Raw genomic sequence first — 57671 nt, 5'->3', positions numbered from 1 at the left:
TATTCTTGGTCTACATACGTCATTAAATATTTTCTCATTAGGTGCATCCAAGGAAAGATATAGTTGGTATGGATCGTTTTCTAGATTTCTTAATCTGTCTACACATTGACCGTTACTTACTACAAATGTTGTAAAATCTCTACGGTTGAATTCACCAATCAGTTCATCAATTTTAGGATAAAGTGTAGGTTCTCCTGCAAGTGATATTGCAGCATTTGTTGGATGTTTCATTTCTTCCAGTTTCTTTTTATTTGCTTTGTCATTTCCATAATAACCGCATAACAAATTATTTTGAGCTTCAATAGCACTGTCAATTATTGTTTTTGGGTCATCATATTCATTATCTTCCCATTTAGTTTGGGTGTATGTTAGATCCCTCCAGCAGAATTCACATTCTTGCTGGCAATTTGGAACTGCAGGAGATATCTGAAGGCATCTGTGGGATTTTATTCCATAGAATTTCTCTTTATAACAAACTCCTTTGTCGACTATGCTGTGACGAGTCCAATGGCAGGTTTTAACGGCAGCATGTCCGTGTTCACCTACAAATCTATATCCGCTTTTTTCTAATTTTGCAATTTGGGTTTCATTAAATGACATATTATCTTTATGTTTAGTTTTTGATTATATATACCTTTTTCACTGTAAAATAAATTTAATAATCATTGAACAAAATTGTATTATATTTTTTAAAACTATTTATATGTTTAGTAATTATATTTTTTAGCATGAGATTGTGGAATAAAAATCAAGAAAAATTATTTTTCATTAATTCGGTTAAAGTTGCATTTCCAAGTCAATTGTTTTATAAGGCTACTGACGGGAGATATTTGGCATATTGGCCAAAAGGATATCGGGGTAAAAAATCAACCTTGCAGTCAAGAAATTCTCTGATAGGTGAATTCACTGAAAATTGGGTTTGTGAATTATTTAAAAAGTTGATTGAAAATGAAAATCTGTTTTTAATTAGGCAAGCAAGAATTCCTGCATTGGGTATTACTTCACGTTCTCCAGCAGATCTTGTCATTTCAACTTCCAATAAACAAATTCTAAAGCCAAGTGAAGTGAAGGTCATTTTTGAGATTAAAATGTCAATAGTCTGGAACTGGCAATATTTTGAAGAATCTGGTAATGTTGTGGAAATTGGGGATTATAGAAATCATCAGGGAAAACCTAGTTTCACAAGATCAGATTCAATATTAAAAGCTATTGGAAAATGCATTGGGATTAGGGTTTCAAATTTCGAATCATCAAAGATTCCAATTATTGTCATTGGTAATGCTCCATTGTCCAATGGATTTTGTAAAAAAGCAGATTATCTAAAGAGAGTTGGGGTGATTCAGGGTTTTTGGTCTTTAAATCCATTTCCTTTAAATCATGGAAATACCAGAAAGACAACTCCTCATGGGGGTTATATTAGATTTAATAATACTTCTGAACTAAAACAGAGCATCAATAATTTATTTTCACAGGATTTGAATTTCTTTTCTGGTATGGAAAATCCAAAAACTTTGGGGAGATATATTGAATTGGCTAATGATGAAAATAATTATGAAAGCAAGGGATTGAAATTTTTAAAGTTAATAAGGAGGAATTGAATGAAGAGAAAAACTCAAACATCATCATTTGGTTCTGTTTTAAGGCAATCTCATGATTCAAAAAAGTTTTATAACTTAAAAATGTGTGAAAAGTTCAATAACTGTGAAACTATTAATTTTAATGAATTAAAAATTAGAAATGAGAATTTAAATAAGTTCTATTGTAAATCCAGTGAAAATATGGATGAGATTCCAGATAACAGTATTCATTTGATGATTACTTCTCCACCGTATAATGTTGGAAAGGAATATGATGATGATTTGACATTGGAGGAATATTTAAACTTGTTAAGATCTGTTTTTGGTGAAACATATAAAAAACTGGTCACAGGTGGCAGAGCGTGTATTAACATTGCAAATGTTGGAAGAAAACCATATATTCCTCTTCATGCCATGGTTATTGAAATCATGATTGACATTGGCTTTTTGATGCGTGGTGAAATTATATGGGATAAATCTACGAGTGCTGGGGGTTCTTGTGCTTGGGGAAGCTGGATGTCTGCTTCAAATCCTGTGCTTAGGGATTTTCATGAGTACATATTAATATTTTCAAAAGAATCTTATTCTAAAAATAAATCACAGGAAAAAAGAGATACTATTGGGAGAGATGAGTTTATTCAATGGACAAAAAGCATATGGACATTTTCAGCAGTCAATGCAAAGCGTATTGGTCATCCGGCACCTTTTCCAATTGAACTGCCCCATAGGCTTATAAATCTCTACACGTATGAGGGTGATGTTGTCTTGGACCCATTCTGTGGCAGTGGGACAACGTGCATTGCAGCTGCTCAGAACAAAAGAAATTATATTGGATATGATATTGAAGAAAAGTATATTCAATTATCAAGAAATAGACTTTATAATCAAAAATTTATTTAATGGTGATAATCAAATATAATTATTATTAATAGTTGTTGTGGGATATTATGGATACACCAATTGTGATATTAAATTATAAAACTTATTTAGAATCAAGCGGTATAAAAGCTTTAGAACTTGCAAACGATTTGGAAAGTGCTGCTAATGAATCTGGAATTACTATGGTTGCAGCTCCTCAGGCAGCAGATATTTACAGAGTAAGTGAGGAAACTTCACTTCCTATTTTTGCTCAGCACATTGATCCGGTAGCTCCGGGAGGACATACTGGTTCTAATTTGATTAATACATTAGTTGATGCAGGAATCAGCGGAACTTTAATTAATCATTCTGAAAACAGAATGAAATTAGCAGACATTGCTGAAGTTATAAAACTATGCAATGACTTCGAAATTGAATCATGTGTGTGCACTAATAATATTGAAACTTCAAAAGCAGTTGCTGCTTTAAATCCAGTTGCTGTTGCTGTTGAACCTCCTGAACTCATTGGAACTGGAATTCCTGTATCTCAAGCTCAGCCGGAAGTTGTTGAAGATACTGTCAAGGAAGTTAAAAAAATAAACAAAAACATTAAAGTTTTATGTGGTGCAGGTATCACTACTGGTGATGACATGAAAGCAGCTATGGATTTAGGTGCTGCTGGAGTATTGCTTGCATCAGGTATCATTAAGGCAGAAAGCCCAAAAGATGCTTTACTTGATTTGGTAAGTAAATTATAGAGTGAGAAAATGGCTGAATTTAATACAATTGATGATTTTGATATTGAAAATAAGACTGTTCTTGTAAGAGTTGATATTAATTCTCCTGTAGATCCAGGTTCTGGAATTATTTTGGATGATACTAGATTGAAATTGCATGCTCAGACTATCAAGGAATTGTCTAAAAGAGGAGCCAAAGTAGTGCTTCTTGCACACCAAAGCCGTCCGGGCAAAAAGGATTTCACAACTTTGTCCCAACATGCTGATGCTTTATCAGATATTTTAAACTTAAGGGTTAAATATATTGATTCATTATTTTCAAGTACTGCAAAGGAAGCTATTCGTGATTTGAAGCCTCATGAAATTCTTTTGCTTGAAAATGCACGTTTCTTTTCTGAAGAATCACTTTCAAGAACACCTGAAGAACAATCAAAAACATTGCTTGTGAGACATTTATCTCCTTTGATTGATTATTTTGTAAATGATGCATTTGCAGCAGCTCATAGATCTCAGGCATCATTAGTTGGTTTTACTGTTAACACTCCTTCTGCTGCAGGTAGAGTGATGGAAAAAGAACTAACTGTAATTCAGGATGCATTGGATAATGTGCAGCATCCTTGCGTATTCTTGCTTGGTGGAATGAAACCTGATGATTCTATTGATGTGATGGAAAATGTATTAAGCAATGGAACTGCAGATGCTATTTTGACAACAGGTATTGTTGGAAATATTGTTTTATGGGCATCTGGTGCAGATATTGGTCAAGTTAATAGGGATTTCATTGTAAGTCGAGGTTATGAGGATATGGTTGAAAAATCTAGGGAGTTAATCGAAAGGTTTGGGGATAAAGTAAAATATCCTATTGATGCAGCTTGTGAAATAGATGGTGAAAGATTAGATATTGACATTGACAAACTCCCAAATGAAGCTATTTTTGACATTGGTGTAAAAACAATTGATTTGTATGCAAAAGAAATAAGGGATGCTAAAACAATATTTGCTAACGGTCCTGCCGGTGTATTTGAAAACCCTAATTTTGCAATGGGTACAGAAGATTTGATTAATGCTATTGCAAACTCTGATGGTTTTTCAATTATTGGTGGAGGACATATTGCCGCAGCTACTGCTGGACTTGGCTGTGAAGATCAAATGAGTCATGTAAGTAGTGGTGGTGGAGCTTGTATCAGTATGTTGGCCGGTAAAAAACTTGCTGCTGTTGAAGCCTTAAAAAACAGTAAAAAATAATCTTTTACTTTTTTATTTTTTTTATTAATTAATATTTTTGTTCGTTAATATACAAACATTTATATGATATATCATATTTAGATAATTGTAATGGAAAGTTTATAGGAGATATAAAATGACTGAAAAACAGATGATGCCTGTTGTTTTTGTAGGGCATGGTTCACCAACCAATGCAATAGGTGACAATATATACATTCCTCAAGGGAGAAAAATGGGAGAATACTTAGGAAAACCTGAAGTAATAATAGCCATATCATCTCATTGGTATTGTGAAAAGTTGTTTGTAAGAACTGCTGATGTTAATAAACAGATTAATGATATGTATGGATTTCCTGATGAACTATATCAGGTGCATTATGAACCTGAAGGTCATCCTCAATATGCTGAAAAGGCATTGAAGTTGCTTGGGATGATGCTGAGGTAAATAATGATTGGGGCATTGACCATGGCGTTTGGTCAGTTTTATCAAATATGTATCCTGATGCAGATGTTCCTGTTGTAATGGTAAGTGTCAATAGAAACTTAACACCTCTTGAACAATTTGAAATTGGAAAAAGATTGGAGCCATTGAGGGGAGACGGTGCTTTAATCATTGGAAGTGGAAATATTGTTCATAATTTGGGAATGGTTGACTGGAGAATGGATGATGGCTATGATTGGGCTTATAAATTTGACAGCGATATTAAAAGTACTATTTTAAAAGGAGATTTCGAAAAAATAGTTAATTATAATGACTTGGAATTCAGTGAACTTGCAATACCAACTCCAGACCATTTCTATCCTCTTTTAAATATTTTGGGCGCTGTATCAAAAGAAGAGGATGTAAAAATATTTAATAATGTTTGTGAATTGGGATCAATGTCTATGACATCATATATTTTTGAAAAATAAAAAATTAGTTATTAAAAATATTTAATAACTCTTCTGATGCTTTTTTGGGATCATCAGCACTCATTATTGCACTTACGACAGACAATCCTGCAATTCCAGTATCTGTTAGTTCAGATGCATTATCATTATTAATTCCACCAATCGCAACTACTGGTATGTCAATTGATTCAACAATTTCTTTTAAGTTTTGTTTTGTAATTGAAGGTGCGTCATCTTTGGTTGCAGTTGGGAATACTGCTCCAGTTCCAATGTAGTCTGCACCATCTTTTTGTGCTTTTTTTGCTTCGGTTATTGTTGCAGCTGAGACGCCTAAAATTTTATCTGTCCCGATTAGTTTTCTTGTAACTTCACAGGGCATGTCACTTTGACCAACATGCACGCCGTCTGCATCTATGGCTAATGCTATATCAACTCTATCATTGATTATTAAAGGTACATTGTATTTTGTTGTAATTTCCTTAACTTTCAAAGCTAAATTATAGAAATCTAATGTTTCAGCAGTTTTTTCTCTAATTTGAACTACACTAACTCCACCTTTTATGGCTTCTTCTATGGTTTTCAGGAATTTTTCAACATCATCACTTTTGTCGGTTACAAGATAAAGGGATAAATCAATAGTTTTCATAATATCATAATGTTTGATTCGTTAATTAAAGTTTCGCTGTTTGTTTTATATAAGTAATCAATTAGGTATGTTCTGAATGATCCAGTACCTTCATTTCTTTCATCAACTTTTGCTCTTGCTTTTTCACCAGCAAGGTTCATTGCTAAAATTGCAATAAGAGTTCCTTCTAATGGATTTGATCCTCCAATACAACTTCCAACAATTGAAGATAACATACAGCCACTTCCTGTAATTAATGGCATCATATCATCTCCGTTATTAATAGCAATTGTTGTTTTTCCATCGGTTAATATATCAATAGGTCCACTTGCTAGGATTACAGTGTCTAATTTTGAAGCCAGTGTGGATATTAATTCACCATTAGCTTTTAGATTTTCTTTGGTTATGATATCATCAGCATTTACATCAACGCCTTTTGCTGCGTTACTCTCATCTAAAACTCCAGATAATTTTGCAATTGCTTTGATTTCACTTATGTTTCCTCTAATTGCAGTAATGTTATGGTTTTCAATCAGTTCCATAGTTGTTTTATTTCTAAGTTCTGTTACTCCAACTCCTACTGGATCTAATATGATTGGGGTGTTAGTTTCATCAGCAGTTTTGCAACTAATTTTCATTGCTTCAATTTGGTTTTTGCTTAATTTTCCGATATTTATTACTAAAACATCAGCTATTGTAACAACTTCTTCAAGTTCTTCTGCATCTTCTGCCATAAATGGTGATCCTCCTATAGCGAGAATTGCATTTGCACAGTCATTAATTGTAACTGAATTGGTGATACAATGAGTTAGAGCATTTTTTTCTTTAATTTTTGTTAAATTTCCTTTTATATTATTAAATAATTCAGTCTCTTTATTTGTCATGATTATTAATTATAATTTTTTATTATTTATAATTTTACTTGATTTAATTTGAATTATAGTAAACTATTTAAGTGACTTTTAACATAATTAATTTTGTTATACAATATTAAAACTGTGCCTCGGTGGCTCAGTCTGGTAGAGCGCGAGACTTGTAATCTCGTGGTCGCGGGTTCAATTCCCGTCCGGGGCTTTTAATTTTGTATTCATGTAGTAATTTTTTCATAATTATGAATAATTATAGAAACATTTATATACTACATCGTATAAACTTATAATTAGTATGTTATCTGCATACATTATTATGTGTGTGGGTCCGTAGGGTAGCTTGGTCGATCCTTTGGGCTTTGGGAGCCTGAGACTCCGGTTCAAATCCGGGCGGACCCATTTACCCGCCTTAGCTCAATTTGGCAGAGCGTTGGACTGTAGATCCAAATGTTGCTGGTTCAAGTCCGGCAGGCGGGATTTTCAGTTAATTGTTTGAAATCATATTTAAAAATTTGGAAAAAAATATGTTTTTCCGAAACATTTATATATGATAAGAAACATAATAATTGAATAGTGTATTGTTATACTGTTTGAGGTTCTATGCCCTGGTGGTGTAGGGGCTATCATGTGGGCCTGTCGAGCCCGCGACTCGGGTTCAAATCCCGGCCAGGGCGCTTCGAAACTTAAATAGTGTTAACATATCTCATAGGCCTGTAGCTCAGTCTGGCAGAGCGCTTGGCTTTTAACCAAGCGGCCGCGGGTTCAATTCCCGTCAGGCCTGTTTCTAATTTTATATTTTAACTTTTCTATTTGGAGGAAATTATTTTGAAAAGTGAAACTAAATTTAATATTCAAAAACACATGCTTGTACCAAAGCATGAAATCATGACTGAAGAAGAAATTTCAAGCGAATTTAGTGATGTGGATTATGATTTTAAGAATCTTCCTAAAATTAAAGTATATGACCCTGTTGTTTTAGCTATTGGTGCAAGAAAAGGCGATATTTTAAGAATAACTCGTGAAAGTCAAACTGCGGGTGTTTTTGTTACTTATAGGATTGTTGAAGAGTAATATAAATTTAGAATTAGTGAAGTTTATATATTAATTTCTATATTTTTTTTGTTTTTTTTGGAAATTCATTATAATAAATTTGAACTTAGTTTGAGAGGAATTATCTTAGAAAAGATAGTTAGGAGTAAATTAAGAATAATGATTAAATGATTTAGTTATTAGGATTTTCCTTTATTTATTATTTTTATTTAGTTAATTATTTTTATTGCGTTTATGTAATTGGAGGATGTTCATGACAGTGAATAATTGGAAATTAGTTGATGCATTTTTCGATAAATATGATTTAGTCGACCATCATATAAAATCCTACAATGATTTTGTAAATAATAGGATTCAAAATATTATTGATATTACTGAACCTATTTCATTAGATGATGGTAAATATACTTTAAAAACTGGTAAAATACGTATTGAAAAACCATCTAACAAAGAAGCAGATGGTTCTAGAAGTATTATTGACCCTACTGAAGCTAGACTTAGGAATTTAAATTATTCTGCAGATATGTATCTTGAAATGGCATTAAATGAAGAAGGAGAAGATAATAAGTTAGAAGAAGTATATATTGGTGAATTGCCAGTTATGCTTAAATCTGATATTTGTCATCTTAATGGTCTTAGTGATGAAGAATTAATTGAAAAACACGAAGACCCTCAAGATTTAGGAGGATACTTCATTGTAAACGGTTCTGAAAGAGCTGTTGTTACTATGGAAGAGATTGCACCGAATAAAATTATTCTTGAACGTATAGGTGAAGTTGAAGAAAGACATGCTAAAGCTGTTGTAACTTCAATTAAAAGTGGTTTTAGGGCTAGAATTACTTTAGAATATAAAAAACCACGTAAAAATAAAGCATTTTTAAGAATTTCTTTCCCATATCTTCCTGGAGAAGTTCCATTAGTTGTATTATTAAGAGCTCTTGGATTATCTACTGATCAAGAGATTATTACTGCTATTTCTGATGATAATAATTTCCAGATGATGATTGCAGATGATATTCAAGTTTCTTCTGAAGAATTAGATAAATTCATAGATCAGTCTGTAATTAAAAATGGTACTGAAGAAGAAAGAAGACAACATTTACAAGATGCTGCTATTAAATACATTGGTAATAGAGTAGCTAAAAACATGCCTAAAGATTATCGTTATAAACGTGCTAAGGATGTTATCAACCGTTATTTATTACCTCATATGGGTATTGAAGAAGAAAGATGTTATGATAAAGCAATCTATCTTGCTGAAATGACTGAAATGTTATTGGAAGTTATTGAAGAAAAAAGAGATCCTCACGATAAGGACCACTACACTAACAAAAGGCTTAGAGTATCCGGTGACTTAATGGAAGATTTATTCAGAGTTGCTTTTACTAATTTAACAAGAGATATGAGTTATCAACTTGAAAGAAGTCTTTCTCGTGGTAAAGAACTTTCAATCAAACAAGCAGTTCGTAGTGATGTTCTAACTGAAAACATTAAACATGCAATTGCTACTGGAAACTGGGTTGGTGGAAGAGCTGGTGTAAGTCAGCTTTTAGATAGAACAAGTTATATGGGAACCCTTTCTCACTTAAGACGTGTTGTATCTCCGTTAACTAGAAGTCAACCTCACTTTGAAGCAAGAGATTTGCACCCAACTCAATTTGGTAAAATCTGTCCAAATGAGACTCCTGAGGGACCTAACTGTGGTTTGGTAAAGAACTTAGCTTTATTGTGTAATATTTCTGAAGGTTCTGACGAACAAGAGATTATTGATGTTATTGAACAAATGGATGTTGAATTGATTTAAGGAGGTGGAATGTTGTCTGAAGATTATAAAAAACCTGAAACTGAAGAAAAAAAGGCATTTTATTATTTTGGTTTTGAAAGATTAGCTACTTTTGATGAAGTTAATAATGTTATTGCTCAATTAAAAGAAAAATTCGCTGATGATGAAGAAGCATTGGAAAAAATTAATAATCATGCTCAATTCATTGAATCTTACTTTGATAATGATGAATTAAAAGCTGATGATAGTTTAAATGTTCCATTCAAAAAAGATAAACGTAGAGCTAAATGGGAATCCTACAAAAAAGATTTCCCTGAATTTGAATTAGCTGAGGAAGTAGTTTCTGAAGATGTAACTGAACCAGTTGAAGAAGTTGTTGAGATGGAATTTGAGGTTGAAGAACCTATTGATGAAACTATCGAAGAAGTTGTTGTGATAGAATCTGAGGTTGAAGAACCTATTGAAGAAGTTGTTGAAGAAATTAAACCTACTAATGAACAACCTCCTGTATTCAACAAGAAACATCCTAACACTAAAATTTATATCAACGGTGAACTTTTAGGTTACTGTGAAGATCCTATTACTTTCACTCAGGAAATGAGAGAAAAAAGAAGAAATGGTATAATTTCTCATGAGATGAACATTACTTACTATGAAGATAATGATGAGATTTATATATTCAACGATCCTGGTAGGGCAAGAAGACCTTTAATCATTGTCAAAGAGGGAGTTCCTCTCTTAAAAGAAGAACACATGAATAAAATAGCTAATGGTAAATTATCTTGGGATGATTTAATTAGTGAAGGTCTCATTGAATACTTAGATGCTGAAGAGGAAGAAAATGCCTACATTGCAATGAATTTGGCTGATTTAAGTGAAGATCATACTCATTTAGAAATCGACCCTGCTACTATGTTAGGTATTTGTGCTGGAATTATTCCATTCTCTGATCATAATTCCTCTCCAAGGAACACAATGGAAGCAGGTATGACAAAACAAGCTTTAGGATTATATGTATCTAACTATGCATTACGTACTGATACTAGGGCTCACTTATTGCATCATCCTCAAACTCCAATCGTTAAAACACGTATTATTGATTCAACCAATTATGACTTAAGACCATCCGGTCAAAACTTTGTTGTAGCATTAATGTCTTACGAAGGATATAACATGGAAGACGCAATGGTTATCAACAAAGGTGCTTTAGAAAGAGGTCTTGCAAGATCTTCATTCTTCAGAGCATATGATACTTCTGAAAAGAAATATGCTGGTGGTCAAAGGGATAAATTTGAAGTGCCTGATAAAAACATCAAAGGTTACAGATCAGATGAAGCTTACAGAAACTTAGATGATGATGGTGTTGTAAACCCAGAATCTGTAGTAAAATCAGGTGATGTGTTAATTGGTAAAACTTCACCTCCAAGATTCTTAGAGGAAGGACTTGGTACAAGAGTTACTGAAAGAAGAAGAGAAACTTCTGTTACTGTCAGACATGGTGAAAAAGGTATTGTTGATGCAGTTCTCTTATCCGAAACTGTTGAAGGTTCCAAATTAGCTAAAATTAGAGTAAGGGACACAAGACAACCTGAATTTGGGGATAAATTCGCATCAAGACACGGTCAGAAAGGGGTTATTGGTTTAATATTATCTCCAGAAGATATTCCCTTCACTGAATTTGGTGTAGTGCCAGATTTAATAGTTAACCCTCACGCGATTCCATCCAGGATGTCTATTGGACAGGTGCTTGAGATGGTTGCAGGTAAAGCTGGATGTCTTGAAGGTGAAAGAGTTGACGCAACTCCGTTCAACCAAACTCTTGAAGATGAAATTCAACAATTACTCCTTGATAATGGATTTGAATCTGCAGGTTGTGAATCATTATACAGCGGAGTAACTGGTGAAAGATTAGATGCAGAAATTTTCGTTGGTGTTGCATATTACCAAAAATTACACCACATGACTACTGATAAAGTCTATGCTCGTTCCAGAGGACCTGTACAAGTTCTCACACGTCAACCTACTGAAGGTAGAGCACGTGAAGGTGGTTTAAGATTTGGAGAAATGGAAAGAGATTGTCTTATTGCACACGGTGCAGCATTAACATTAAAAGAAAGATTACTCGATGAATCTGACAAATATACAGCAGTTGTATGTGAAAACTGTGGTATGTTAGCAGTAGAAGATAACAATCATAAAACCTACTGCCCAATCTGTGGAGATGTAGAAACATATCCAGTTGAAATCTCATATGCATTCAAATTATTATTAGATGAACTTAAGAGTTTATGTATTTTCCCTAAATTGATTTTAGGAGACAAAGCATAAAATTATTAAAGGAGTTAATACATGACAGCATTTATTAAAAAAATTGAAAGAATTAATTTTGGTTTAATGTCTCCTGATGATATTCGTAAGATGTCTGTTGTTAGGGTAGAATATCCTGATACCTATGGTGATGACGGATTCCCTATTGATAAAGGTTTAATGGATCCTCAGTTAGGAGTTATTGATCCTAGTTTAAAATGTAAAACCTGTGGTTCTAAAGGTGGAGTTTGTCAAGGTCACTTCGGTCGTATTGAATTAGCAAGACCGGTTATTCACGTTGGTTTTGGGGATGTTATTCATAAACTTTTAAAATCTACTTGTAATGAGTGTGGACGTGTTCTTTTAGATGATGATGAAATTAAAAAATACACTCATGACATTTTAGAACTTAAAGCTCAAAATGAAAGTATCTCTGATATTCTTAAAGAGATTTATGATAAGGCTAAAAAGGATGAATGCCCTCACTGTGCAGCTATCCAAGATAAAATTATTCTTGATAAACCAGTTTCAATCGTTCAACGTATTGATCCTCTTTTAGAATTCCAAAAAGTATTCAATGAAGCTAAACCTTCTGATAGTATTACTATTGCAGATATTGGTCCATTAGCTGAAGAAATTGTTGGATATACTTCAGAAGAATATGAGGAACCAGTTACAAAACAAGTCACTGATGAAGAAACTGGTGAAACTGAAACTGTAGAAGAAGTTGAAACAAAAACTAAAGTTGTAATCCTTCAAGATGTAATTGAATCAAACTTCCAGAACAAATTATTAATCAACAGTAATTTATTAACCCGTTTATGTGAGAAATTGAATGATGTTGATACTGTAATTGACATTGTTAAATCTCGTTTGACTACTGCTGATGATATTGATGAGACTTATGAAGTAAATAACACTCGTTTAAAACAAATCTTCAAGGACATTATATCTCTTAATAATTTGACTGAGGATTATAAGTTAACTGCTTCTGAAGTTCGTGAAAGGCTTGAAAGAATTTCTGATGATGATTCTTTTGTTTTAGGTGTTAATCCTGAAGTTGCAAGACCAGAATGGTTAGTTTTAACTACTCTTCCTGTTCCTCCTGTAACTGTAAGGCCTTCAATTATTCTTGATACTGGTGAAAGGTCTGAGGATGACTTAACTCACAAACTTGTTGATATTTTACGTATTAATCAACGTTTACTTGAAAACATGGAAGCTGGTGCTCCACAATTAATCGTTGAAGATTTATGGGAATTATTACAATATCACGTAACTACTTACTTTGATAATGAAGCTAGTGGAGTTCCACCTGCAAGACACAGATCCGGAAGACCACTCAAAACCTTAACACAAAGGTTAAAAGGTAAAGAAGGTAGGTTCAGATCCAACCTTTCAGGTAAAAGGGTTAACTTCTCAGCTCGTACTGTAATTTCACCTGATCCAAACATCAGTATTAACGAAGTCGGTGTTCCTGAAATGATTGCAAAAGAGGTAACTGTACCTGTTTATGTAAATGAATGGAACCTTGATGAAATGAGAAATTGCATTGAAAATGGTCCTGATGTTCATCCTGGTGCAAATTATGTAATCATGAAGGATGGAAGAAAAAGAAGAGTAACTGATGAATCTAAAGAGTACATTCTTGAAACATTAGAACCAGGTATTATTGTTGAAAGACATCTTAAAGATGGGGATATGGTTTTATTCAATCGTCAACCTTCTCTTCACAGAATGAGTATGATGGCACATGAAGTAAGAGTATTACCATATAAAACTTTCAGGTTAAACTTGTGTGTATGTCCTCCTTACAACGCAGATTTCGATGGGGACGAAATGAACATGCATGTTTTCCAGACTGATGAGTCTCGTGCTGAGGCAAAATCATTAATGCGTGTACAAGAACACATTTTATCTCCAAGGTTTGGAGGACCAATTATTGGTGCAATTCACGATCATATTAGTGGTGCTTACCTCTTAACTCGTGATGGTGTTGAATTTACTGAAGAACAAGCATTGCAAATTATCAGAAAATCTCACCTTGAATTACCAGAATTCAAAAAAGGTCAATGGGTTTTAAAAACTACTCTTGATTTAAAACCTGACTCTGAAATTCCAATTGATGTTGAAGAGTCTTATATTTACAAAGATAAAGGTGAGAATTGGACTGGTAAAGAGTTATTCTCTTTATTATTACCTAATGACTTAAACTTATCTTACAGTGCTGAAATTTCCAAATGTCCTGTAGTTTACCCACCTGAAGATGCAGAAGTAGTAATTAAAAACGGAATTCTCACACAAGGTGCAATAGATGAAAGTGCATATGGTTCTTTCTCAGGTAAAATCTTAGATAAGATTGTTAAAGAATATGGTCCTGGAAGAGCTAAAGAGTTCTTAGATAGGTCTACTGACCTTGCTATCTGTGGAATCATGAAAACCGGTATTACTACCAGTTTAAACGATGAAGAAATTCCTCGTGAAGCTCAAGATCGTATTAACGAGCACTTGGAAAATAAGATGGCAGAAGTAGATAAACTTGTTGAAGCTTATGAAGATGGTTATCTTGAAGCTTTACCTGGTAGAAGTCTTGAAGAGACTTTAGAGATGAAAATCATGCAAGTACTTGGTGAAGCAAGGGATATGTCTGGTCAAATTGCAGAACATTATCTTAACATGGGTAAACAATCTCTCGATGATCCTTATGACCATGTAATGGCAGTTGAAAACCACTCTGTAGTAATGGCACGTACTGGTGCAAGGGCATCCATGTTGAACCTTACTCAGATTACTGCTTGTGTAGGACAACAAGCAGTTAGGGGTGGACGTATCGAAAGAGGATACATTAAAAGAACTTTACCTCACTTCAAGAAAGGTGAGTTAGGGGCAAAAGCGAAAGGATTTGTTCACTCAAGTTATAAATCTGGACTTGACCCAATTGAATTCTTCTTCCACGCAATGGGTGGTAGAGAAGGTCTTGTAGATACTGCGATTCGTACCGCACAATCCGGTTACATGCAAAGAAGACTTGTAAACGCTTTACAAGATTTACAAGTAAAATCCACAGGACTTGTTACTGATAACCAAGGAAACGTTATCCAAACCATGTTCGGTGAAGATGGTGTAGATCCAGCTAAATCTGACTTCGGTAAACCTGCTGATTTAAATAAACTTATTAGCGAAATTAGGATGATGGATTCTTCTTCAGAGAAAGATGCTGATGAAATTGAAATGGAAGGTAAATAGGTGTAACTATGGATGAAATTATAACTAAAGTTATTGATATGATTGATGAAATTAATGAGACTGAAAATCTCGGCATTGATTTTGCAGATAGTTATATCGAAGATTTAGCTGAACATTATATCAGTAAAAATTTGACTGATGATGAATTACGTAAACTCATTATTAAGCTCAAACAGGCCTATGACCGAGCTCATGTTGAAGCTGGAGAGGCTGTTGGAACAGTAGCTGCACAATCTGTAGGTGAACCTGGTACTCAGATGACTATGCGTACTTTTCACTATGCAGGGGTAACTGAGTTAAACGTAACATTAGGTCTTCCGAGACTTATTGAAATTGTGGATGCTAGAGAAAAAATCAAAACTCCAACTATGGATATTTATTTCACTGAAGATAAACGTGATGATGAAGAATTTGTTAGAACTTTAGCTAATAAAATTGGTAAAAGTACTATTAACGATATTCTTTCAGATTTCAATTTAAATTATGGAACCATGGAAGTTGAAGCTGTTTTAGATAATAAGAAAATTGCAGAAAAAAGACTCGACAGAGAAGAAATTGATGCAAAAATCTTAAAAGCATTTAAAAAAGCTACAATTAATGGTGACAATATTGTTTTATCAAGCACTAAAACCGATTCAGATTTCATTATTAGGGAACTTCGTCTTTTAGCAGACAAATTCCGTGATTTACAAATCAGTGGTATTAAAAATATTGGAAGAGTCATTATCCGTCGTGATGAAGAATGGATTATTCACACTGAAGGATCCAACCTTAAAAAGGTTCTCAGTATGGAAGGTATTGACCAAGTTAGAACTACCACCAACAATATTCACGAAATCGGTCAAGTTTTGGGTATTGAAGCAGCTCGTAGATCAATTATCAACGAAGCTCAAAAAACTCTCTCAGAACAAGGTCTTAGTGTTGATGTAAGACACATTATGTTAGTTGCAGATATTATGACTTCCGAAGGTGTTGTTAAATCTATTGGAAGACATGGTATTAGTGGTGAAAAATCAAGTGTTTTAGCTCGTGCAGCTTTTGAAGAAACTGGTAAACATTTACTCCACGCAAGTATTCGTGGTGAAGTAGATGATTTAACAGGTATCATCGAAAATATTATTATTGGACAACCAATACCTCTTGGTACCGGTTCTATCGGTGTCAAAATGGATTATAAAAATGAATAGGAGGCTAGATGATGGACGTAGATAGAGGAATCAGAGTAGCTGTCGATACTGGTGATGTAACTTTAGGCTCTGAAAAATCAATTCAATCTTTAAAATTAGGAAAAGGCCAACTCGTTGTTGTTGCTGCTAACGCTCCTAAAGAAATTATTGAAGATGTTGAATATTATGCAAATCTTTCCGAAATCCCATCTATTGTATATGATGGAACTAGTGTAGATTTAGGGTCTGTTTGTGGTAAACCTTTCACAGTTGCTACATTAATCGTTAACGATCCAGGAGATTCTACAATATTAGACGATTTGAGGTAGATTTAAGTGTCTATTAAACTTAGTGCAAATGAAATTAGATTCATAGCTCTTTTCGAAAGCATGACTGGAGCAATGGTTAAAGATTGCATTATCGATGATGAACATGGAAAAGTCACTTTCATTGTCAAAAATGGTGACATGGGACTTGCTATCGGTAAAGGTGGAAGTTCTGTTTCTAAAGTTCAAAGAGCAGTAGATAAAAGTGTTGAAATTATCGAATTAGATGATGATCCAATACAATTTATCAAAAATGTTTTATCCCCTGCAAAGTTACAGTCTGTTAAAATAAGTCAAAAACAGTCAGGTGAAAAAATAGCTATTGTCACAGCAGACAATACCAACAAACGTATTGCTATCGGTAAAAACGGAATTAATATCGAAAGAGCTAAATTATTAGCTAATAGACAACATGATATTGATAATATTATTTTAAAATAGCTTTCGAGCTATTTTATTTTAATTTATTTTTTTTAAAAATTACTTTTTTTTATTTATTAATATATTGAATACATACCTTTATAAAGGTTAAACTATATAAATTATCATAAGATATCTGTACTGGTTATAACTTGACTACGTGTGCTTTTTGTCAAGGTTTTTAATATTATTTCAAGATATCTTCTTAGGTAAACTTGTTTTATCTATTATATTATTATTACTGATTTATATCTTAGAATTTAGATTGTACTATAAGATTATAGTATAAATCGCAGCGGTGGATTCTTTGATATGTTTTTAAGATAAAAAAATTCGAGGAAAAATTATGCCAGGACTTTTTGCTGCAAAAAAACTTAAAAAAAATAGACAAAATTTTAAGTGGAAAGATGTAGATTACAAAAGAAGAGCTTTAAGATTAGATGTTAAAGCAGATCCTCTCGAAGGAGCTCCTCAAGCTAGAGGTATTGTAATCGAGAAAGTAGGGATAGAAGCAAAACAACCTAACTCTGCTATTCGTAAATGTGTACGTGTTCAATTAATTAAAAACGGTAAACAATTAACCGCTTTCGCACCAGGTGATGGCGCTATTGGATTTATCGATGAGCACGATGAAGTAATGATTGAAGGAATCGGTGGACCATCTGGAAGATCCATGGGGGATATTCCGGGAGTTCGTTGGAAAGTTTCCAAAGTTAATAACGTAGCTTTATCAGAAATGGTAAGTGGGAAAATCGAAAAACCTGTAAGATAAGGTGGTTATATTTATGAGTAAATTATTCGATAAATGGGATCTCGATGAAGTAAAAGTAGATGACTTAGGTTTAGTAAAATACATCTGCTTAGATGAAACCTTAGTTCCACATACTTCTGGTAGACATGTAAAAAGACAATTCGCAAAATCTAAAGTATCCATTGTTGAAAGGTTAATGAACAAAATCATGAGAACCCATCTCAACTCTGGTAAAAAGAATAAAGCTTACAATATTGTTAAAGATGCTTTAGAAATTATCAACAGAAGAACTAAAAAGAACCCTGTTCAAGTTTTAGTTAAAGCAGTTGAAAACACTGCACCTCGTGAAGAAACTACCCGTATTAAATACGGTGGTATTGGATACCAAGTTGCTGTAGATATTTCTCCACAAAGAAGAGTTGACCTTTCATTAGGTTTCTTAACTAGAGGTACTTTACAATCTTCATTCAAAAACAGAAAATCTGTTGCTGAATGTTTAGCTGATGAATTAATTCTTGCATCCGAAGAAGATTCAAGAAGCTTTGCTTTAAGAAAAGCTGAAGAGAAAGAAAGAGTTGCTAAAGCAGCACACTAATTTATATTAATGTTTTTTAGGTGGTTATTTTGAGTAGAAGAGACAAAATGATTGCAAAAATCAAAGAATTAATGTACAAACCAGATCAAATCAGAAACATTGGTATCTGTGCTCACATCGATCACGGTAAAACCACTTTATCTGATAACTTACTTGCAGGTGCAGGAATGATTTCCGAAGAACTTGCTGGTGACCAAAGATTCTTAGATTTTGACGAACAAGAACAAGCACGTGGTATTACTATCGATGCAGCTAACGTATCTATGGTACACAATTACAAAGATGGTGAATACTTAATCAACTTAATTGATACTCCTGGACACGTTGACTTCGGTGGAGACGTAACTCGTGCTATGAGAGCTGTAGATGGTGCAGTAGTTGTAGTTTGTGCTGTAGAAGGTATCATGCCTCAAACTGAAACTGTATTCAGACAAGCATTAAAAGAAAACGTAAAACCAGTTTTATTCATTAACAAAGTTGACAGATTAATCAACGAGTTAAAATTAGAACCAGAAGAATTACAAAAAAGATTCATTAACATCTACATGGAAGCTAACAAATTAATCAAAAACATGGCTCCTGAAGATAAAAAAGAAGAATGGTCTTTAGATTTCACTGATGGTAGTGTAGCATTCGGTTCAGCATACCACAATTGGGCTATTAATGTACCAACTATGCAAGAAACTGGAGTTAACTTCAATGATATCATCCAATTCTGTAACGATGATAAACAAAAAGAGTTAGCACATAAAGTACCTTTATCTGATGTATTATTAGGTATGGTAGTTGAACACTTACCTTCCCCTAAAGAAGCACAAGTTTACAGAGTACCTAACATATGGGATGGTGACATCGAATCTCCTGCTGGAGAAGGTATGATTACCACTTCACCTGACGGACCTTTAGCTGTAATGGTTACCAATGTATCTGTTGATAAACACGCTGGTGAAATTGCAACTGGTAGGGTTTACGGAGGAACTATCGAAAAAGGTACTGAAGTATATCTCGTTGGTTCTCACGGTAAATCCAGAGTTCAACAAGTAGGTGTCTACTTCGGACCTGAAAGAGTTAACACTGACAAAGTCCCTGCTGGTAACATTGTATACGTTGCTGGTGCAAAAGGAGCTATTGCTGGTGAAACCTTATGTGATCCTGAACACAAAATTGTTGAGTTCGAAGGATTAGAACACATCTCTGAACCTGTAGTTACTGTTGCTGTAGAAGCTAAAAACACTAAAGATTTACCAAAATTAATTGAAGTATTAAGACAAGTAGGTAAAGAAGACCCTACCGTTAAAATTAACATTAACGAAGAAACTGGTGAACACTTAGTATCTGGTATGGGAGAACTTCACTTAGAAGTTATCGGTTACAGAATCGGAGAAAAAGGTGTAGATATCACTACTTCCGAACCTATTGTTGTATACAGAGAAACTGTAAGACAATTATCTCCACAAGTTGAAGGTAAATCACCTAACAAACACAATAGATTCTACCTTACTGTTGAACCTATTGAACCTGAATTATATGCCGCTATCCAAAATGGTGACATTAAAGAAGGTAAAGTTAAAGGTAAAGAATCTGCTAACGACTTCATGGAACATGGTTTAGAAAAAGAAGAAGCTAGAAGAGTATGGGCTGTTCACAACAGAAGTATCTTCCTTAACATGACTCGTGGTATTCAATACTTAGATGAAGTTAAAGAACTTTTAATTGAAGGATTTGAATCTGCATTAGAAAACGGTCCTTTAGGTGAAGAAATTGCAATGGGATTAAAATTCAAACTCCACGATGCAAAACTTCACGAAGATGCAGTTCACAGAGGACCTGCTCAAGTATTACCTGCTATCAGAAATGCAGTTTTAGGTTCTATGATGCTTGCTGAACCAGCATTACTCGAACCAATGCAAAAAGTAGTTATTGACACTCCTAATGATTACATGGGTTCCTGTACTCGTGAAATCCAAAACAGAAGAGGTCAAATTGTAAACATGGGTCAAGAAACTGGAGATATGGCAAGAATTGAATCTAAAGTGCCTGTAGCTGAAATGTTTGGTTTCGCTGGAGACATCAGATCTGCTGCTGAAGGTAGATGTTTATGGTCTACTGAAATTGCAGGATTTGAACCACTCCCACGTGAGATGCAACATAATATTGTTAAAGAAATCAGACAAAGAAAAGGCTTATCCGCAGATCCATTCCCTGCAAGCCACTACTTAGGAGACTTATAAAAATATAAAATTTTTATTTTTATATTTTTTTTATTAAAATTTATAAAAAAACATTATCTATTTATATGTTAAAATATAAAAATACATTTAAGCTATCATTTAAGCTTATAGATATTGTTTGTTAATATATTACAAAGAGGTTATTATAATGGCAAAAGATAAAGAACATCTTAACTTAGCATTTATTGGACACGTTGACCACGGAAAATCCACTTTAGTTGGACACTTATTATTAAAAGCTGGTGCAATCGCTGAACAACAATTAGACGACGGAGAAAACAAATTCAGATTTGTTATGGACAAATTAGGAGAAGAAAGAGAAAGAGGAGTAACTATCGATTTAGCTCACCAAAAATTCTCCACCAAAAAATACGACTACACTGTAGTAGATTGTCCTGGACACAGAGACTTCGTTAAAAACATGATCACTGGTGCTTCCCAAGCAGACGCTGGTGTTTTAGTAGTTGCAGCAGACGACGGCGTAATGCCTCAAACTAAAGAACACGTTTTCTTATCCAGAACTTTAGGTATTAATCAATTAATCGTTGCAATTAACAAAATTGATGTTGTAGATTACTCTGAAGACAAATACAACGAATTAAAAGAACAAGTTTCTAACTTAATCAAAACCGTAGGATTCAACCCAGCAAACGTACCTTTCATCCCATTATCTGCATTTGAAGGGGACAACATTAAAGAAGCAAGTGAAAACACTCCTTGGTACAAAGGTGACTCTTTAATGGATGCTTTAGACAAATTAACTCCACCTGAAAAACCTACCGATTTACCTTTAAGAATTCCTATTCAAGACGTTTACTCCATTACTGGTGTAGGAACCGTACCTGTAGGAAGAGTTGAAACCGGTATCATGAAAAAAGGTGAAAACGTTATCTTTGAACCTGCTGGAGCTTCCGGAGAAGTTAAATCTATCGAAATGCACCACGAAGTATTCGATGTAGCTGAACCTGGTGACAACATTGGATTCAACGTAAGAGGTGTAGGTAAAAACGATATCAGAAGAGGAGATGTAGCTGGACACACTGACAACGCTCCTACTGTTGCTAAAGAATTCGACGCACAAGTTGTTGTTTTACAACACCCTGGTGTAATTACCGTTGGATACACTCCTGTATTCCACTGTCACACTTCTCAAGTAGCATGTACTTTCTTAGAATTATCTAAAAAATTAAACCCTGCTACCGGTGCTGTTGATGAAGAAAACCCAGACTTCTTAAAAACTGGTAACGCAGCTATTGTTAAAATTAAACCTACCAAACCAATGTGTCTCGAAAACGCAAAAGAAATCCCTCAAATGGGAAGATTTGCTATCAGAGATATGGGTCAAACTGTTGCAGCTGGTTTATGTCTCAACGTTACCCCTGCAAAATAAGTTTGTAAACAATAATTAGAAAGTAATTATTTTACTTTCTTTTCTTTTTGTTTTATTGGAGGATAATAAATGAATCAAGCAAGAATTAAGCTTACAGGAACAGACCCAGAAAAATTAGCATATGTTTGTGATCAACTCAAAAAAATTGCTGAAAGAACTGGTGTAGACTTATCTGGTCCTATTCCATTACCTACTAAAAAATTAGTAGTACCTACAAGAAAATCTCCAGATGGAGAAGGTAAAGCTTCTTGGGAAAAATGGGAACTCAGAATTCATAAACGTTTAATCGGTATTGGAGCTGACGAACGTGCTATGAGACAAGTTATGAAAATTAACGTTCCTGATAATGTAAGTATTGAAATTGAACTTAAAGGATAGATATTTAGATTCTTTCTAAATATTCCTTTTCATATATGCCGAGATAGTCTAGTCTGGTAAGGCGCAGGACTTGAAATCCTGTGGAGTCTCTCCGCCTGGGTTCAAATCCCAGTCTCGGCGTTTATTATATCTATTTTTAAAAAAAGTTTTAACTTTAATTCTAATTATTTTATTTTATTCTTAAATATTATTTTTATGTATGCCGAGATAGTCTAGTCTGGTAAGGCGCAGGACTTGAAATCCTGTGGAGTCTCTCCGCCTGGGTTCAAATCCCAGTCTCGGCGTTTATTCTATAAAAGTTTTTTTAATTTAATATCCAATTCATCTAAATTGGATACAATATTTTCTTTGTTTATTTCATTTATTTCGGGCCTTTGAATCATGATTACTGCAATATCTTTTTCATTGGCTGCTTGAATTTTATCAATAACACCACCAATTTCTCCGCTTTCTTTTGTAATCATTACGATAGCATCATATTTTTCAATTAGTTGAATGTTCTCTTCGGTACTTGCAGCACCAGTCATTGGAATAATATGATCTTGACTAATATTTAATTCACGACATTTTTCAATAGATTTCTCCACTTTTAATATTCTTGGGTAGAATCTGTCTATTGAAACATTTTTCACGATGTCTGCCATTGTGTTGGCTCCTGCAAAATGTAATACATTTCCTTCATTAAATTCATTGGCTATTAATTCTCCTGCTTCAACAAATGATTTTACATATTGTATATGTGATGTATCAATATTTTCCATGTTTGTGATAGGTCTTTCGAAGCGTAAATATGGTATTTTTAACTCTTTTGCAATACTAACGCTGGTCTGAGTAATATGTTCTGCAAATGGATGTGTTGCATCAATTAAAATTTCATAACTTTCCTTTGTGATTATGTCAATTAGTTCATTTTTTGGAAGTGGGCGAGCTATGGTTGCATCACTTCCTCCGTCTTTTGCTAATTTTGCACCGTATTCAGTTGTGGTTGTAGTTAGAATAAATGCATCAAAATTTTTCTTAATAAATTTTATAATGTTTATGGAGTCTTTTGTACCCCCTAATAATAATATTTTCATTTTATCACTTTGTCCATTATTTTTTGAGCAAATAAAATGCTTGAAGCAACGATGATTATAATTATCCATTCAATAATACTAATTGCAGTTGTTCTGAATATTATTTGTAATTGTGGTATGTATATGATTAGTAATTGAAGTACAAATGATAATGCAAGTCCAATATATAAGTATTTGCTTGATTTTTCAGAGTTTGATCTTCCGTTAAATGCATTTAATAATTGATAGACTATAAATAATGTAAATGCAACTGTCATAGCTTTTTTGGTTGATGCACCTGAATAAATTTCCCAATAAAAAACAATAATGGTTCCAATAGCCATTACTGCTCCTAATAGGAATAGGTCTATCAATGTCTTTTTTGTGAGGATATCTCCAGTTTCAGGTGGACGCTGCATGGTATCTTTTTCAGCACCTTCCATTCCTAAGGTCTGTGCTGGGGGACCATCCATTACAATATTTAGCCATAATAATTGTGCTGGATTGAATGGCAATGGCAAATTGAGTAAACTTGTTCCAACTATTGTTAAAATTGCTCCAACATTTGTTGATACCTGGAATTTAACAAACCTTTTAATGTTGTCATAGATTTTACGTCCTTCTTTTATGGCTTTTACAATTGTTGAAAAATCATTATCCTGTAAAATCATGTCGGATGATTCCTTAGCAACATCTGTCCCATCACCCATTGCAACACCAATTGATGCTTTTTTAAGAGCAGGAGCATCATTAACTCCATCTCCTGTCATTGCAACAATGTTTCCTAAACTTTTTAATGTTTCAACAATTCTCATCTTTTGAGCAGGTTTTACCCTTGCATAAACTTGGATGTCATCTGCTATAGATAAATATTCTTCATCTGTAAGTTTTTCTAGTTCTTTTCCGGTAATCACTTGACCATCTGTCAATATTCCAAGTTGTGTTGCGATTGCGATTGCGGTTTTTTTATGATCTCCTGTAATCATTTTCACTGCAATCCCTGCATTAATACATTCTTTTACCGCTTTTTTCGCATTCCTTTTTGGAGGATCTATTAATCCGAGTAATCCTGTGAATATGAGATTTTCTTCAGGGTTTTCTTCATCATTGATTTTATATGCAAAACCGATTACTCTCAATGCATCTTCACTCATGTCGTCAATTTTTTGAAGTATGGTTTCCTTTGTTTCAGCATCAATTATTTTTATAGTTCCATTATAGTCTACATGTTTACATTTATCTAAAATTATTTCTGGTGCACCTTTTGTCAAAACAATTTTATTTTCATTATCTAGTCTATGTATGGTTGTCATCATTTTACGATTGCTGTCAAGTGGAATTTCATCAACACGCTCAAAGTTGCTTTTACAATCTTTTCCAAATCTCAGAATTGCTACATCTGTCTGATTTCCAATTGCAGTTTCGTCTTTTATGATGGCGTTATTGCATAATTTTGAAATCATTAAAGTCTTGTTTTCATTCAGTAAATAACTTTCAACAACACTCATGTTATTATCAGTTAAAGTTCCTGTTTTATCACTGCAGATTATTGTACATGATCCTAAAGTTTCAACAGACAGTAATCGTTTAACGATTGCATTTGATGAAGCCATTTCAGACATTCCAAGTGCAAGTGTCAATGTCAAAACTGCTGGAAGGCCTTCAGGGATTGCGGCAACTGCAAGTGAAACAGCAGTCATGAAAGTTTCAACAAGGCCAACTCCTTGCAGGGTTTCTAAAATAAATATGCCTATACAAACTGTAATTGCAATTGCAGATAATACTTTTCCAAGTTTCCCCACTCTTATCTCAAGTGGAGTTTCTTCATCTTCCTCTTGGACAATTTTTGCAATTTTCCCGATTTCAGTTTTCATTCCAATGTCAGTTACAATACCTATTCCATGACCGGAAATGATGTTTGAATCCATAAAGATTGTGTCATTTATTTCTTTTGCTACTGCTTTGGATTCTCCTGTGAGGAATGATTCATCACAATGAATATCATTACATTCAATCAATACTATGTCAGCAGGAGATTTATTTCCTTCTTCGAGAATTACAATATCTCCAATTGTCAATGTATTTGCATCAACTTCAAATATTTCATTATCTCTTTTAACAATTGCTTTTTTAACTATTATATTTTTAAGACTATCCACAGCTTTTCTTGATCTGTACTCTTGAATGAATCCAAGAATTGTGTTAAGCATTACAGCAAGTAAAATTACTCCTGCATCAATAAAATCGCCAATTGCAATTGAAGCAATGGCTGCTATTATTAAAAGTGCAATTAATACATCAACAAATTGTGATAAAAATAAGATTAATAGGGGTGTTGGTTTTTTTTCATCAAGTTCATTTAAACCGTATTCCTGTTGTCTTTTTAAGACTTCACTTTCACTTAATCCTTGATGTGATGTGTTATATTTTTTTAGGAATTTATCCATTAAATTACCTCAATATGTAAAAACTTGCTTTTTTATAATTTTTTAACTTCATTTTGACCCTACCAGTATTTAGATCTTCATTTGTCAATGGTTTTATGATTAACTGGGAGCCTATTTTTTCCGCAAGATTTATTATATGTGGTTGAAGTTCACTTGGAGGCCTAATTGAGTAAATGATATCAACATCTTTGTATAATTCAAGGTTGGGATTTGTAATGTCATCTTTTATAACACTTGAATCTTTTGGGATGATGTCAGTTTTGATTAAAGTCACGTTATCCTTTTGAGATAGTATATTAGATATTCTATCAAAATTTCCAACACCAATTTCTGCAATTTTTACTTGTTTATCTCCAATTTCATTTAAAATGTAATCTCCAAAATCTTGCCACATAGTTATCCTCAATTAATATTTAATATAACCAAACTATTAAATACATTGTTTTTTATAATTAGTGTTATTATGATTATACGAAAAGTTAATCCAAATGATTTAAATAGAGTTTTTGAAATAGAAAACATGTCATTTAACCAATCTTATGGATTGAAAATGTTTCAACAACTATATGAAATGGGTATTGGTTTTTTGGTAGCCGAACATGAAGGTTATGTAATTGGTTATGTAATGTTTTGGATTAAATATGAATTTAATGGCCATATTATTTCAATAGCTGTTGATGAAAAGTATAGACGTTTGGGTGCTGGAACTAAACTTCTTGTTAAGGCCATTTCAATTTTGTCATTGCTAAATCTAGATACTATCTATTTGGAAGTAAATGAAAATAATCATGGAGCTATTGAATTTTATAAAAAATTTAATTTTAGAACTGATAGAGTAGTTCCAAATTATTATACTGATGGTGATGGCGCCATTATAATGTATTTACCTTTAAGGAAATGTCATGTTTCCGGCGATTAATTGCTGATAGTTGGTTAATGCATCTGCTGGAATCATTCCAGTTGCGTATAATGCTGCAATTAGCACTATGTAGAATGCAAATATTGCAAGTTGTATAATTCCGTGTTTTCTTACATTTGCATCTTTTCTTGTAACTAAATATATTGCGATTATTAATCCTAAAAGACCACCTAAAATTGAGAATATATATCCAAATATTATTATCCATTTAAGCCATCCACTTTGTTTTATCGGTGAACTTGTGCCTGTAACTTCTTTGTTTATTATTATTGGATTAATTTCTTGTGGTCCATTGAACTGACTCTTAAAGACTAAGGGTGTTCCGCATTTCACACAAAAATCTGCTTCGTCTGGATTTTCGTATCCGCATAATGGGCATGCATTTTGTGCAGGAGTCATTTTTGTAAATTCCCAACCGCATTTTATACAAAAACCATATTTGTCATCACTTGTTGAACCGCATTGAGGGCATCTTCTTAAAACCATACTATCACTTACTTATAATTAAATGATAATATGTTATATAGTTTTTTAATTATTTACAATAATTATATTAAACTTGCATTAGATAGTTTAATCTAATTATGATTGAAAAAATAGAAATTACGCAGAGATTTAATTTTAAACGTCTTAATCGTCATTATGAATGTTTCACAATAGATTTTTTAAACAATTCCGCATATTATAAAATCTCAGAGAGAGGTAGTGGAGATAAGTTTTTATCTGAAAGTGATCTTTGTGATGATTCTTGGATTAGCATTCTAAGTGAACTGCGTCGCAATATGACAAGTGAAATTCGTCATTTTAACTTTAAACAGGCTGATAAGTTTTTGTATGGTTTTAATGGATTGGAACTATTTAAGAATTTCGAATCGGAGAAGTTTTCTTATTTTGAAAAAATTGAATTGATTTATTCTTGTAATGTCATCATTTACTCTAGTGATAATTATGAGGAATATTCATTTAAAAATAATTTTCCAGCTAATTGGGTTAAGTTTGGGGAACTTTTAAAAGACTTGTTCAAGTTTGATGTTCTACATTTGGATTATCAAAAACAAATGGTTACTCCATTATTTTATGATATTCGCTCAAACGGAGTTTATCTTGATGAAAAACAATTAAATCTTAAAACTATTGAATTTGGACATTATCAAACTTATCCTTATGATATTCCAAAGCCTAGATTAATCATAGATTTCAATAAAAAACGGATTGAGGGTTACATTGATAAGGATTTGTCAGATAATGATGAAACAATAATTCTAGATTTGTTGGAAAAGTATCATGTATATAACTGGATTTTTGACGAGTATCATAATAAATCCAATACAAGAGATCCTGATGATTTAGAAGGGTATGATTGGTATTTGGAATTTGTGTTTGAAGACAACATTATTTGGCATCTGTTTGGTTATAATGATTATCCAGATACTTATGTGGGTCTTGCTCGTGAAGTTGAAAAAATAACTCGTATGGATCTTTTAGAACTTAATACAATTTCAGATGAAGATTTAATCTTGTTTGACAAATTTGGAAATATGTGCATGTTCGGTGGCTAAATAATCATCTAACAATTTAAATATCTCTTCTTTTGAGTTCATTTTAAATAATTTTGGTTTAATATCAACAGTCCTATACATTCCTTTCATGTAATATGCAGTCTGTGTTCTCATTCTTGAAATTGCTAGTTTTTTAGGTTGTGTTTCTTCAAGGATGTTTGCATGTCTTTTTGCCATAGCTATTTTTTCTTCAACAGTAACTTTTTCAGGTTCTTCACCAGTTTCTAAGTAATCAACGCATTGTTTTATGAGCCAGGGATTTCCAAGGGTTGCTCGTCCAATCATTATTGCATCACAACCAGTTTCATCAAGCATTCTTTTTGAATCATAACATGATCTGATATCACCATTTCCAATTACTGGAATTGACACTGCATCTTTAACCTCTTTGATTATTGACCAGTCTGCTGGAACATCGTATCTCTGATGTCTGGTACGTGGATGGACAGTAATTGCTGAAGCACCTGCATCTTCAATAATCTGTGCCATTTTCACTGCATTGATACTACTTTTGTCCCATCCGCTTCTAATTTTTGCAGTAACTGGTATTGGAACAGTTTCAACAACGGTTTCAACAATACGTTTTGCTTTTTCAGGATCCTTTAAAAGAGCACTGCCTGCTTTTGATTTAATAGCTACTTTTTTAACTGGACATCCCATATTTATATCGATAATGTCTGGTTTCATATTTTCATAGATATATTCAGAAGCAATTTTAAATGAATCTGTACCGCAACCGAAGATTTGTTGGGAAATGGGTCTTTCTTCATCCTTCATAAATAACATTTCTTGTGTTTTGAAATTATTGTACATTATGGCTTTATCAGAAACCATTTCAGTCTCAATTAAACCACAACCCATGGATTTAACTATGCTTCTAAATGCATGGTCACATATTCCTGCCATGGGGGCTAAAACTACTTGATTTGCTATTTTGACATTACCAATTTTCCATTTCATTACATTTTTATTTCTTTTAATTATATATTATATTTTTGTAAATTTTATTATTTTTTAATTAATTATTTATATATAAAAAAAGATAGTTAATACTATTATACTAATTTAATTTTTATAGGGATAACATGGCTGAAGTATCATCAAAAGAATTATATGAATTCAAAAAAACTTTAAAAGAACTATCTGGAAAAAGAGGTAGAGGTACAGAGCTTGTTTCCGTTTACATTCCACCTGATAAACAATTAAGTGATGTTGGTAAGCACATGAGAGATGAACTTGGACAAAGTGCTAACATTAAGAGTAAACAAACAAGAAAAAATGTACAATCTGCTATCGAAGTAATTTTACAAAGTATTCGTTTATACAAGCAACCACCTGAAAATGGTTTAGTTTTATTTGTAGGAATGATTCCTAAAGGCGGTCCTGGTACTGAAAAAATGGAAAAATATGTTTTAGAACCACCGGAACCAATCACAACTTACTGGTATAAATGTAACAATGAATTTTTCATTGAACCTTTAGAAGAAATTATTGAAGAAAGGGATACCTACGGTCTTGCTGTAGTTGACAGGAAAGAAGCTACTGTAGCTACTTTAAAAGGTAAAAAAGTTAACATCTTAACTCACTTAACCAGTGGTGTTCCTGGAAAACACAAAGCAGGGGGACAATCTCAAAGAAGGTTCGATCGTGTAATTGACCTTGCTGCTCACGAATTTAAAAAACGTATTGGTGAACACATGAATGATGACTTTTTAGATCTTAAAGATGATTTAAAAGGAATCATTGTTGGTGGACCTGGATTTACCAAAGAAGAGTTTATCCAAGGGGATTATCTCCAATATGAACTTAAAGATAAAATCATTGCAACTGTGGATACATCTTATACTGGAGAACCTGGTATTCGTGAAGTTATTGATAAATCTGCAGATATTTTAGATAACTTGGATGTAATGCATGAGAAAAAACAAGTTCAAAGATTCTTAAAAGAGTTGACCAAAGATAAAGGTTTATGTTCTTATGGTGAAAATCAAGTTAGAAATAATTTGATAATGGGTGCTGTTGACACTTTACTTTTATCTGAAGATTTGTCTAGCATGCGTAAAACATTTGAATGTACTAACTGTGGTACTCAAAAAGAAGTCACTGTTAAAACTCAAGCAGAAGCTGATAAATATGATGAAAAATGTCCTAATTGTAATGATACTTTCAAAGAAATCGCTTCAAAAGATTTAACCGATGAATTTGTTGAAAAAGCAGAAGAAATGAACACAAACGTTGAATTCATTTCCACTGAAACTGAAGAAGGTATGCAACTTTTCAGAGCATTCGGTGGTATTGCTGCTGTTTTAAGATATTACGTAGAATATTAATTATAGTATTTTGGAGATTTGTCCAAATTTTCTATAATATTATTTCTTTTTTTCTCTTTTTTTATTGTATAATAATCGTTTAATCCTTCTTCTTGTCTTATTTTGTTAATTAATTTGAAAAATAATTGCTTATTGACTTTATTTTCTTTATTTATCTCAGCATATAATGAATGCATTGTTCTATTTTTTGTAAGATAACTATTTTTCAAATCATTATATTGGGATTTAGTTAATTTTTCTACAGTCATTTTTCTCACCTTATGTTTTTGTCTACTAAAATTAAATTTTTAGTATACTTTGTAGATTAATTTATAAATTATAATATATAAATAGATGTGCTTTTTTAATTTATATGTATTTTTGTTTAAAATTTTTTGCATATTTGTTTATTTGTTCTAAATTTCTAAGTGGTTCTTCTTTAAAATTAAAAAGTTTGATTTTTTTTTACACTTCGGAATTTCTTGGTTGGCAATCATTTTCCGACTTTGTCCATTTTTTGATTATTTTTGTAGACATTTTAAATTTTTATCTTAAAAGTTATGTTCAGTTAATTATTTTTAAGTTATTATTTCTAAACAATGTTTATAATAATGATTAAATTTTATTAATTTTTTTTAGAATATTTTAGTAAAATTGAATAATATTTAAATATGAGAACATCTATATAATTAACTATATTGTTAAATTGCTGGAAAAATTCTGGCAAAAAATTTAATTTAATAATATCATATAAATTCTAAATTTATTATTTGGAGGAATAATTTTGTCATACGTAGATGAAGTAATTGAAACTATTATTGAACAAAACCCTGGTGAACCTGAATTCCATCAAGCTTTAAAAGAAGTAATGGAAACCATCAGGCCTGTAGTTGAAGAAAACGAAGAAGAATACAAAAAAATTGCACTTCTTGAAAGATTAGCAAATCCAGAAAGACAAATTAAATTCCGTGTTCCTTGGGTAGACGACAACGGTCAAGTACAAGTAAACACAGGATACCGTGTACAATTCAACAGTGCAATTGGACCTTACAAAGGTGGATTACGTTTCCACCCTTCTGTAAACATAGGTATTATTAAATTCTTAGGTTTCGAACAAATCTTCAAAAACTCCTTAACTGGTCTCCCAATTGGTGGAGGAAAAGGTGGATCCAACTTTGATCCTAAAGGAAAATCCGACAGAGAAGTAATGGCATTCTGTCAAAGTTTCATGACTGAATTATACAGACACATTGGTGCTGACACTGATGTACCTGCAGGAGATATTGGTGTAGGTGCTCGTGAAGTTGGTTTCTTATTCGGTCAATACAAAAGATTATCTAACTTATACGAAGGAGTATTAACTGGTAAAGGATTAACTTTCGGTGGATCTCTTGCAAGAACTGAAGCTACTGGTTACGGATTATTATACTTCACTAACGCAATGTTAAAAGCAAATGATATTGATATTGCTGGTAAAACCATTGCAGTATCCGGAGCTGGAAACGTAGCTATTTATGCTATTGAAAAAGCTCAACAATTAGGTGGTAAACCAGTAACCTGTTCCGATTCAACTGGTTGGATTTACGATCCTGAAGGAATTGATGTAGCATTACTCAAAGAAGTAAAAGAAGTAAGACGTGAAAGATTAACTGCATACGCAGAAGCAAGACCTAGTGCTGAATACCACGAAGGTAAAGGTGTATGGACCATTAAATGTGACATCGCATTACCATGTGCTACTCAAAACGAATTACAATTAGAAGATGCAAAAGCTTTAGTTGAAAATGGTGTACTTGCAGTTGCTGAAGGAGCAAACATGCCAACCACTATTGAAGCTACTGAATACTTACAAGCTAATGATGTATTATTCGCTCCAGGTAAAGCATCCAATGCTGGTGGGGTAGCTACTTCTGCATTAGAAATGTCTCAAAACTCCCAAAGATTATCCTGGACTTTTGAAGAAGTTGACTCAAAACTCCAAGGTATTATGGAAAACATCTTTGCAAATGTTGCAGCTGCTGCTGAAGAATATGGTTTCGATAAAAACTATGTTGCAGGAGCAAACATTGCAGGATTCAAAAAAGTTGTTGATGCAATGATTGCACAAGGAATCGTATAGATTTCCTTGTTTTTTCCTTTTTTTTATTTTAATAATCTTTTTAACTTATTCATTTTCTAACTATTTTTTTAACAAGTTTCATATTTTTATTATAATCATTATTGTTTATTATTCAGATTTGTAAAATGATGTTGTATTTTTATAAAATTATGATTTGTATTAAAAAATATTCATTCGTATTTGTACGAAAGATTTATATATTATCAAACGAATAGTTATTAATAAGAATATATCTTAAAATTTATTTATAGTATTACCATATCAGTCTCTTTTCCCGTTTTTTATAAATTTTAAGGGTATGTTCTTAAACATAAGATTGCTTTTTTTAGTACTGAACTTTATATTTTATAAAAAAGCAATCTTTAATTTCAACCATATTCTTTTTATTATATTTTGTTTATTTTTGGTGATGGTGTTTAATTGGATTATTATTCATTAACAAAGTCTTTTAGTGCATCTCCTGTAAAGTGGAATATGTTCCAATCTTTTTTTTCAGCACCAATGGATAAATAAAAATCAATGCTAGGTTTGTTCCATGAAAGGCAAGTCCATTCGAATCTACCATATTTTCTATCAATAACTATTTTTCCAAGCTCTTTAAGTAATGCTTTACCATATCCTTTTCCACGATGTTCAGGATCTACAAATAAATCCTCTAAATGCATATTGACATTTCCGATATATGTTGAGAAACTTAAGAAGTATAATGCAAAGCCAACTGGTGTTCCATCAACAAGAGCAAATATTACTTCTGCTTGTTTCTCATCAAATACCCATTTTTCAATTGCATCTTCAGTAGCGATAACCTCATCTAATCTTTTTTCATAATCTGCAAGCTTTTTTATATATTCTAAAATTAATCCAGAATCTTTTCTTTCAGCTATTTTAAATGTTAACTCGGACATAATATTATTTTGGTTAATCTTTTATTATACAATTATGGAATGATTTATTTAATATGCATAACAATTATTTAATGAGGTGTTAATTATGGCTAATTTTAATTCGTTAGAAGAAGCACGTGAATTTTTTTATAAAGATAAATTCGCAGTAAATACTGGAGTTACATTAGATGAATTAACAGAAGATAAAGCTATTTGTTCTTTGATGGTATCCGATGTTCATAAGAATGCTTATGGGGGAGTAATGGGTGGTGTAATTTTTACCTTGGCTGATTTTGCTTTTGCTGTATTGTCTAATCAAATCCATCAGTTAACTGTTGCTCAACAAGTAAGTATTAATTATCTGTCTGCTCCAAAAGGGGATAAGTTAATTGCTGAGGCAACTTGCAGAAAAAGTGGAAGGACATCATCTATTGTTATTGTGAATATTTCAGATGATGTTGGTCGTGATGTTGCACAGTTTGTGGGTACTGGTTTTAAATTACAAAAACAATGAATGATGAGATTAATTCTCATTTTTTTTATTTTATTTAAATGACATTTATTTGAATATTTTTTTAGGATTATTGATTAATTAAATAGTTTGTTAACTTAAAAACAAACTTTTATAAAATATTTTCACGATTAAAGTTAAAACCACTTAATTTATATTATAGAAAATTAATAAGTATAAATTGGCTAAAAACAAGTCGTGAAAAAATGCCATTCGAAGTTGCCTGCCGCACTTCGAATTTTTTATACAATAACTAATTGTTGCTATATGCAACAATCATATTATATTTTAGTTACATATTCTCATTTAATTTAATTGATTTTCCAGTTAATTAAAATTAGTTTTATTTTAGTTTTTGATAGTATTTTATTTGAAAAAATAAAAATATGTGATGCAGTTTTAAAATATAATATATTTTCTTGTTTGGTCTACATCAATTGATTTAATTTTTATAATTATCAAGTAATTTGGAAACTTCATATTTGAATTCCCACTCGACAAATAATAAGATTTCTGTTTTAGTGTAATTGATTAAAACAGCATCAATATTGTTTTCTGTTAAAAGATTAGCTAATGTGAGCTCAGTAATGTCAGGATTAGTAATACTGAACATTGCAGTATCTTTATCACGTGAAATGGAACTTAAATCGTCAGTTTTAATTACGTGATCATGGTATAATTCATATGCTTTATTTGCATCTGCACTGTCAATAAATACTGTTATTGAATTATGATGAGGATTCATCTTAAAAAGATTAATTCCATTTTCCAAAAGGATATTTGCAAGTGATGATACAATTCCAACTTTGTTCAATAAACTTTTTCCAACAATTGTTATTGAGGCTACAGGATTCTCATATAAGTCAATTGGCTTGTAATCTTTAGGTCCTGTAATGTAAGTTCCTTTAGAACTTAAATCACCATTTTTGAAATTAATGATTTTAGCATCAATTTTTGGATGCTTGTAATCAAGTGCATGAGGATGCAATACTTGCGCTCCATGTGTAGCAAGAGTTTTCATTTCATCAACTGTGATTTCATCTAACAAAACTGCTTCCTGTATCTTTCTTGGATCAGTTGATAAAACACCATCTACATCAGTTACGATAACAACTTCATTTGCATTTAAACATTCACCAATTAAAAATGCAGTAATGTCACTTCCGCCACGACCTAATGTAGTTACCTGGTCACCACATTTACCTAAAAATCCACAAACTACTGGAACAATATCTTGGTCAATCAAAGATTTAAGATTATTCACTTTTTCTTTTGTTTGTTCAAGGTCAATTTTACCTTCCATATAATTTGAATCGGTCATAATTGGCCATAATTCTGAGTAAGGGTCAATGAATATGGATTTAACGCCTAAGGATTCTAACGTAGCTGAGAATAATCTAACACTAATTCTTTCTCCCATACCTACTATTTCAGCATGTTGTTTATCTGTGATATTATATGTTATTGCATCGTCTGCAAGCTTTATTAAATCATCAGTTGTTTTGTTAACAGCTGATACCACGACAACAATCTGATTACCTTTTTTATATTCTTTTGCTATTGATTCGGCAGCTTTTTTAATTCTCCGCCCATTACCGACAGAAGTTCCACCAAATTTTGCTACTATTAAATCCATTAAAATTCACCTAATAATTTAATATATGTGTGGTATTTTTATTAAAGTTTTATGTATTGTAAGATTTTTTTAGATAAAATATTTTATATATCAAAGTTTAATTTTTAATCATGACATTACTAGATACCATGCTTAAAAGAAGAAGTACAAGAAAATTTACAGATAAACCAGTAACAAAAGAAGAGCTTGATAAAATTTTACAAGCAGCACTTTTAGCTCCAACTAGTATGAATAGAAAACCATGTAATTTTATGGTTGTTGAAAGACGTGAAACACTTGAAAAATTAGCCAAATCAAAAGACCATGGTGCTGATTTAATATCTGGTGCTGATAAAGCTATTGTAGTTCTTGCTGACACAATGATTGCAGATACTTGGTGTGAAGATTCTTCAATCGCTTTAACATATATGCATTTGATGGCATCTGAGTTGGATTTGGGAAGTTGTTGGGTTCAGATCCATTTAAGATCAAAGGATGGTAAAAATTCAGAAGAAATTGTAAGGGATATTTTAAAAATTGATTCTCATTATAGGATTGCAGGTATTTTAGCAATTGGTCATTCTGAGAATATTCCAAAACCACATACTATAGATGATGTTGATAAGAACAAAATACACTTTTTAATTTAGTGATTGGAACTTTAACTACTTTTAACCCTTGAATAGTTACAATATATTTATATGTATTTTTTCATATATTTTACTGTAGATATAGTTACTCAATTTATAAGGAGGATTTTTAAATGCATGTTAAAGACGTATTAGATGATTTGGATATTAGAGTCGATTTACCTCAACATTGGTATTCTACTGATGTAAGTAATGAATTTGAAGATGCTGACCTTGTTGAAAATGACGAAATAATCAAAATCAAAGTTGAAGGTGAAAAAAACACCAAAGTCATTGTCATTGATGTTGATGATGGTATGAGTGTTGTAAGTGTATTTCCTGATAAAAAAATTATTGGAGTTAAATACTTAGAAAACAAAGATGACTTTGAATATATTGGAAAACCAGCTGATTTGTATTTTTAAACCTTAAACTAAACTGTCACCCCTCTTTTTTACTATTTTTTAATTTTTAGATTAGATTATATATTTTGTTTTATGTTTCCTAATTACTGTAATTAAGTTACAAAATATTAAATATGTATAAACTATATTCTTAATCACAAAAATTAGGAGGATTTAATTATGGCTGATAAAAAAGCACCTGCAGAAGGCTGGCCTGTAATCAGTGGGGATTACATTGTTGGGGACCCTGAAAGTCCAGTGGCTGTTACAACTCTTGCTTCTCATATTGAACCTGATTTAACTGGAGCGGCAATTGCAGGACCATGTAAAACTGAAAACTTAGGTATTGAGAAAGTAGTTGCGAATATTATTTCTAATCCGAATATAAGGTTCTTAATTTTGGCTGGTGCTGAGGTTCAAGGTCACATTACTGGTCAAAGTTTCAAGGCGCTTCATGCTAATGGGGCAGATCCGGATAAAAAGAAAATCGTTGGAGCAACAGGGGCTATTCCATTTGTTGAAAACGTTCCTCTTGAAGGTGTTGAAAGATTCCAACAACAATTGGAAATTGTTGACTTGATTGATACTGAAGATGTCGGAACCATTCAAGCTAAAATCAATGAATGTGTTGAAAAGGATCCTGGTGCATTTGAAGAAACTCCTATTGTTATGGAAGTCGACGAAGAAAATCAAAAACTAGTGTTAGTTGTTGAAGAAGCTGAAGATTAATTTCAGCTTTTTTTTACTTTTTTTATTTTATTTTTTCAAATTTTTGTGTAATTTTGCATATCCTCATTGTCTTTTTTAATAATATGCAAAAAGTTTATATATGATAACAAATATACTAGTGATTACATTCTTAGTAATTGTATTTTTTACTAAAAGATGTTTAAAATAGTTAAGTTTATATACTATTGTATATAAGATATAATTACACAATTAAATCTTCATTGTAAAAATGCAGATTTTATATAATTGTATTTTGTAAAAATATTGTTGAATTCTTCCACAAAAAGTGGATTTAAAAATAGTAGGTGATAATATGAATGATTACCAATCTAACTCTGTTAACTGGAGTGAAAAAGTTAAAATCTTGGATGAAAATATTAGGCGTGAAATTGGACTCGAAGGGGACAATGAAGCAAAACATATTCTCATTAAAGTTCAAACCAACTCTTCTGAAGCCATCGAACCAGCGTTCATAGTCGGGGAAGATGATACATTCCTTGATTTATTTGTTTTATCTCCACAAGGGTCTGGCCTTATTTCTACTGCCGTTTTAAAGAACAACATTCAAAGTGTGGGTGTTATTGGTGGGGTTTCTGCTGAAAAAGTAGATATTTCTGAAGCACCTAAAGAACAGCTTGTTGATGATGTAAGTGCATTGTATCAATAGGAGTGGAAATGTCTAGATATAAATTCTACAAAAGGTCAAGAAAAAAACACAATGAATATTATAAAAGGGAGCAACTTCTCAACAGAAAGATTAGGAAGTTTCAACATGACTTCTATAATCTTTCGAATCCTCCAATTGCATTCGAATATCACCAAATGGATGCATTAAGAAAAGAAATTAAACATTTGTTCGGACTTCAAGAGTATCAGGTCTGGCAAAAATCATATAACCGTAAACATGCTTATTTCAGCCAACTCTCCCTTTTCAAATCAATGTATATGATGTGGAAACGCTTCACATATTTTGTTTATCTTGAAGAATACCACCAAGTTCCCCATCATATTGCTATGTGGGCCAAATGTATTGGCTCAACAATGGTTCCGGGCAGGTGCTTTGGAACCTAATTTTTTATATTAAATTAACTAAATTTATTATTAGTGAGAAAAATGCAAACTGTAAAACTAAATGATATTGCAGAGATTTATTCTGGCCTTTCATACAGGCGTTATTTGGATGATAATGGATCATATAATAATGTTATAGTTCAAAGATCAATTAAAGGAGATGGAATTGTTGCAGATTTTGAAAAAGTCAAATTAAAAGAGAATATTAAAGAAAGATTTTTCTCAAAGTCTGGTGATGTACTAATGAAAATGCCATATCCATTTGATGTAGTCCAATTAAATCAGGAAGGACTTGTGGTAAGTGATAGAATAGCTATTATACGATTGAATCCGGGTTTTGATTCTGCATTTATTGCTCATATGTTAACTAATGCTCACGTTAAAAAACAACTTCATGAAAGTGGAAGTACTGAAAGGATACCTCACATATCCATTAAAGAAATTAAAGAAATTGTTCTTAAAGTTCCTGATTTTGAAACACAGATAAAATATGGTCAACTTTTAAATACAATTAATGAAAAAATCGCTGAAGACTTGAAAGCTGTTGAATATGATAGACGCCTCAAAGAGGGCATTTTAAATAAACTTTGGGGGGAAAATAATGATTAAACGTAGAAAGTCTCATAATTATACAATTTTCAGGAATATTCGCACTAATCTTAGACAATCTGAATACTCCAGTGATGCCAATTATCTTTTAGTTTTAACATTTTTATACAAATACTGTTCTGATTCACTTAAAGACTATTTTTTAAGTGTTGTTGAAGATAAAGAAATTACTCTCGATGAAGCGTTCAGAGATCCGTACTATCAGGAAGTATTTAGAAATGATGCATTTCATATGTTTGGGTATTATATCAATAAACCTGAAGCATATATTGATGAAGTAATTAATAATGAATATCCTGAGAGGTTTTTCCTGACTTCTTTTGTTAGGACATTTTTTAATAATATTGAATTCATGCCAAATTCAAATTATGAAAAATATTTTAATTTTTTATTTGAATCATTTAAAAGTGAAATAAATCTTAAGAAATTGGAATTTGATAATGAACATAATCTTCTTTATAAAGATTTAATTTATTCAATCTCAAAATTAGATCTATTTGAAGATGAGTTCTCATTTACTGAAGTTTTTGATCAAATTTGTCAATCAAGATATATGGGTATTGAACATGATCCAGATTATATCAATACCATTTTAACTGAATTGGTCTGTGCAACAAAATCATCTCCTATGGATGTATATAATCCATTTTTAAATGATGCATCTTCTTTAATTAATTTATCTGATAAATTCTCATTTCCTTACGGCAAATCATATGGAAAATGTTTTGATAAATTAACTTACTGTGTTGGTATGGTCAGACTTTTTATGAACTATTTTGATTTGGATGGAGTATTTTTAGAATTTGGAAATGCAATTGACTCTGTTGATATTGATGGTGCTTCCTATGATGTAATTATATCAAAATTACCTCAAATTGGAGGTTGGAGCTCCAGAATATCCAATAAAACTCAAAATATTGAACTTTCTAAAAGAAGCAAAAGAAGAAAGCTTGAAAATGTTCTTTCATCAAACTTCAAGATGAGTGAAAAGTCTTTTGCTGATGATGCTCAACTGAATGATGCTTTGGAAAGCTTACTTGAAAAAATGGACATGGATTTAGGTTCTGAAATTGAATTTAATGGAGAATATGAATCACTCAAAGACAGTGAATACTTATTCCTGATTAATTTAATAAATAACCTTAAAAATGATGGAGTAATGGTTGTTGCTATTCCTCAAAGTTTTTTATTTAAGAATTCATTGTCTACATTAAGAAAATATTTAACTCTTGAACATAATTACCTTGATACTATAATTAGTATTCCTGATGAATTGGGCAGATCTGCAAGGCCTGAAATTATCTGTGTATTTAGAAAAAATAGGAATAGTGATAATTTACTGTTTGTTGATTTATCACAAAATTTTAAAACAAAAAAATCTTCAAATGCATTGCCAGGGATGTTTAAAAGGAATTTGTTATTGTCTGAGGATAGTATAAATAAATTAATTGATGTTTATAAGAACAATCAAATAATTGATAAATATTCTAATGTTGTATCTATTTCAGATATTGAAAATAATGATTTTAATTTATCTGTTTCAAGATATGTGGATACATTTGAAGGAGAATTTATTCAACTAAAAGATTTGGTTCATGAAAAAGAGGAAATCACTTCAAATATCAAAAGATTAAATAAAAAGATTGATGAAATGATGGATGAGTTAAATATTAACTTTTAAATTATTTTAATAATTATGAATGTATAAGTTGCATTCTGGTTTTTTTATCTTAAAAAAGAGAAAGTAAAGTAGATTTATAATCTACTAATTTTAATTAAAGATTCAACAGGAACTCCTTCGATTTCAGAAAGGCCTGCTTTATCAATTAATACAGTAACACAGGTAGGTTCTCCACCTAAGTCTTTTACTGTATGAATTACTTCTTTTACAGTTTTTCCACTGGTGATAACATCGTCAACAATAACTACTCTTTTACCTTCAACAGTTCCGAAGTTAGTACTTATTGCTCCATTATCTTCGGTTGAATCTTGGTCTTTTCTGTGTTTGTTTGGGTGGAAAATAGCAAGAGAAGTATCAATTCCAGTCATGTCTTCAATGAAGTCAGCCATTACAGTTGCAAATGGAACTCCACTCACTGCAATTCCAACAACAGTATCTGCTTCTCCATGGGATAATGCCATATCACTTAAAGCACCTGAAACGTAACTTAAACGTGTGGAATTTCCACCAATGCTTTTCCAATTGATAGCAAAGTCTACTGGAGCATCGGTTTTTTTTTCTGTTTTTTGAAGAATTAACCATCTTGCAGTATCCATACTTACATTAAGTTCGTCAGCGATTTCACCGGTTGTAAAACCATGTTTTCTTAATTCTTGTGCTTTTGCGATTAATTTTTGTTTCACACTATCACCTTTGATTATAATTCATCAAAACTAATTGGTTTATGTTCTTTAGAGGATCTATTTGCTGCAATAACCATTTTAAGTGCTTTGAGTCCATCTTCACCAGTAATTTCTGGTTCAGTACCATTTACTACAGCATTTAAGAATGAAATTAATTCTCCTTTTAAAGGTTCTTCATGTTTAATTTGTATGTCTTGTGCGAATTTACCGTAAACTTCAATGCTTTGTTGGATGTAATCTACGGATATGATTCCTGCAGTACCGGTAAGTTCTAATTCTCTACGTTTGTAAGGAGTTAACCAGTTTACTTCAATAATTCCAGTTGATTCATTGTCGAAGTTAACCATAATTTCAGCATGATCTTCAAATTCACAATCACCTAATATATTGTTCATGCTACCATAAACTTGTGTGACTTCTTCATCGAATAAATAGTTCATTATATCTAAATCGTGAATAGCTAAATCTATTGCAACACCAACGTCTTTGATTCTTGGTGGTAATGGACCTACTCTTTTTGCAAATGCAGATACAATATCTCCAATTACTCCATCATCTACAAGTTCTTTAGCTTTTTGAACAGCAGGATTAAATCTTTCAACATGTCCAGTTGCAAGTAATACTCCAGCTTCTTTAGCAGCTGCAATCATTTCTTCTGCTTCTTCTAATGTGAATGCAATTGGTTTTTCAACTAAAACGTGTTTTCCATTTTTAATTGCTTCCATTACCACATTGTGGTGGAAGGTAGTAGGAACACATACGCTTACTACTTCAATTTCAGGGTTTTCAAGTAATTCACTGTATTCAGTGTATCCTTTAGCACCATATTTTTTCTCAATTTTTTTAAGTGCTCTTTCACTTACATCACTTACAGCGACTAAATTTGCTTCTTCGATTTTGTGATAGACACGAACATGGTTTTCACCCATTGCACCTACACCAATAACTCCTACGTTAACAGTTCTCAATTTAATTCCTCCGTTTAAACATAATCCTGGAAATGTTCTCCAATGCGTCTGCCAAGTTCAATCGCATTTCTAATAGAACCTTTCTGGGTTTCCTCTTTAAGGATTTCTCCTTCTTTAGTTAATAAGATTGAATAAAGTTTGAATTCTTTATCATTCATGCGAGCAATGGCTCCTATAGGCCATTGGCATCCCACACCAAGTTCTTCTAAAATCATTTTTTCAGCAAGTACTTCTTGCATGGAAATGTAATCATTTAACTTTTGAATTGTTTCTTTCTTATCAGAGTCTTTTCTAGTAATGATTGCGAGTGCTCCTTGTCCTGCTGGAGGTGTAATGTAATCTACAGGAAATACTTCTTTAATGTATTTTGTAAGATTTAATCTTTTAATACCAGCTTCAGCCATAATAGTAGCATCCAAATCACTATTAAGTGCTTTATCAATTCTAGTTTCAATATTTCCTCTGATAGGTTTAAGATCGAATTCTTTTTCGTAACGATTACAGAATGCTTCTCTTCTAAGGCTGCTTGTTCCAAGTTTTGATCCGGGTCCAAGTTCTGCCCATGATTTTTTTGAGATAAGCACTTCATTTGGAGATTCACGTTTAGGAACTGCAGCAATCTCTAAATCTTCATTTAGCTCGGTGGGTAAATCTTTAAAACTATGTACTGCAAAATCAACTTCTTCGTCTAAAAGTGCAATATCGAGTTCTTTTGTGAATAATCCTTTTGAATCCATATTGTACAATTGTGAAGTAGTAATTTTATCTCCTTTGGTCTTAATAATTTCTAAATCAATAGCTTCTCCAGTTATTTTCTCTAACCAAGCACATACTTGTTTGGTTTGGGTTAAAGCTAATTGACTTCCGCGAGTTCCAACAATCATTTAGCATCTCCAATTTTTTAAAAATTAATTGTATAAGTTATAAGTTATATAATTTTGTTACATTGTTAAGTATGAAATTAATAATTATTAAATGTTTATAATTTTTTACAAACAAAATTTTTTAAAAGGAAATTACATTTGCTATCTTTGTTTTAATTTTCTGTAATCTGATCTATAAATGAAAAGAAGATTTTTATCATTTTTTAAGGCAATATTGTAAACCTCATTGTAATCTTCAATAATTTGACATTTCTTGGACATTTTTTTCTGAATTGAACTACCCACTTCTCCGGTTAAAATTATGTTGCAATTCATTTTATCTAAAAATTCGCTGACTTTATTTTCATTAATTTCTTCGCAGGTGATTCCATAATCCCCACCAATCGCAATTATATAGTCATCAGGATTGTCTATCATGTTAATGGATTCTTCTATTGCTTTTGTGTTAATTCCAGGATTAATTTCTTCGATTACTGTGATATTCTCTATTTGTCTTTTATTTGTTCTTCCAGGAATTCCCTTATAGTTTTCAATTCCATTAATTATTTTATCTTTTGGAATTTCTAAACTTAATGCAGTTAAAATAACTCCTAGAACATTGCTTACATTGTGTTTTCCAGGTGCAAAAGCAGTCAAGTTTATTTCACCTGAAACTATATTGTCATTAATTGTTTTAATATTCCTAAATATGATATTCATTTTAGTTTCGTTCAATGAATAACTGACATTATTTAAGTATAGGTTTGAAGTTTCATCAACTAATGAGAAGGTATTCATTTTTTCATGTTTTACATTAGAATAGTAAGTATCATAAGCTTCCTTTTGACAAACTACTGTATTGCAGTTAAATACTTGTTTTTTAGCTTCACTTGCACTACGTTTGCCTTTTGAAATAGGATAATTCTCAACAATATTGGTTAGCACTCCTACATCTCCAATACCACTCACTCCTAATGATGATTCAAAAAGGGCTGAGTTATATTTTCTTGCGTTTTCACCTTTGACAATTCCATTATCAATCCTGCAAATTGGATTAGCTATTTTGTATGCAAGGTCAATTGTTTCTTTGATGTTGGCTGGTGCTATTGAGATATTTTGTTTCAACATGATTTTCTTTTTGTTTTCATATAATATTGCACCAAGACTGGATAATATTAGTGGATTTTCATCAATTAAAATCTCTTTAAGCATAAAAACAGTTGAAGTTTTTCCTTTAACTCCTGTGATTTCAACTTTTGTTAAATCTTTTCCCCAGTCAACTAAAATGTCATGGATAATCTCATGGTGTGTTTGAAAAGTATAATTTAGGCGGGGATTATGTTTAATGATGTCTTTGAAGTCTAAGGGCATATGAATCGGGTAGATAACATTTATATCTCCCCTAAAATCTGCTAATTCATTTAGCTGTATCAAATCGACATTGTAAATGTTAAGCATTTTTGCATCAATATCATTTAATGTGTTGTAAAGATCATATGCTAATACATTTTTTCCTTCCTTTGCAAGGCTAATTGCAATTTTAACTCCTCCATGAGTTAAATCGATTACAAGATGATTCATTATTCGCACCTTGAATTCTTAGGCAATCCACCTTCATTTAATTTGTCTTTAACTTTTTCATAGAAATATTTGGTGGAAGTGCGGATGAAATAAGCATTTTTATCTGATTTTTTGAATTTGATTTCTTCTTCGTATGCTGCTTCTTCATTAATTTGGCCATCAATAACAAATACTGCAGTTTTTCCTTTTTTAAGTAATTTAACAGTAATTTCACTGCTGTCTGATACTACAAATGGTCTTGCTCCAAGTTTATATGGGCAAATTGGAATGATTACAAATCCTGCAACTTTAGGATCAACAATTGGACCACCAGCAGACATTGCATATGCTGTTGAACCGCTTGGGGTTGATATAATCAATCCGTCAGCTCTCACTTCTTCAATTATCTCTCCGTCAACTTGTATTTCAAAGTGCATCATTTTTGCAGGTTTGTCAGTCATTATTACTACTTCATTCATCACAGTATACTGATGATTTTCGTGTGATACAACGAGTCTGCTTCTTTTTTCTTTATAATAATCTCCTTTTAATATGGAATTTAATGCTTTAAATGTATGGGGTGTTTCAATTTCCGTTAAAAATCCAACTGTTCCCATATTTATACCAAATAATGGAATTTCAGGGTTCATTTTTGCCTGTGCTCTTAAAAGTGTTCCATCTCCTCCAAGAATTATTGCCATATCACAATCAAAGTCAAAAATCTTCTCTTCAAGTTGTTTGAAATCTATATTTAAATTGATATTATCAAATGCATCAGCCATTTCAGGATAATTTTCTTTTATATCTTTGATTATATTATTCAAATTCGGGTTATTTTTTAGTTCATTTAGTTTATTGGCTAATCTTTCTTCAATTTGAACTTCTCTACCATTTGTTAATAAGTAGTCAATAATCTTTGCAGCATAAAGTATTGGTCTTTTTTGATCAATTCTAGATACTACTCCAACTTTTCCAATAAAATCAGTTTGATTGTCATTTAGGATGTCAATCATTTGTTTGTGGAGTATCTTATTATTTGCAGCCACAATGATTGTTTTTTCATAAATACTTAATATGTTGTTTAGTTTTTGACCGTACTTGTTGGTGATGATACATCCTGCTTCTTCCAGGATTAATTTAGATGCAGCAATATCAATGATTCTGCTTCCTCTAAGGTCAAGAAATGCATCATATCTTCCACTAGCAACGTAAGATAATTCTAACACTACACTTCCTAAAACTCTCATACGACGAGCATTATCTACTAATTTGGATGCTTGTGATGTTCCGCTTTTGGTAAATCCTCCAAGGGTCATATCACTAATGTTGATTATATCACTTGGGTGAACCTCTTCATTATTTAACCAGCAGCCTTTTCCTTTTTCTGCTTCAAAAAAGTTACCGTTTGCAAAACTACTGATGAAACCAAGTTCCACATCATTTAAAGTTGCAACACGTCCTTGGTGCACGCTGGCAACAGCTATTGAAATACCGAATGCTGGAATCTCTTTGATTGCATTGTTGGTTCCGTCAACGGGGTCAATTAAAAAGATAAATTTTGGAATGTCATATTCTTCTAAATCTGTACGTCTAAGTTCGTCAGTAAGTTTGATGCTTCTTTTGGTTCCACGACCAAGTTTTAGCTCTCCAATTTCTTCACTAACAATGTATGATAGGACAGGTGCATTTTTTAAGATATTGATCATTTTATCTTCAGCAATTATGTCAATTAATGAAGTTGGAGTCCCGTCAGCTCCGATTTTTACTTTTTCACCAGACTCTGGTTTTCCAACATATGGTCTGATTGCTCTTGAAACTTCACGGATAATTGCATAAGATAAATCAGTTGCAATTTGTTTGTCTTTTGCATCCATTTTATCACTCTATAATTTCATCTTTCAAATAAACTACTGATGCAACTACAGATGCGATTTCACGAACAGTTGTTGTTGAATACTCAACTATTAAATCCTGTTTCATTTCAACTCCTCGTTTATCCATCATATAATTGACCATCATTTTTGCTTCTTCAATTAATTCATTGGGATCTTTGTTGATTCCTGTTGTTTCAACAACGCATCCTAATTCTTCACCAATAGCTACTGCAACGACAGCAGTTATTTGATCTCCGGGGTTATCTGAGGTTACATCTGATAAAACACAGTTTACCATAGCTCCTGCTTTGAGTTTAGGTAGCTCATTAATTTCAGCATTGCCTGCAAGCATACTAGATACTTTTATTAAGTTCACATCACCAATTCCAGCATCAGTTAATGCATTATCGAATGCGTTTAATTTACTTGGACCTTCATCTTTTCCAGATACAATAGCTATTCTCATTTTATCACTAATTTTAGATTTGTTTTTTATATTAAATAAATATTTAAATGATAAAAAAGTAATTAAATTTAGGTGTACCTAATGATTTTAAATAAATCCTTATCAATTATTTTATCTGCATGTTTTTTTATGTTACTTATGTTGATTGTATCTTCAATTATTGTTGTATTCTTTAATGGAAGTTCAGTTTCATATGTTGGTCTTATTTTTGTTGTAATTTTTTATTTTATGGCACGTATGTTCTATAATTACTTGAGAAATGATGAATTTTATAAAAACAATAGAAATCATTCAAGTGATGTGCCTGATGAAGATTATTTGGTTAAAGGTCCAAGGGATACTAAAAAAATATTTATTGTAATATGGGTTATTATTATTTTAATTTTGGCAGCTATTTCCCTGTGGTTGTATTCTTTCAATAATGGTTTAATTTAATTTTTTTTAAAATTTTTTTTATTTGTAAAATATGTTTATTTAGCGAATAGTTTATATAAAATGGAAAAGATAATTTATATTAATCTAGTAATATTCCTTATTACATAGGTTAAAAACCGGTTTTTATTTATGGAGGAAAAATTATGTCAACAAAAGTTGTAGAGATTAAAACCTTAAAAGTTGGAAAGTACATTGTTTTAGGCGGAGAAGCTTGTAAGATTATCAGTTACACTACTTCATCTCCTGGTAAACACGGAGCTGCAAAAGCAAGAATTGAAGCAGTTGGTGTTTTCGATAACCAAAAAAGAAGTTTAGTTAAACCAGTAGATAACAAAGTAGATATTCCTATTATTGATAAAAGATTAGGACAAGTTATTTCTATTCAAGGAAGCAATGTTCAATTAATGGACATGGAAAACTATGATACTCTCGATTTACCAATGCCTGAAGATTTAAAAGATTCTATCGTTGAAGGTATTGAAGTGGAGTACATCGTTGCTTTAGGAAATATGAAAATAATGAGAACAAGAGGATCTAACTAGATTCTTTCTCTTATTTATTTTTCCGTTTAAAGATTAATTATGCTTTTAAATACATACGAACCATGGAAATTTGCATTTTCTAGTGAAAATGAAAATATTAAAGAAAATTCATTTGGGATAATCGGAGTTCCCTTTGATAGTACTACTTCTTATCACTCCGGTGCACGTTTAGGACCAATTGTTGTAAGAGAAGCTTCATTTGGTTTTGAAAAATATAATGCTGTTTTTAATAAAGATTTAACTGCTACTTTTTATGATTTTGGTGATGTTAATGTAATTCCTGGAAACTGTGAAAAAACTTGCAAAATCATTGAAGACACTGTTAACGAATTAATTGAATTGGATATTAAGCCAATTATAATTGGTGGTGAACATTCCTCATCAATCGGAGCTATTAAAGCACTATATGAAAAATATGGTAAATTAACTGTTGTTCACATGGATGCTCACAGAGACCTTGCATTTGATTTTATTGGTGAGAAATATTCTCATGCAACTGTTATGAGAAGGGTTCATGAATTGGGCGCTGATCTGGTTCAGATTGGAATTAGGTCTTTTTCCAAAGAGGAGGACGAATTTGTAAAATCAACTTACAATATTCAAACATTTAAAAATAAAGACGTTCACAAGCACATGGATGCAATCGAATACTATCTGACAAATATCGGTGGTCCTATTTATATTTCAATAGATATGGATGTACTTGACCCGTCAATCGCTCCGAATGTTGGAAATCCTGTTCCTTGTGGATTATTTGTTTCAGAACTGGAAGATATTATCAGGACATTATCTCATAAGAACATTGTTGGTTTTGATGTTGTTGAAACTGCAAGCAATAGATTAGGTGATTCCACTGCGGTTGTTGGGGCTAAACTGATTTATGATTTTCTAACTTTAATAGAATAATATTCTTTTTTTAAAAATTAGTCTTTATAGTTGTGTTCGACTTTATTCAGATAATATTTGCCTTTATCTGTAATGGCATAAAACCTATATCGTTTGTCTTCTTCATTAAGACATTCCACCAGTTCGGCTTCTTTTAAGGTCTTTAAATATTTAGATACATGATTGCTATTATCGTCAATATCTTTACTAATTTTTGAGGGTATTTTATTTTCTTTTTCTAAAGATTTTAGAACTTTAATCCTTTTTTTAGAACGTACCAGTAAAGAAATGATGCTCATGTCATCTTTTTGTTTCATATTTCAGAATTTAAATTTTGGCTATTTAATAGATATCTATATGATATTAGCATGCTAATAGCAATGTTTATATTCTGTGTTTAATAAAATAATCAATACAAACTATTGAGGTTATGATATTTCAATAAAATTTATTTCATTCTAGAAAATAATAATTGAAAATCGAATATCTTTAACCATAAGAAGCAATCGTTGAGGAAAGTAGTTTATATTATAGGTGATAAAATGCTAGTTCGTAATTTAGATTTTCTATCTATTCCAAAAGAATTTGCTAAAGTAGAAGTTGAAATTTATGATAATAAATCTATTGCGTTAGTTTATATTGAACAGAAAGGATACTCTTTAGTTTTAAAAACTGATGAAAAAATTGATTCAGTGTTTTTACTTAAAACGGATATTCTTCCAAATAATGTTAATGACCACTCAGACAGGGAAGACTTTATTAATGTCTTAAAAATGTTGTTGGACAAAATTTACAGTGTTGCAGATATAAAAGAATATGAAAAACAGCACCAGGAGCATGTATTTTTAAGATTGATGGACATGTTGAATGATGGAAATGGAATTGAAATGATTAATGAGGACAATTCTCAAACATATAAAGACATTGAAAAGGGATTCATGAAACTGGAATTGGATATTATGGATAATAAAATCAATGCTTTAAATAGTTCTATTTCCGATGTTTCAAGTAATTTGGATTCAACCGTTAAAGATATGGAAGAAAAATCTTGGGGAAATAAACTTAAAAAGACTTTAGGAGATAATAATTGGGGTTAAATTATGGTTAAATGTCAAAATTGCGGAGCAGAAGTTGTCGGGTCTGATTTTTGTTTTAATTGCGGAGAAAAAGTTGAAAAATTTGAAGGCACTTCTGATGTTTGTCCAAAATGCGGAACAAAGAATGATAAAAACACAACGTTTTGCCGTGAATGCGGTCATAAATTGGAAAATGGTGCTGCCGTATCTTTCAAACAACAGGAATGGAATGCTAGGCGTGATGAAGTTCTTGCAAGATATGATAAACTTGCTGAAGAGTTTGGAATCAAAGGCGAAGATTACTTCTTAACTAGTGTAAAACGTTTCAACATGTTAGAAAAGACCACTAGTAAGCATAAAACCATTAATAAATATGTTGGAGGTTTTAATCCCGATTTATATGTTGGCAATGAAACAATGATTGATGGTTTTTTCCTAATTAAGGAAAATAAATTTGTTTTTATGGAAATTGATAACAGGGACTGGGAAAAGGTCAATGCAGGAATTAATAATTTTTATTTTGATAAAATAGTATCAATGAGGGTCACTAAAAGACTTGGTGATGAAAGCAGATATGAGGACATCACTAAAAGGGCTTGGACATCTCCTCATGATATCAAGCGTGACATTCAAAATAAAATCCAATCTCTTAAAGCAACACGATTTAAAGACATGATTGCAAACAATGATAGTGCAGACATGTTTGATAGATTGTTAATCAAATTAGTTGACAACACTTCTTATGAAATTAGACTTCCAAGTTTTGAATTTGGTCAGAACTTAGTGGATTTATATGAATCCTTAAAAGACAAACCACAAACAGTTGTTGTTCAAAATCAAGCTGCAGAACCTAGTAAAGCCCAACAATTAAAGGAATATCAGGAATTACTTGAATCAGGTTCGATTACTCAAGAAGAATTTGACAAATTAAAAGAACGCTTATTATTTGGATAGTGAAGCATCATGGTTAAATGCGGTAATTGTGGAATTGATGTTCCAGATGGTTTTGAAAGTTGTCCGAATTGTGGAAATGCCTATATTGAATCTGAAAATTTAAATTCCTCAAATAAAATTAATGTCATAAAATGTAGTAGCTGTGGTGCTGAAATAGGTTCTGATAATGAATTATGTCCTTCTTGCGGCAATAAACTTGAAAAAGAAGATAAAAATCTAAAATGTGAAAAATGCGGATCCGTATTGCTTGACAAAGTTTTGTTTTGTCCGACATGCGGTTCAAAGGTAAGTTTTCCAAATAAAACTGCTCAAATAAAAACATGTCTTAATTGTGGAAATGAAGTAGAAGAGGATGTTGAGTTTTGCCCAGAGTGCGGAACTAATGTAAATGTGGGTGTGAAAACTAAACATGAATCAGATTCTACTTCCCTTGAGGAGAAAATTAATTTGGAAAACATTATAAAACCATCCGTTATAGCTTTAATAGTGTCTATAGTTTTATCCATATTTGGATTATTAATCGGTTTTTCATGGTTTTCATTTGTAATGGCCATTATTTTGGCTGTAGGATTTTTTGCAGCACCTATTGATAATGAAGTTAATGCGAGTATATTCGGTTTTTTTGTCGGATTGATTTTAGGCATTTTAGAAAATCCGATAATCGGATTTATGTTTGGACCATTTGCTGCAGGTTTTTATGAAGGCTACTTTGGCAGCCATCTGATTATTCTGTTGATTTTAAGTGTTGTTGTAGCTTATGTCTCAAACATCTATCTAAAAGACAATGTCGAAGACATTATCACTAAATTCAAAAATATGCTCTAATTGACCATTTTTCATTTCTTTTATCTTTTTAAATCATAACCATACCATTAAATATTACCAAAACCAAATTTATATTATTAACTAAAAAATGGAGCATATTGTTATGAATAAAAGAACTATTGAGCTTTCAGGCCATATTATTGATTCATTGACTTTAACTAAGACAATGGGAATAATTATGGACAAAGGCGGAGAATTTGATATATTGGAAATTGATGTTGGACGTAAAAAATCAGACGTTAGTCGTGCAAAAATTGAAGTTTCAGCAGATTCTCCTGAATTGTTAGAATCAATCTTAGATGAATTATCTGTACTTGGTGCAGCAATTGATGATATTAAAGAAGTTAATCTCGTTGCATCTGTTAAAGATAAAGTTGCTCCCGAAGGTTTTTATTCATCATCTAATCATACAACTCATATTCTCTATGACGGAGATTGGATTCCTGTTGAAGATATTGAAATGGACTGTTTAGTTGTTGTTGATGAAGATGAAAAACGTGCTTTTGTAAGACCTATTGCTGATATTAAAGTTGGAGATAAGATTGTTGTTGGTTTAGATGGGGTTAAAGTAACACCACCTCACAGATCAAGAGATGAACAACAAGTATTTGAGTTCATGAACAGTGAAGTATCTTCAGAAAAACCTTTAATGAACTTAATTAATGGTATTGCTAATGAAATGAAAGAAATCAAAGCTAAAGGTGGGAAAATCGGTATTGTCGGTGGACCTGCTATTGTGCACACTGGTTCTGGTAAATACTTAGCAGCTCTTGTTAGAGAAGGTTATATTGATGTTATCATGGCAGGTAATGCACTTGCAACTCATGATATTGAATCAAACTTATTTGGTACTTCGTTAGGTATTGAAGTTGAAACAGGTAAAATTGTAGCTCATGGTCACACTCACCATATGAGAGCAATCAATAGAATCAATAGGTCTGGTTCTATTAAAAATGCAGTTGAAGATGGGACTTTAACTGGTGGAATCATGTATGAATGTATCAAAAATGATGTTCCATATGTTCTTGCAGGTTCAATACGTGATGATGGACCACTTCCTGATGTAATAACTGACACTGCAGAATCACAAAAGTTAATGAGACATCATGCTCAAGAAGTCGACATGGTAATTATGATTGCTACAATGCTCCATTCAATTGCAACTGGTAACTTGCTCCCTTCAAGAGTAAAAAGTATTTGTGTAGATATTAATCCATCTACTGTTACTAAATTATCAGATAGGGGAAGTGCACAAGTTGTCGGTATCGTAACAGATATTGGAACATTCTTACCACTTCTTTATAATGCATTACATGAGGAATAATATGGAATTTACAGCATACATTCTTGATGTATTGACTGATTCAGCATATCCTGCAAAAATTAATATTGCAGATGGTATTTTTAAAGAGATTACTCCTATCTCAGTTTCTGATGAAACTAAAATGGATGTGGAAGGATTATTACTTCCAGGTTTCATTGACTCACATATTCACATTGAAAGTACTATGCTTACTCCAGCACAATTTGCAAAAATTGCTGTAATGCATGGAACTACTTCTGTTGTATGTGATCCTCATGAAATAGCTAATGTTTGTGGAATTGATGGTATTGAATTCATGATTGAAAATGCCAGTCAAGTTCCATTTAATTTTTATTTTTCAGCACCTTCTTGTGTCCCCGCTACTTCTTTTGAAACATCTGGTGCTATTTTGGATTCTAATGATATAGAGTTTTTACTTAAAAAAGATGAAGTTGTAGCTTTAGGTGAAATGATGAATTTCCCTGGTGTCATCAATGCTGATGATGAGGTTATAAGAAAACTTGAACTAGCCAGACAGTATAAAAAACCAATTGATGGTCACGCTCCATTGCTTTCTGGTAAAGAATTGGATAAATACATTGAGCAATATATCGTTACTGACCATGAATGTAGTAATTTCACTGAAGCTATTGAGAAAAAGCAGAAAGGTATGAGAATCATGGTACGTGATGGATCTTCTGCTAAAAATATGGAAGCTCTTTTTGATTTTTCTGAACGTATTGAGTATTTGAAAAATCAGGATAGTTTTGGTATAATCCCAACTGAAGTTTTGGAAAGAAGAATTCATTCTCCTATATTTGATTTTATAGTAAGTGATGATAAGCATCCTAATGACTTGATTAATGGGCATTTGAATAAATCTGTTAAAAAAGCATCTGAATTGGGTGTGGATATAATTAAAGCCATTGAAATGGTTACAATAAATCCTGCAGCACATTATGGTTTGGATGCTGGTTCAATTGTCACTGGTGCAAAGGCGGATTTTGTTGTAATTGATAATTTGAATGATTTCAATATCCTAAAAACATATGTTGCAGGCCAATGTGTCTTTGATGGGGAAAATGTTTTGTTTGATGCTCCTGAAGTTGATGCAAAAAATTCCATAAATGCAACTAAAAAAACTGCAGATGACTTTGAGATTCACTTTGATGGAGAGGAATGTGAAGTTAATGTGATTGAATGTTATAATGGTGAATTATTAACCTCCAAATCCACTGCAAATTTAAAAGTTAAAGATGGAATAGTAAAACCTGACATCTATGAAGATGTATTGAAGATATCTGTTGTTGAGAGATACGGTAAGAATAATGTAACAAATGCATTTATTAAAGGATTTGGTCTTAAAAAAGGAGCTATTGCATCCTCAGTAGCACATGATTCTCATAATATTATTGTTATTGGGTATTGTGCTGAAATGATGGCTGAAGCTGTAAATATGATTATTGAAAACAAAGGAGGATTTGCAATAGCAAGCGAAGACTTCAACGAATCATTATCACTTCCAATTGCAGGACTTATGAGTAATGAAGATGCATTTGATGTAGCTCATAAGTTGGATGTGTTGCATAGGATGTCTTCTGCATTAGGTTGTAAACTTGACTCTCCATTCATGACTATGGCATTTATGGCATTATTAGTTATTCCTTCTCTCAAAATATCTGATTTGGGACTGTTTGATGGAGATTCATTCGAATTTATTGATGTTATTAAAAATTAAGGTTTATAACCTTTTTTTATTAACTCTTTTTTTATTTCATGCATTGCTTTTATATCTTCTTTATATCCTACTTTTACTACAACACGGTTTGCTTCCCTAAATCTTTTAATGTATTCTTCTTTTTTATCATCATTTACCATGTCAAAACGGGTTAAATTAGCTAATGATTCAATAACATATGCAAAACCTCTATTCATTGCATGAGTTGGTCTGTTAATGACTAATTCAGTAACTTTTGATTTTATAACAATTGCTTCGCCATTTTTTTTAATCGGATCACTTTGTTTCACTGCTTCAGTTAAACTGATTACATTACATTTAAAATAAGCATCAGCACATTTAAGTGAGTTATCTTCATTAAAATACTCTTCAGGTAAGTTTCCAAGGAGTGATACGGTAAATAAATTTGGATCATGTGTAATATTTACAATAAACTCTTTTTGAGATATTATGTTTTCTAATGTATGGCTTCCTTTAAAAATACGATTTAAAATTTTATTTTCACCTGCACATATTACTCCAATGGGTGCAGCATTTTTAATGTTTTTACTATTTTTTGTGGTGATGATTGTTTCGTACTGTCTTCCTTTTTCCATTCCGATTAAATTTAAATTTGTTTTCATTGTATCATGTAATATTTTTTTTTAAAAAACCTTTTTATATGTTGATTAACAATATATTATTAATATTATTTATTTTTAAGGTGCTTAGATATGAACTATAAAATGTATGACGAAATGATGGAGCAACCAGAATCCCTTAGTAAAACTTTCAAATCAGAGTTTTCTAAAATGGAAGATGTTTCTAGATTGGTTTCTGATGTAGAAAAAGTCTATTTAATTGGTTGTGGCAGTTCAATTTCAACTTGTTATAGTGTACGTGATGCAATTCGTATGTCTAGTACTAATATTGATATTGAAGTATTCACTGGCTATGAATTCTATTATAATAAAAGATTAATTGAAAATGAGAATTCTATTGCAATATTTACATCTCAATCTGGTGAAACTGCTGATACCTTAGCATCTCTTAGAAGATGTAATGAACTTGGAATTCACACTGTATCAATTTCAAATGAACCTGAAAGTTCAATGACTAAAGAAGCTATAACTTCAATAATAACTAGATGCGAAACTGAAACTGCAATTTTAGGTACTAAAACTTATATTACTCAATTAGCTTGTCTTTATCAAATTTTATTCTCAGTTAGTGATTATGAAAATAAAACTGAATTATTGGCTGAATTGCATGATTTGCCTAAAATCTTAAAAAAATTATTGGATATAACTGAAGATGAAAATAAAGCTTTAGCTGAAAAGTTTAAAGATGAAGATCTTTTCTATTGTTTAGGTAGTGGACCAAACTTCGGTCTTTCCTATAAATTGGCAATGACTATGCTTATGGAAGGAGCTATCAAACATGCTTGTCCAGTTTATGCTGCTGAATTTAGACATGGTTTAATTGAACGTGCTGAAAAAGATGTTCCAGCTATATTTTTAAGATCTGGTTTTGAATCAGATGTAATGACTGATAAAGCAATTGAATTTTCTAAAAATCTAGAATTAAACTATATTGTATATGATTTGGATGATTATGTTGGATTGGATAAATTATTGTCCCCATTCATATTGGTAATTCCATTAGAATGGTTTGTATATTATTTAGCACACTTCAACGGTGAAGATCCTGGTGCTACAAGACATATCGGAAAAGTCAGATATTAATTTTTTTTAAAATAAAAAAAGAGAAAAAATGTAGAGTTTATTCTACATTTACTTTATGTTTTGGTATAATTAATTTTGGAATAGTTATTTTAACAATTCCGTTTGAGAATTTTGCAGTAATTTTTTCAATGTCAATGCTGTTGGAGAATCTTACAGTTTTAACACATCTTCCAGTTTTAATAGCAGAAACAATTACTTCTGCTTCATCTTCTTCATCGAATTCTTCGATGTAAGGTTTGAAAGTGGTTTCAATGGTTAAATCATTGTCTCCTGCTTCAATTGAAATATCTTCTTTTGTAACTCCTGGAACAGCAGCTTTGATGAAATAGTTTTCTTTTGTTTCTACGAAATCAATGTCGATTGTTTGCACGGTTGCTTTTTTGTATTCTGAATATCTTTGGTCAGCGGTTTTTTGCATACTTTTAATGCTGTCTTTGAATTCATCTAAGCTTTTGTATAAGTCGTTAATGACATTATCTGCTATGTTTTTTCCTTTTTCTTTGGTTTCATCGAATTTTTCTTTAGTTTCGTTGATTTTTTCTTTGGTTTTTTCTTTTTTTTCATCGAATTTTTCTTTTGTTTCAGTAAATTCAGTATCAATGGTTTCAGAGTCTACCATAATTTTCACGTTCCTTAATTGATGAATTTTTTATGAGTGTGTAATACTTACTTTTTGTTAGTATATAAATTTATCTATTAATTACTTAAAGTTACTAAAAGGTAACTTCAGTAATATTCATCATCATCTTCTTCTTCAACAGGTGTACGGTCAATTTTCTTAATTTCATCAAATTTGGAATTAATCTTATC

General features: G+C 31.9%; 57 protein-coding genes, 7 tRNA genes and 1 pseudogene (1 of these 65 running past the window's edge). 45 read left to right on the top strand and 20 right to left on the bottom strand.

Going from position 1 to position 57671, the window contains the following annotated elements:
* On the bottom strand, positions 1-600 hold the 5' portion of the coding sequence (gene twy1 / locus MR875_02345) for a 4-demethylwyosine synthase TYW1 (GenBank protein ID MCI6993688.1). It extends 318 nt beyond the left edge of the window; only the first 600 of its 918 coding nucleotides appear in the window; it begins with the start codon at positions 598-600; its stop codon lies beyond the left edge, outside the window.
* Positions 601-728: 128 nt separating this feature from the next.
* On the opposite strand from twy1, the gene MR875_02340 reads away from it, so the two are divergent.
* The 5 genes and pseudogenes from MR875_02340 to MR875_02320 all read left to right on the top strand — a co-directional run bounded on the left by MR875_02340 (position 729) and on the right by MR875_02320 (position 5308).
* Positions 729-1598 carry a hypothetical protein gene (locus MR875_02340; GenBank protein MCI6993687.1) on the top strand — a complete coding sequence of 290 codons (870 nt, stop codon included), beginning with the start codon at positions 729-731 and terminating at the stop codon, positions 1596-1598.
* Positions 1599-2477 (top strand): site-specific DNA-methyltransferase, encoded by an 879-nt coding sequence (locus MR875_02335; GenBank protein ID MCI6993686.1) that lies wholly within the window; start codon positions 1599-1601, stop codon positions 2475-2477.
* 47 nt (positions 2478-2524) lie between these two features.
* The gene (tpiA, locus tag MR875_02330) at positions 2525-3193 is read left to right on the top strand and encodes a triose-phosphate isomerase (protein ID MCI6993685.1); all 669 of its coding nucleotides are present in this window, start codon (positions 2525-2527) and stop codon (positions 3191-3193) included.
* A gap of 9 nt (positions 3194-3202) precedes the next feature.
* The gene (locus MR875_02325) at positions 3203-4417 is read left to right on the top strand and encodes a phosphoglycerate kinase (GenBank protein ID MCI6993684.1); all 1215 of its coding nucleotides are present in this window, start codon (positions 3203-3205) and stop codon (positions 4415-4417) included.
* Positions 4418-4628: 211 nt separating this feature from the next.
* A pseudogene (locus tag MR875_02320) lies at positions 4629-5308 on the top strand (dioxygenase).
* A 4-nt stretch (positions 5309-5312) separates the two neighbouring features.
* Here MR875_02320 and thiE read toward each other — a convergent pair.
* Positions 5313-5933: a thiamine phosphate synthase gene (gene thiE / locus MR875_02315; GenBank protein ID MCI6993683.1), complete on the bottom strand. Its 621-nt coding sequence runs from the start codon at positions 5931-5933 to the stop codon at positions 5313-5315.
* On the bottom strand, positions 5930-6796 hold the full coding sequence (gene thiM / locus MR875_02310) for a hydroxyethylthiazole kinase (protein ID MCI6993682.1): 867 nt from the start codon (positions 6794-6796) through the stop codon (positions 5930-5932). Before thiM ends, thiE begins: the two co-directional genes overlap by 4 nt.
* A gap of 116 nt (positions 6797-6912) precedes the next feature.
* On the opposite strand from thiM, the gene MR875_02305 reads away from it, so the two are divergent.
* The 19 genes from MR875_02305 (at position 6913) to MR875_02215 (ending at position 22708) form a co-directional block, all read left to right on the top strand.
* A tRNA-Thr gene (locus MR875_02305) sits at positions 6913-6986 on the top strand.
* A gap of 119 nt (positions 6987-7105) precedes the next feature.
* Positions 7106-7180: transfer RNA gene (locus tag MR875_02300), tRNA-Pro, on the top strand.
* A 4-nt stretch (positions 7181-7184) separates the two neighbouring features.
* A tRNA-Tyr gene (locus MR875_02295) sits at positions 7185-7258 on the top strand.
* Between the two features lie 125 nt (positions 7259-7383).
* Positions 7384-7455 (top strand) — tRNA-Asp (locus tag MR875_02290).
* Positions 7456-7488: 33 nt separating this feature from the next.
* Positions 7489-7562: transfer RNA gene (locus MR875_02285), tRNA-Lys, on the top strand.
* An 80-nt stretch (positions 7563-7642) separates the two neighbouring features.
* On the top strand, positions 7643-7852 hold the full coding sequence (locus MR875_02280) for a DNA-directed RNA polymerase subunit H (GenBank protein ID MCI6993681.1): 210 nt from the start codon (positions 7643-7645) through the stop codon (positions 7850-7852).
* A 232-nt stretch (positions 7853-8084) separates the two neighbouring features.
* A complete protein-coding gene (locus MR875_02275) occupies positions 8085-9635 on the top strand; it encodes a DNA-directed RNA polymerase subunit B'' (GenBank protein MCI6993680.1) in 1551 nt (516 codons plus the stop codon).
* A gap of 459 nt (positions 9636-10094) precedes the next feature.
* Positions 10095-11942 carry a DNA-directed RNA polymerase subunit B gene (gene rpoB, locus MR875_02270; GenBank protein ID MCI6993679.1) on the top strand — a complete coding sequence of 616 codons (1848 nt, stop codon included), beginning with the start codon at positions 10095-10097 and terminating at the stop codon, positions 11940-11942.
* Between the two features lie 21 nt (positions 11943-11963).
* Positions 11964-15167: a DNA-directed RNA polymerase subunit A' gene (locus MR875_02265; GenBank protein ID MCI6993678.1), complete on the top strand. Its 3204-nt coding sequence runs from the start codon at positions 11964-11966 to the stop codon at positions 15165-15167.
* Positions 15168-15175: 8 nt separating this feature from the next.
* Positions 15176-16354 (top strand): DNA-directed RNA polymerase subunit A'', encoded by a 1179-nt coding sequence (gene rpoA2, locus MR875_02260; protein ID MCI6993677.1) that lies wholly within the window; start codon positions 15176-15178, stop codon positions 16352-16354.
* 8 nt (positions 16355-16362) lie between these two features.
* Entirely contained in the window at positions 16363-16662 is a 300-nt protein-coding gene (locus MR875_02255) for a 50S ribosomal protein L30e (GenBank protein MCI6993676.1), read from the top strand.
* A 6-nt stretch (positions 16663-16668) separates the two neighbouring features.
* On the top strand, positions 16669-17100 hold the full coding sequence (locus tag MR875_02250; protein ID MCI6993675.1) for a NusA-like transcription termination signal-binding factor: 432 nt from the start codon (positions 16669-16671) through the stop codon (positions 17098-17100).
* A gap of 325 nt (positions 17101-17425) precedes the next feature.
* Positions 17426-17851, top strand: a complete 426-nt coding sequence (locus MR875_02245; protein MCI6993674.1) for a 30S ribosomal protein S12 — start codon at positions 17426-17428, stop codon at positions 17849-17851.
* A 13-nt stretch (positions 17852-17864) separates the two neighbouring features.
* Entirely contained in the window at positions 17865-18425 is a 561-nt protein-coding gene (locus tag MR875_02240; protein ID MCI6993673.1) for a 30S ribosomal protein S7, read from the top strand.
* Positions 18426-18454: 29 nt separating this feature from the next.
* Positions 18455-20656 carry an elongation factor EF-2 gene (locus MR875_02235; GenBank protein MCI6993672.1) on the top strand — a complete coding sequence of 734 codons (2202 nt, stop codon included), beginning with the start codon at positions 18455-18457 and terminating at the stop codon, positions 20654-20656.
* Positions 20657-20804: 148 nt separating this feature from the next.
* Entirely contained in the window at positions 20805-22046 is a 1242-nt protein-coding gene (gene tuf, locus MR875_02230) for a translation elongation factor EF-1 subunit alpha (GenBank protein MCI6993671.1), read from the top strand.
* Positions 22047-22115: 69 nt separating this feature from the next.
* Positions 22116-22424 carry a 30S ribosomal protein S10 gene (gene rpsJ / locus MR875_02225; protein ID MCI6993670.1) on the top strand — a complete coding sequence of 103 codons (309 nt, stop codon included), beginning with the start codon at positions 22116-22118 and terminating at the stop codon, positions 22422-22424.
* 37 nt (positions 22425-22461) lie between these two features.
* Positions 22462-22544 (top strand) — tRNA-Ser (locus tag MR875_02220).
* A gap of 81 nt (positions 22545-22625) precedes the next feature.
* Positions 22626-22708, top strand: a tRNA-Ser gene (locus MR875_02215).
* Positions 22709-22714: 6 nt separating this feature from the next.
* On the opposite strand, the gene cobK is transcribed toward MR875_02215, so the two are convergent.
* From cobK to MR875_02200, 3 genes are read right to left on the bottom strand one after another with little or no spacing between them, the layout of a single operon-like run.
* Complete coding sequence (gene cobK, locus MR875_02210) at positions 22715-23500, bottom strand: precorrin-6A reductase (protein ID MCI6993669.1); 786 nt, start codon at positions 23498-23500, stop codon at positions 22715-22717.
* Positions 23497-25926 (bottom strand): calcium-translocating P-type ATPase, PMCA-type, encoded by a 2430-nt coding sequence (locus MR875_02205; GenBank protein ID MCI6993668.1) that lies wholly within the window; start codon positions 25924-25926, stop codon positions 23497-23499. The genes cobK and MR875_02205 overlap by 4 nt, the downstream gene beginning before the upstream one ends.
* 4 nt (positions 25927-25930) lie before the next feature.
* The gene (locus MR875_02200) at positions 25931-26320 is read right to left on the bottom strand and encodes a hypothetical protein (protein MCI6993667.1); all 390 of its coding nucleotides are present in this window, start codon (positions 26318-26320) and stop codon (positions 25931-25933) included.
* Positions 26321-26389: 69 nt separating this feature from the next.
* Here MR875_02200 and rimI point away from each other — a divergent pair, with 69 nt between their 5' ends.
* Positions 26390-26845 carry a ribosomal protein S18-alanine N-acetyltransferase gene (rimI, locus tag MR875_02195; GenBank protein ID MCI6993666.1) on the top strand — a complete coding sequence of 152 codons (456 nt, stop codon included), beginning with the start codon at positions 26390-26392 and terminating at the stop codon, positions 26843-26845.
* On the opposite strand, the gene MR875_02190 is transcribed toward rimI, so the two are convergent.
* Positions 26816-27331, bottom strand: a complete 516-nt coding sequence (locus MR875_02190) for a zinc-ribbon domain-containing protein (GenBank protein ID MCI6993665.1) — start codon at positions 27329-27331, stop codon at positions 26816-26818. The genes rimI and MR875_02190 overlap by 30 nt on opposite strands.
* A 98-nt stretch (positions 27332-27429) precedes the next feature.
* On the opposite strand from MR875_02190, the gene MR875_02185 reads away from it, so the two are divergent.
* Positions 27430-28404, top strand: coding sequence for a hypothetical protein (locus MR875_02185; protein ID MCI6993664.1), 975 nt, complete (start codon positions 27430-27432; stop codon positions 28402-28404).
* On the opposite strand, the gene dusB is transcribed toward MR875_02185, so the two are convergent.
* Positions 28357-29364, bottom strand: coding sequence for a tRNA dihydrouridine synthase DusB (gene dusB, locus MR875_02180; GenBank protein MCI6993663.1), 1008 nt, complete (start codon positions 29362-29364; stop codon positions 28357-28359). The two genes, MR875_02185 and dusB, sit on opposite strands and share 48 nt — an antisense overlap.
* 125 nt (positions 29365-29489) lie before the next feature.
* On the opposite strand from dusB, the gene prf1 reads away from it, so the two are divergent.
* A complete protein-coding gene (prf1, locus tag MR875_02175) occupies positions 29490-30734 on the top strand; it encodes a peptide chain release factor aRF-1 (GenBank protein MCI6993662.1) in 1245 nt (414 codons plus the stop codon).
* Here the strand turns inward: prf1 and MR875_02170 are convergent.
* Positions 30731-30982, bottom strand: a complete 252-nt coding sequence (locus MR875_02170; protein MCI6993661.1) for a hypothetical protein — start codon at positions 30980-30982, stop codon at positions 30731-30733. The genes prf1 and MR875_02170 overlap by 4 nt on opposite strands.
* Before the next feature lie 515 nt (positions 30983-31497).
* Here MR875_02170 and gdhA point away from each other — a divergent pair.
* On the top strand, positions 31498-32832 hold the full coding sequence (gene gdhA, locus MR875_02165) for an NADP-specific glutamate dehydrogenase (GenBank protein ID MCI6993660.1): 1335 nt from the start codon (positions 31498-31500) through the stop codon (positions 32830-32832).
* Between the two features lie 428 nt (positions 32833-33260).
* Here gdhA and MR875_02160 read toward each other — a convergent pair whose 3' ends face one another.
* Positions 33261-33737 (bottom strand): GNAT family N-acetyltransferase, encoded by a 477-nt coding sequence (locus MR875_02160; protein ID MCI6993659.1) that lies wholly within the window; start codon positions 33735-33737, stop codon positions 33261-33263.
* Between the two features lie 85 nt (positions 33738-33822).
* Here MR875_02160 and MR875_02155 point away from each other — a divergent pair, with 85 nt between their 5' ends.
* Positions 33823-34230 (top strand): PaaI family thioesterase, encoded by a 408-nt coding sequence (locus tag MR875_02155; protein ID MCI6993658.1) that lies wholly within the window; start codon positions 33823-33825, stop codon positions 34228-34230.
* A gap of 439 nt (positions 34231-34669) precedes the next feature.
* Here the strand turns inward: MR875_02155 and MR875_02150 are convergent, their stop codons facing one another.
* Entirely contained in the window at positions 34670-35863 is a 1194-nt protein-coding gene (locus tag MR875_02150) for an aspartate kinase (GenBank protein ID MCI6993657.1), read from the bottom strand.
* A gap of 110 nt (positions 35864-35973) precedes the next feature.
* Here MR875_02150 and MR875_02145 point away from each other — a divergent pair, with 110 nt between their 5' ends.
* The 7 genes from MR875_02145 to MR875_02115 all read left to right on the top strand — a co-directional run bounded on the left by MR875_02145 (position 35974) and on the right by MR875_02115 (position 40965).
* Positions 35974-36492: a nitroreductase family protein gene (locus tag MR875_02145; protein ID MCI6993656.1), complete on the top strand. Its 519-nt coding sequence runs from the start codon at positions 35974-35976 to the stop codon at positions 36490-36492.
* Between the two features lie 113 nt (positions 36493-36605).
* Entirely contained in the window at positions 36606-36896 is a 291-nt protein-coding gene (locus MR875_02140; protein ID MCI6993655.1) for a hypothetical protein, read from the top strand.
* Between the two features lie 159 nt (positions 36897-37055).
* A complete protein-coding gene (mtrA, locus tag MR875_02135; GenBank protein MCI6993654.1) occupies positions 37056-37604 on the top strand; it encodes a tetrahydromethanopterin S-methyltransferase subunit A in 549 nt (182 codons plus the stop codon).
* Between the two features lie 313 nt (positions 37605-37917).
* Entirely contained in the window at positions 37918-38271 is a 354-nt protein-coding gene (locus MR875_02130) for a hypothetical protein (GenBank protein MCI6993653.1), read from the top strand.
* An 8-nt stretch (positions 38272-38279) separates the two neighbouring features.
* A complete protein-coding gene (locus MR875_02125) occupies positions 38280-38675 on the top strand; it encodes a hypothetical protein (protein MCI6993652.1) in 396 nt (131 codons plus the stop codon).
* A 42-nt stretch (positions 38676-38717) separates the two neighbouring features.
* Complete coding sequence (locus MR875_02120; GenBank protein ID MCI6993651.1) at positions 38718-39284, top strand: restriction endonuclease subunit S; 567 nt, start codon at positions 38718-38720, stop codon at positions 39282-39284.
* Positions 39277-40965: an SAM-dependent methyltransferase gene (locus MR875_02115; GenBank protein ID MCI6993650.1), complete on the top strand. Its 1689-nt coding sequence runs from the start codon at positions 39277-39279 to the stop codon at positions 40963-40965. The genes MR875_02120 and MR875_02115 overlap by 8 nt, the downstream gene beginning before the upstream one ends.
* A 74-nt stretch (positions 40966-41039) precedes the next feature.
* Here MR875_02115 and MR875_02110 read toward each other — a convergent pair whose 3' ends face one another.
* From MR875_02110 to MR875_02085, 6 genes are all read right to left on the bottom strand, one after another.
* A complete protein-coding gene (locus MR875_02110) occupies positions 41040-41648 on the bottom strand; it encodes an orotate phosphoribosyltransferase-like protein (GenBank protein ID MCI6993649.1) in 609 nt (202 codons plus the stop codon).
* Positions 41649-41662: 14 nt separating this feature from the next.
* Positions 41663-42616, bottom strand: coding sequence for a Gfo/Idh/MocA family oxidoreductase (locus MR875_02105; GenBank protein MCI6993648.1), 954 nt, complete (start codon positions 42614-42616; stop codon positions 41663-41665).
* A 14-nt stretch (positions 42617-42630) separates the two neighbouring features.
* Positions 42631-43500, bottom strand: a complete 870-nt coding sequence (gene hemC / locus MR875_02100; GenBank protein ID MCI6993647.1) for a hydroxymethylbilane synthase — start codon at positions 43498-43500, stop codon at positions 42631-42633.
* Between the two features lie 141 nt (positions 43501-43641).
* Positions 43642-45060 (bottom strand): coenzyme F430 synthase, encoded by a 1419-nt coding sequence (gene cfbE, locus MR875_02095; GenBank protein ID MCI6993646.1) that lies wholly within the window; start codon positions 45058-45060, stop codon positions 43642-43644.
* The gene (locus tag MR875_02090; GenBank protein ID MCI6993645.1) at positions 45060-46913 is read right to left on the bottom strand and encodes a bifunctional NADP phosphatase/NAD kinase; all 1854 of its coding nucleotides are present in this window, start codon (positions 46911-46913) and stop codon (positions 45060-45062) included. Before MR875_02090 ends, cfbE begins: the two co-directional genes overlap by 1 nt.
* A 4-nt stretch (positions 46914-46917) precedes the next feature.
* Positions 46918-47379 carry an arginine decarboxylase, pyruvoyl-dependent gene (locus tag MR875_02085; GenBank protein ID MCI6993644.1) on the bottom strand — a complete coding sequence of 154 codons (462 nt, stop codon included), beginning with the start codon at positions 47377-47379 and terminating at the stop codon, positions 46918-46920.
* Between the two features lie 129 nt (positions 47380-47508).
* Between MR875_02085 and MR875_02080 the strand changes: the two genes are divergently transcribed.
* From MR875_02080 to speB, 3 genes are all read left to right on the top strand, one after another.
* The gene (locus MR875_02080; protein MCI6993643.1) at positions 47509-47814 is read left to right on the top strand and encodes a hypothetical protein; all 306 of its coding nucleotides are present in this window, start codon (positions 47509-47511) and stop codon (positions 47812-47814) included.
* 143 nt (positions 47815-47957) lie between these two features.
* Complete coding sequence (locus MR875_02075; protein ID MCI6993642.1) at positions 47958-48356, top strand: translation initiation factor IF-5A; 399 nt, start codon at positions 47958-47960, stop codon at positions 48354-48356.
* Positions 48357-48395: 39 nt separating this feature from the next.
* Positions 48396-49262, top strand: a complete 867-nt coding sequence (gene speB / locus MR875_02070) for an agmatinase (GenBank protein MCI6993641.1) — start codon at positions 48396-48398, stop codon at positions 49260-49262.
* Positions 49263-49279: 17 nt separating this feature from the next.
* Here speB and MR875_02065 read toward each other — a convergent pair whose 3' ends face one another.
* Positions 49280-49558 (bottom strand): winged helix-turn-helix domain-containing protein, encoded by a 279-nt coding sequence (locus MR875_02065; GenBank protein MCI6993640.1) that lies wholly within the window; start codon positions 49556-49558, stop codon positions 49280-49282.
* 225 nt (positions 49559-49783) lie between these two features.
* Here MR875_02065 and MR875_02060 point away from each other — a divergent pair, with 225 nt between their 5' ends.
* The 5 genes from MR875_02060 to ade all read left to right on the top strand — a co-directional run bounded on the left by MR875_02060 (position 49784) and on the right by ade (position 55137).
* Positions 49784-50338 carry a hypothetical protein gene (locus MR875_02060; GenBank protein MCI6993639.1) on the top strand — a complete coding sequence of 185 codons (555 nt, stop codon included), beginning with the start codon at positions 49784-49786 and terminating at the stop codon, positions 50336-50338.
* A gap of 3 nt (positions 50339-50341) precedes the next feature.
* A complete protein-coding gene (locus MR875_02055) occupies positions 50342-51271 on the top strand; it encodes a zinc-ribbon domain-containing protein (GenBank protein ID MCI6993638.1) in 930 nt (309 codons plus the stop codon).
* Between the two features lie 9 nt (positions 51272-51280).
* Complete coding sequence (locus tag MR875_02050) at positions 51281-52096, top strand: zinc-ribbon domain-containing protein (protein MCI6993637.1); 816 nt, start codon at positions 51281-51283, stop codon at positions 52094-52096.
* Positions 52097-52199: 103 nt separating this feature from the next.
* Positions 52200-53420 (top strand): TIGR00300 family protein, encoded by a 1221-nt coding sequence (locus tag MR875_02045; protein ID MCI6993636.1) that lies wholly within the window; start codon positions 52200-52202, stop codon positions 53418-53420.
* A 1-nt stretch (position 53421) separates the two neighbouring features.
* Positions 53422-55137: an adenine deaminase gene (gene ade / locus MR875_02040; GenBank protein ID MCI6993635.1), complete on the top strand. Its 1716-nt coding sequence runs from the start codon at positions 53422-53424 to the stop codon at positions 55135-55137.
* Here the strand turns inward: ade and MR875_02035 are convergent.
* Positions 55134-55760 carry a DUF447 family protein gene (locus MR875_02035; protein MCI6993634.1) on the bottom strand — a complete coding sequence of 209 codons (627 nt, stop codon included), beginning with the start codon at positions 55758-55760 and terminating at the stop codon, positions 55134-55136. The two genes, ade and MR875_02035, sit on opposite strands and share 4 nt — an antisense overlap.
* A 90-nt stretch (positions 55761-55850) precedes the next feature.
* Here MR875_02035 and MR875_02030 point away from each other — a divergent pair, with 90 nt between their 5' ends.
* A complete protein-coding gene (locus tag MR875_02030) occupies positions 55851-56861 on the top strand; it encodes an SIS domain-containing protein (GenBank protein MCI6993633.1) in 1011 nt (336 codons plus the stop codon).
* Positions 56862-56898: 37 nt separating this feature from the next.
* Here MR875_02030 and MR875_02025 read toward each other — a convergent pair whose 3' ends face one another.
* Entirely contained in the window at positions 56899-57480 is a 582-nt protein-coding gene (locus MR875_02025) for an Hsp20/alpha crystallin family protein (GenBank protein MCI6993632.1), read from the bottom strand.
* Positions 57481-57671: the final 191 nt, after the last annotated feature.

The sequence above is a fragment of the Methanobrevibacter sp. genome, assembly GCA_022775905.1.
In the GTDB taxonomy this organism is placed as follows: Archaea; Methanobacteriota; Methanobacteria; order Methanobacteriales; family Methanobacteriaceae; genus Methanocatella.
The sequence above is the reverse complement of the archived record's forward strand: the minus strand, read 5'-3'. Positions and strand labels throughout refer to the sequence as shown.

Excerpts from the sequence above, each read along its gene's own strand:
- MR875_02340 (MCI6993687.1), top strand. The coding sequence starts at position 729 with ATGAGATTGTGGAATAAAAATCAAGAAAAATTATTTTTCATTAATTCG.
- MR875_02335 (MCI6993686.1), top strand. The coding sequence starts at position 1,599 with ATGAAGAGAAAAACTCAAACATCATCATTTGGTTCTGTTTTAAGGCAA.
- tpiA (MCI6993685.1), top strand. The coding sequence starts at position 2,525 with ATGGATACACCAATTGTGATATTAAATTATAAAACTTATTTAGAATCA.
- MR875_02325 (MCI6993684.1), top strand. The coding sequence starts at position 3,203 with ATGGCTGAATTTAATACAATTGATGATTTTGATATTGAAAATAAGACT.
- thiE (MCI6993683.1), bottom strand. The coding sequence starts at position 5,933 with ATGAAAACTATTGATTTATCCCTTTATCTTGTAACCGACAAAAGTGAT.
- thiM (MCI6993682.1), bottom strand. The coding sequence starts at position 6,796 with ATGACAAATAAAGAGACTGAATTATTTAATAATATAAAAGGAAATTTA.
- MR875_02280 (MCI6993681.1), top strand. The coding sequence starts at position 7,643 with ATGCTTGTACCAAAGCATGAAATCATGACTGAAGAAGAAATTTCAAGC.
- MR875_02275 (MCI6993680.1), top strand. The coding sequence starts at position 8,085 with ATGACAGTGAATAATTGGAAATTAGTTGATGCATTTTTCGATAAATAT.
- MR875_02265 (MCI6993678.1), top strand. The coding sequence starts at position 11,964 with ATGACAGCATTTATTAAAAAAATTGAAAGAATTAATTTTGGTTTAATG.
- rpoA2 (MCI6993677.1), top strand. The coding sequence starts at position 15,176 with ATGGATGAAATTATAACTAAAGTTATTGATATGATTGATGAAATTAAT.
- MR875_02255 (MCI6993676.1), top strand. The coding sequence starts at position 16,363 with ATGATGGACGTAGATAGAGGAATCAGAGTAGCTGTCGATACTGGTGAT.
- MR875_02245 (MCI6993674.1), top strand. The coding sequence starts at position 17,426 with ATGCCAGGACTTTTTGCTGCAAAAAAACTTAAAAAAAATAGACAAAAT.
- MR875_02240 (MCI6993673.1), top strand. The coding sequence starts at position 17,865 with ATGAGTAAATTATTCGATAAATGGGATCTCGATGAAGTAAAAGTAGAT.
- tuf (MCI6993671.1), top strand. The coding sequence starts at position 20,805 with ATGGCAAAAGATAAAGAACATCTTAACTTAGCATTTATTGGACACGTT.
- rpsJ (MCI6993670.1), top strand. The coding sequence starts at position 22,116 with ATGAATCAAGCAAGAATTAAGCTTACAGGAACAGACCCAGAAAAATTA.
- cobK (MCI6993669.1), bottom strand. The coding sequence starts at position 23,500 with ATGAAAATATTATTATTAGGGGGTACAAAAGACTCCATAAACATTATA.
- MR875_02205 (MCI6993668.1), bottom strand. The coding sequence starts at position 25,926 with ATGGATAAATTCCTAAAAAAATATAACACATCACATCAAGGATTAAGT.
- MR875_02200 (MCI6993667.1), bottom strand. The coding sequence starts at position 26,320 with ATGTGGCAAGATTTTGGAGATTACATTTTAAATGAAATTGGAGATAAA.
- rimI (MCI6993666.1), top strand. The coding sequence starts at position 26,390 with ATGATTATACGAAAAGTTAATCCAAATGATTTAAATAGAGTTTTTGAA.
- MR875_02190 (MCI6993665.1), bottom strand. The coding sequence starts at position 27,331 with ATGGTTTTAAGAAGATGCCCTCAATGCGGTTCAACAAGTGATGACAAA.
- MR875_02185 (MCI6993664.1), top strand. The coding sequence starts at position 27,430 with ATGATTGAAAAAATAGAAATTACGCAGAGATTTAATTTTAAACGTCTT.
- dusB (MCI6993663.1), bottom strand. The coding sequence starts at position 29,364 with ATGAAATGGAAAATTGGTAATGTCAAAATAGCAAATCAAGTAGTTTTA.
- prf1 (MCI6993662.1), top strand. The coding sequence starts at position 29,490 with ATGGCTGAAGTATCATCAAAAGAATTATATGAATTCAAAAAAACTTTA.
- MR875_02170 (MCI6993661.1), bottom strand. The coding sequence starts at position 30,982 with ATGACTGTAGAAAAATTAACTAAATCCCAATATAATGATTTGAAAAAT.
- MR875_02160 (MCI6993659.1), bottom strand. The coding sequence starts at position 33,737 with ATGTCCGAGTTAACATTTAAAATAGCTGAAAGAAAAGATTCTGGATTA.
- MR875_02155 (MCI6993658.1), top strand. The coding sequence starts at position 33,823 with ATGGCTAATTTTAATTCGTTAGAAGAAGCACGTGAATTTTTTTATAAA.
- MR875_02150 (MCI6993657.1), bottom strand. The coding sequence starts at position 35,863 with ATGGATTTAATAGTAGCAAAATTTGGTGGAACTTCTGTCGGTAATGGG.
- MR875_02145 (MCI6993656.1), top strand. The coding sequence starts at position 35,974 with ATGACATTACTAGATACCATGCTTAAAAGAAGAAGTACAAGAAAATTT.
- MR875_02140 (MCI6993655.1), top strand. The coding sequence starts at position 36,606 with ATGCATGTTAAAGACGTATTAGATGATTTGGATATTAGAGTCGATTTA.
- mtrA (MCI6993654.1), top strand. The coding sequence starts at position 37,056 with ATGGCTGATAAAAAAGCACCTGCAGAAGGCTGGCCTGTAATCAGTGGG.
- MR875_02130 (MCI6993653.1), top strand. The coding sequence starts at position 37,918 with ATGAATGATTACCAATCTAACTCTGTTAACTGGAGTGAAAAAGTTAAA.
- MR875_02125 (MCI6993652.1), top strand. The coding sequence starts at position 38,280 with ATGTCTAGATATAAATTCTACAAAAGGTCAAGAAAAAAACACAATGAA.
- MR875_02120 (MCI6993651.1), top strand. The coding sequence starts at position 38,718 with ATGCAAACTGTAAAACTAAATGATATTGCAGAGATTTATTCTGGCCTT.
- MR875_02115 (MCI6993650.1), top strand. The coding sequence starts at position 39,277 with ATGATTAAACGTAGAAAGTCTCATAATTATACAATTTTCAGGAATATT.
- hemC (MCI6993647.1), bottom strand. The coding sequence starts at position 43,500 with ATGATTGTTGGAACTCGCGGAAGTCAATTAGCTTTAACCCAAACCAAA.
- cfbE (MCI6993646.1), bottom strand. The coding sequence starts at position 45,060 with ATGAATCATCTTGTAATCGATTTAACTCATGGAGGAGTTAAAATTGCA.
- MR875_02090 (MCI6993645.1), bottom strand. The coding sequence starts at position 46,913 with ATGGATGCAAAAGACAAACAAATTGCAACTGATTTATCTTATGCAATT.
- MR875_02085 (MCI6993644.1), bottom strand. The coding sequence starts at position 47,379 with ATGAGAATAGCTATTGTATCTGGAAAAGATGAAGGTCCAAGTAAATTA.
- MR875_02080 (MCI6993643.1), top strand. The coding sequence starts at position 47,509 with ATGTTACTTATGTTGATTGTATCTTCAATTATTGTTGTATTCTTTAAT.
- MR875_02075 (MCI6993642.1), top strand. The coding sequence starts at position 47,958 with ATGTCAACAAAAGTTGTAGAGATTAAAACCTTAAAAGTTGGAAAGTAC.
- speB (MCI6993641.1), top strand. The coding sequence starts at position 48,396 with ATGCTTTTAAATACATACGAACCATGGAAATTTGCATTTTCTAGTGAA.
- MR875_02065 (MCI6993640.1), bottom strand. The coding sequence starts at position 49,558 with ATGAAACAAAAAGATGACATGAGCATCATTTCTTTACTGGTACGTTCT.
- MR875_02060 (MCI6993639.1), top strand. The coding sequence starts at position 49,784 with ATGCTAGTTCGTAATTTAGATTTTCTATCTATTCCAAAAGAATTTGCT.
- MR875_02055 (MCI6993638.1), top strand. The coding sequence starts at position 50,342 with ATGGTTAAATGTCAAAATTGCGGAGCAGAAGTTGTCGGGTCTGATTTT.
- MR875_02050 (MCI6993637.1), top strand. The coding sequence starts at position 51,281 with ATGGTTAAATGCGGTAATTGTGGAATTGATGTTCCAGATGGTTTTGAA.
- MR875_02045 (MCI6993636.1), top strand. The coding sequence starts at position 52,200 with ATGAATAAAAGAACTATTGAGCTTTCAGGCCATATTATTGATTCATTG.
- ade (MCI6993635.1), top strand. The coding sequence starts at position 53,422 with ATGGAATTTACAGCATACATTCTTGATGTATTGACTGATTCAGCATAT.
- MR875_02035 (MCI6993634.1), bottom strand. The coding sequence starts at position 55,760 with ATGAAAACAAATTTAAATTTAATCGGAATGGAAAAAGGAAGACAGTAC.
- MR875_02030 (MCI6993633.1), top strand. The coding sequence starts at position 55,851 with ATGAACTATAAAATGTATGACGAAATGATGGAGCAACCAGAATCCCTT.
- MR875_02025 (MCI6993632.1), bottom strand. The coding sequence starts at position 57,480 with ATGGTAGACTCTGAAACCATTGATACTGAATTTACTGAAACAAAAGAA.